This is a genomic window from Streptomyces sp. sk2.1, from assembly GCF_008120935.1.
Taxonomy (GTDB): domain Bacteria; phylum Actinomycetota; class Actinomycetes; order Streptomycetales; family Streptomycetaceae; genus Streptomyces.
Window position 1 is genome coordinate 1,103,379 of sequence record NZ_RDBO01000020.1, and the last position, 56,094, is coordinate 1,159,472.

The following is a 56,094-nucleotide window of genomic DNA, read 5'->3' on the forward strand; positions in this document are numbered from 1 at the left end:
CCACCACGCCCTCGAAGCCCGCGGACCCCACGGCGACGGACGCCCCGCCCCCCTCGCTGACCAAGGCCACACTCCGCTACGGCGACCAGGGACCCGGGGTGACCGAGCTGCAGCACCGCCTGACCGAGATCCGGCTCTACGCCGATCCGGCCGACGGCAACTACACGGACCGGGTCCAGTACGCCGTGAACGCCTACCAGTCGTACAGGCTGATCAAGGGCGACCCCCCGGGGGTGTACGGCCCCCACACGCGCCGCGCCCTGGAGGCGGAGACGACGGGCCGGGGAAACTCCTGATGCCCCGGAACCGAACCGGAGCCGGGGGCGGAGTCGGGGGGCGGGGCACTCCCGACGTCCCGACCCGGAAGGGGATTGGCTTTCCCCGGCATGTTTTTGTATCGTAATGGAACAAAGTAGCCTCCGCCCGCCACTCCCTGACCGGCGGGCGAGGCTGCTTGTTCCCTCACTCGGCCCTTCCGCGTTTTCGCACCCCGCTTCCGCGTTCTCGCGTCTCCGTATCCTGCGTTCTGGAGCCCGCCCATGCCGGCCACCGTCCTCACCGCCCGCGCTCTCCTGCTCGACATGGACGGCACCCTGGTGAACTCCGACGCCGTGGTGGAGCGCTGTTGGCGGCGCTGGGCGCTGCGCGAGGGACTGGACCCGGAGGCGGCGCTGAAGGTGGTCCACGGGCGGCAGGGCTACGCCACGATGGCGGTGCTCCTCCCGGACCGCCCGATGGAGCAGAACTACGCGGACAACCGCGCCATGCTCGCCGAGGAGACCGCCGACACCGACGGCGTCGTCCCGATCGGCGGCGCGCCCGCCTTCATGGACGCGATCGCCGCACTCCCGCACGCCCTGGTCACCTCGGCCGACGCCGCCCTGGCCCGGACCCGGATGAACGCGTCCGGCCTGCGCATCCCGGCCGTCCGGGTCACCGCCGAGAACGTCGGCGCCAGCAAGCCGGACCCCGAGGGCTTCCTCAAGGGAGCGGCCGAACTGGGCTTCGCCCCGGCGGACTGTGTCGTCTTCGAGGACTCGGAGGCGGGCATCGCGGCCGGCCGCGCGGCGGGCATGCGCGTCGTCGGCGTCGGCCCGCGCGCCGCGGCCCTCTCCCCCGACGCCCACGTCGAGGACCTGACGCAGGTACGGGTGGAGGCGGCGGCCGACGGCTCGATCCGCCTGCACATCGACGCGCGATAACCCACCCGGGCCCGCGCCCGCACACCGCCACCGCGGCCCTCGTTCGCACACCATTGCCGCCGCGGGCCTCATCCGCACACCGTCACCACCGCGAGCCTCGCTCGCACGCCATCACCACCGCGGGCCTCATTCGCACACCGTCACCACCGCGGGCCGGGCCCGCGGGCCGCACCGGCTCCCGCACCCCGGAGCCCGGGACCCGGCCCGCCGCGCACCGCCGGCCCCGGGCCCCGGGCAGCGCCGCCCCGGCGGGCTCACTCCTCCCGGTGCAGCCGCCCCCGCGCCACCAGTTCGAGCACCGTCGCGACGGCCGTCGCCTGCACGGCCATCAACGCCACCAGCACGAACAGCTGCACGGCCCCCGCCTGCACCGGTGAGGCGCCGCCGAGCAGCATGCCCACGAAGGCGCCCGGCAGGGTGACGAGCCCCACCGTCCGGGTCTGATCGAGCCCCGGCAGCAGCGCGTCCGACGCCGCGGGCCGGGCGATCTCCAGCCGCGCGTCACGATCGAGCAGCCCGAGCGCCATGCCCGCCTCCACCTCGCCGCGCCGGCTCGTCAACTCGTCCAGCGCCCGCCTCCCGCCGAGCACGGTCGCGGTCAGCGCGCCGCCGATCAGGATGCCGGTCACCGGGATCAGGGCGATGCCCCGGACCGGGAGCAGTCCGGTGAGCAGCAGCAGGGCGATCACGGGCACGACCCCCGCCGCGATCGGCAGGGCCGCCCACCACCAGGTGCGGTTGCGGGTGATCCGGCGTCCCGCGGTCCGTACCGCCACGGCGTACATCAGTGCCACGAACGCGAGCAGCGGCGGCAGCGCGTGGACCACCCAGCCGATCAACAGGGAGACCGCGGCGAGTTGGACCGCCGCCCGCAACCCTGCCAGCAGGATCTCGCGCGACCGGCCGAGCGAGGCCAGGGCCGCGACCGCGGCGGCCGCCACGAGCAGCAGGGCGAGGACCACGCCGAGCGTGGCGTTGACCGGTAGCAGCACCCCGCAACCCTACGGCCGGCCCCGCTCCGGGCCACCGTCGCGAACCGGTCCGCGCAGCCGCTCGCCTGGCGTCGCGTCAGTCTTCGGTACGGCGCGTGCGCCCGCGCAGATGTGGACGTACGCCCCCATGCTTCAGCCATGTTGGCCAGAACCCTTGATGTGACGTGGCCATGTCGCCACTCTGTTACCTGGTGCCCACCCCACGGAAACCTGGTGCCGTCACGATGGCCGGGCCCCACGGATCACCCGTCCAAGTTCCCCCCCACATCAAGGGAGTTCGCATGTCAGGTGTCTACGCGCGTCGCCTCGCCGTCGTCGCCGCATCCGCCGCCTTCGCCGCAACCTCCGCACTGCTCACCGCCCCCACCGCCCAGGCGGCCATGCCCACTCCGGTCTCCGCCTCGACCGCCCGCTCGTACCTCAGCGACCTGACCGTCTCCCCCGAGGGCTCGTCCTCCGGCTACAGCCGCGACAAGTTCCCCCACTGGATCACCCAGTCGGGCGCCTGCAACACCCGTGAGGTCGTGCTCGAACGCGACGGCACGAACGTGGAGCAGAACTCCAGCTGCGCCGCCGTCAGCGGCAGTTGGTACTCGGAGTACGACGGCGCCACCTGGACCGCCGCGTCCGACCTGGACATCGACCACATGGTCCCGCTCGCCGAGGCCTGGCGGTCGGGCGCCAGCAGCTGGACCACCGCCCAGCGGCAGGCGTTCGCCAACGACCTGACGCGCCCGCAGCTCATCGCGGTCACGGACAACGTCAACCAGTCCAAGGGCGACAAGGACCCGGCCGACTGGCTCCCCTCGCGCACCTCGTACCTGTGCACGTACGCGCGGGCCTGGGTGCACGTGAAGCACTACTACGACCTGAAGGTCGACTCGGCGGAGAAGAGCGCCCTTCAGGGCATCCTCAACAACTGCTGATCCGGGCGACGGACACGGGGGCGCACACCGCCCTCGGCGCACCGGCGGAAGGCCGCCGACCGGGCCGCCGCCCTCCCCCGCCCCACCCGTACGGAGCCGCGCACCCCGCGCGGCTCCGTACGCATGCGCGCACAGAGCCCCGTAACCGCGCAACTCCGCACAGGCATGCACACGGGGCGCTCCCGCGACGCCCGGCGGCGCCGGACACGGCCCCCGGGAGCACCGGCGTGTTTTCGGCCGAGTACGGCGACGCGTGGTGGACACGCGGGGCGTCGACGCCCCGGCACCCGGCCGCGGCCGGCGTCCGATGCCGGAACCTCGGGCCGGAACCGCGCACGGGCCCCACCGGACCCCGGACCGGCCCGGTCCGTGACGGACGGCCCCGCCGGCACCGACGGGCCGGAGCGCCCCGGCCCCCACGCACCCCGGCGGCGGTATGTGCACCGTCGGGCGATGTGCTCCCCGCGCCCGCCGCGGGGCCGACGGCCCCCTTTCGCGACGCCCGGCCGCACCCCGCGCCCCGCGTCGCGCGGCTGACCTGCCCCCGCCCGCGCGCGAACCGCCCCCGGCGCGCCCCGGAGCGGATTCCGCTTCTCCCCGCCCCGGCACACCGGCGCCCCGACGCCGAGAAGCCGGTCCGCCGCACCCCGATCGCACCCCGGCCGCGCCCGTCCCGCGTCCCGGCCACCGGACCATGACGTTCCTCACGGGTGGCCGGAAAGTTACGCCGACATTGGTTCAGGCCAAGGCGCCACATCAAGGACCGCAGATGGAGGCGATATCACCTCATGGGCTGGCTGACGAGCGCATGACGATTTTCGGACACTTGCAGGATGTTGAAGTTGCAAGCATTGGTGAGGTTTCCCTAATCTGTGCCACTCAATCGGTTCACGTCCCCACCAGACCGAAGGAGCACGCCCCCCATGAACACACGCCTGAACCAGGCTCAGCCCTATGCCCTCTGCCTGTTCCGAATAGTCATCGGCCTGCTCTTCGCCTGCCACGGCGCCTCGTCGCTCTTCGGCCTCTTCGGCGGCACCCACTCGGCGTCCGTCGGCACCTGGCCCGGCTGGTACGCGGCGGTCATCCAGCTCGTCGGCGGCATCCTGGTGATGCTCGGCCTCGGCACCCGCGTCGCGGCCCTGATCGCTTCCGGCTCCATGGCGTACGCCTACTTCAAGGTCCACCAGCCCGAGGCACTGCTCCCGATCGAGAACAACGGCGAGCCCGCCGCCATCTTCTGCTGGGCGTTCTTCCTGCTGATCTTCACCGGGCCCGGCGCCCTGGCCCTGGACCAGCTGTTCAGCCAGCGCGACGCGGAGAGCGGCGACGCCGGGGCCCGCGAGAAGACGCCGGCCGTCACGGTCTGATCCGCCCGGGGCCGCCCCTCCCGCCCGCGGAGACCGGGACCCGTCCCGGGACCGACGGACGAGCCCGTCGCCGCTCACCGTGAACCGGCTCCACCCGGGGCCGACCGGCCCGTCGCAGGCCGCTCCCCCTTTCCTGCGACCAACCCCCGTCGGACCCCACCACCGGGACCGCCGCGGAGCCCACCTCGGGACCGCCTCCGGGACCGCTTCAGGAGCCGCCGAAGGCTTCGCGGAAGGTCCTGGAGAAGGCCCTGCGGAAAGACCCATTCCTCACGTACATCCGGATATGCGCCCGGAACCGAGGCTTCCCATTTACGGGTGTACGTGAGGTTCCCAACATCATCCGTATTTTATCGATCACCGGATAAACGGCAGGCGTACGCTGTGCAGCCGACCCTGCCGCTCCTGCCGCTCCCCCGCGACGTCGCGGCGTTGTTCCGAATCGGGGAGTAGTAGGTGCTTGAGAGTGTGGGTGCACTGACCGGCAGCCCATGGATCTACGTCGTGGTGGCCCTCTCGGTGCTCCTGGACGTCTTTCTGCCCGTACTGCCCAGCGGCGTGCTGGTGATCACCGCCGCCACGGCCGCCGCCGCCGGTTCGACGACGGTCGCGGGTGCCGCCTCCGCGGCGGGCGCGGCCGAGCAGGTGCCCCAGGTGCCCTCGCTCCTCGCCCTGATCCTCTGCGCGGCCACCGCCTCGGTGCTCGGCGACCTCGTCGCGTACCGGCTGGCCTGGCGCGGCGGGGCGCGCCTGGACCGGGCCATCGCCCGCTCCCGCCGCCTCACGTCCGCGCAAGAACGCCTCGGCGCGGCCCTGTCCCGCGGCGGCGTCCTCGTCATCATCGCCCGCTTCGCCCCGGCCGGGCGCTCGGTGGTCTCCCTGGGCGCGGGCGCCGCGCACCGCGACGTCAAGGAGTTCCTGCCCTGGTCGGCCCTGGCCGGGGTGGCCTGGGCCGGTTACAGCGTGGGCCTCGGCTACTTCGGCGGCCAGTGGCTCGGCGCGACCTGGGTGGCCACGGGCATATCCGTGCTCGCCCTGTTCATGGCGGGCGCCCTGGCCGCATACCTCATGCGCAGACCGGCCGCGGAAGCCGCCGCCGCGGCCGCCCCGGCGACCACTACGACGCCCTGACGCCGCCCCGTACCTCCAAGCCGTCCAGGAGTCTGGCGGTCGCCCCGGCGATCTCGTCGACGGCCCGGTCGAACACCTCCTGGTTGTGCGCGGCCGGGGCGCGGAAGCCGGACACCTTGCGCACGAACTGCAGGGCGGCGGCGCGGATCTCCTCCTCGGTGGCTTCCTCGGGGAGGACGGGCGGGCGAAGGGTCTTGATGCTTCGGCACATGCCCCCAGTGTGAACCGGACCACTGACAACACCCCGTAGTCCCACCGATCCACCCACCGGCCCGGCCGCCCGCCGATCCGCCCCGCTCAGACAATCGCCTTCGAGCGGTCCGTGCACAGGGCCCAGATCACAAACGTGTCGATGGCGATCGAGATGATCGCCCAGATCGGCTGGTACGGCAGCCAGACGAAGTTGACGATCAGGCTGATGGCGGCGATCACCACACCCGTGGCGCGGGCCCAGAGGGCGCCCCTGAGGATGCCCCAGCCGACGACCCCGAGCACGATGCCGAGCACGAGGTGGATCCATCCCCAGGCGGTCACGCTGAATTCGAACGTGTAATTCCCGACGCGTGCGTAGACGTCGTCGGAGGCGATACCGGCGATGCCCTTGATCACCCCGAAGGCGCCGTCCACGAGGAGCAGGACGCCCGCGAACATGGTGCCTCCGGCCGCCCAGGGGTTGGTGTCCTCCGGGGCTGCGGAACCGGACCGGCCGGGCACGGGTGCCGAATGAGCCATGGGAACCTCCTTGGCCGTGACGGGACGGCGAACAGAACCGACCCTGCGCGGCGCCCTCCCCCTCGACCACTCGGACACCCCCATTCGGGTGAGGACCCGAACGCCCGGTACCGCCCTCCCGGACCCGTCCCACTGGCACCGGCCGCCGCGCGCCCACTCCGCCGACACCGGCCGCCGCGCGCCCACCCCGGAACGCAGCCCCGGAGTGGGGCCGGCCTCTTCGCCCGGCCCTCCCGGAGCACGCCCTACGACGACGGCAGCCGCGTCACCTTCAGGACCCGGCAGGTCATCTTGCCCGGCACCTTCCCCAGCCCCTGGGCCTTCTCCACCGACTTCTGCCCGGCCGCCAGATCGGTCGCGGTCGCCAGGCCCGAGGCCCGGCGGGTGCCCTCCCCGTCCACGAACTCCACGGACACGATGTAGGACGCCTGGTCCTCGGAGCGGTTCACGATCTCCACGTCCGCGTCGGGCCACTCGGTCAACGAGTCGATCGCGCACCTGGTGATCCGCACGTCGCCCGTGGCGTCCGCGCTCCCCGGCGCGGGCAGTTCCGTGGGGGCGCCGGACGCGTCGTCCGGCGCGGGCGTGCCCTCCTTCGCCGGCGTCCTGCCGCCCGACGCCTCGGCGACCGGCCGCTTCGAGCCGTCCGACGGCGAGTCGTCGCTGCCCAGGATCGCGATCAGCGCGCCGAGCGCCAGCAGGACGGCCGTACCTCCCACCACGGACAGCGTGACGATCAGCCCGGCCCGGGACTTCTTCGGCGGCTGCGGGTAGCCGTACGCCACGGTGCCGGGCTGCGGCCAGTGCTGATACGGCGTTCCTTGCGAAGCGTCCGGGGCGGACGGGAACGGCTGCGGGGGCGGCTGCTGCCCCGGCTGTGGCGGCGGGTAGCCGTACGACATGGATGATCCCCCCTGGGACAGGACCTGCTCGAACGGAGATACGTTACGGCCGGGCCCGGTCCGCCCTTCGAGCAGGGGGGAGAAACAAGAAGGCGCGGGGTAGAGACAGAAGGAGTCGACACCCGCACCCGCGTCACCGTCACCGACGTCACCACCGCCGCCGCCACCGCTGATGCGGTGGACACCGGTCGAACCTAAACTGGCGTGAACACGAAGATCCCGGACAAGGGAGACACGTCATGGCCAAGCGCGGAAACAAGCGACGCGCCCGCAAGAAGAAGAACGCCAACCACGGCAAGCGCCCCAACGCCTGAGCCGAACTCCAGGACTCCCGAACCGCTGAGCCCCCCGAACCGCTCCGCGCCCCTCCCGCCCCGTGCGGGAGGGGCGCGGCTTCCGCGCGCACCGGCACGGACGTCCCGGTCCGGCCCGATCGGACCCGCGCTTTTCCTCACGTACAACACCCCGTCGCCGTCCTGTAATCGGACCGGGGGGTCAAGGGTGCGAACCCCCGGTCCACCCGCGCGAGTGCGGTGTGGGATCACTTCCGTACATCGGTGGGCCGCGTGCTCACAGGGTTCCTACTGTCAGCGGTATTGCTCGACGACCGCAACGGGGGGTTACCCGTGACGATGACAACCAAGGCGTACGAGGTCGACCGGCAGGGCCTCGTCCACGCCCTACGGCCGGGGACCGGGACCGTCCTTCCGGTCCGTGGACCCGGACCCGTCCGCCGCACGCCCGGACCGTGCGCACCACCGCCGCTGCCGGGCCGAACAGCCGTGACCACACCCGACATCGGCCCCCGGGTGAGGGGCGGGGAGGCGTGCGGGGGTTATCCCCACCCCTCGTACGGTAGCCGTCCGCATTCTGTCCGGGGCGGGCGGCTTCGTACGGTGGAGCCACCGCGGCGGAGCGCACGCGGCGCACACCCGTCCGAACCTTGGGGGAAGATCATCGTGGCAGTCCGTACCCGTGCTCTCGTCGCGTCCGGTGGGGCCGTGCTCATGGCTCTCGTGCTCACTGGCTGCGGCGGTGCGGACGTCGGTGACGCGCCTACCGAGCACAAGTCGTTCGCGTTGAACGGGAAGACGCTGACCATCCGTGCCGGCCACTCGTCGGTGGAGCTCGTGCCGGCCGATGTGCAGAAGGTCGAGGTGACCCGGCGCGTCGACGGATGGGTGATGTTCGGGAGCGGGCCCGAACCGCGGTGGGACATGGAGGACGACACGCTCACCCTCAAGGTGAAGTGCGATGCCCTGATCAGCGACTGCGTCTCGGAGCACCGGGTGAAGGTGCCGCGCGGGGTGCGGGTGGTCGTCGAGGGGGACGACGGGAGGATCACCGCGTCCGGCTTCGACACCCCGCTCTCGCTGACCGCCGACAACGGCAGGGTGACGGTCCGGGACTCCAGTGGTCCGCTGGAGCTGAAGAGCGACAACGGGCGCATCACCGGCGAGCGGATCTCGGCCCCGTCCGTGTCGGCGCAGTCCGACAACGGCAGGGTCCAGCTGGATTTCACCTCCGTGCCGGACCGGGTGGACACCGTGAGCGACAACGGAGGGATCGTCGTCGTCCTGCCGGGCGGCGGCACGAAGTACTCCGTGGACGCCTCCGCCGACAACGGGCGCGTCTCGGTGGACGTGCCCCGCGGCGAGGGCAGCCGCCATGTGGTGAGGGCCCGGAGCGGCAACGGCGAAATCGACGTCCGCAGCGCGAACTAACCGGCCTGTGTGTTCGTCCTTACCTGGTGGGAGAATGTACCGGGCAGGGCGAGACGGCACGGGAGAGGGATGTGACGGCGACACACGCGCGGCCGCGGGCGAGAGCGGGTGGGAGTTCCGCCGTCAGGGATGTCCTCGGGCTGATGCTGTTGCCGGTGCCGCTGCTCGTGGCCGCGCTGCCCGCCGCCTTCGCCGGTGGCGGCACGAGACGGTGGTTCGGCGGGCGCGGGGAGGGCCAGCGCGCCGACGCGCAGGCGGCGAAGGACGCCGCCGCGTCGGCCTTCTACGAGCTGGACACGGCCCAGCGCGACCTGCGGATCTCCATCGAGACGATCACCGCCGTCGACAGCTCCCCCCGTGCCCGCAAGGCGGTGGACGACTTCGCCGCTCTCGGGCAGCGGATCGACGCGGTCAGTCATCTGTACATCACCGCCGTCGACGCGTACGACCTCGACCGGGACGATCTCGAACCGTCGGTCGCGGCCCGCGCCCGGACCGAGCTGACCACGGCCAGGGACGAGCTGATACGGGTCAAGGGCGAGCTGGACCGGTTCGCCCAGGGGCTCGGTCCGCTGCTGGGCAGTGCGGAGACGCAGCTCGCCCGGCTCGCACCCGCCGTGGAACGGGCCCGGCAGGCACTGCTCGGTGCGAGCAACGCGCTCGACGCGGTGCGGGCCTCCGGGCTGCGGGCGGATCACCTCGCCGCACGGCTGGCGGCCCTCGCCCCCGAGCTGACCAGGCTCAACGAGGGCGCGGGCCGGCACGGCGTCCAGGAGACCCTGCAACGTGCCGACCGCGTCCTGCGCGACGCCGAGGCCGTACGGGCCGAGGCGGACGAGCTGCCCGCGCGGGCCGCCGAGATCGACCACCGGCTGGTTTCGCTGCGCACCAGGGCCCAGGCGCTGACGAACCGGGCCGACTCGGTGGAGCCGGTGCTGAGCGAGCTGCGGCGGCGGTTCTCCGCGGCCTGCTGGCAGGACCTCCAGCCCGTTCCCGAGCAGGCGGTCGTCAACGTGCGGCGGGCCGAGGAGAAGCTGGAGGAGGCCGCTCGGGCCAGGGACGAGCAGCGATGGGCCGACGCGACCTCCCGGCTGAGCACGGTCCGCGCCCTGCTGAACGCCACGGACGAGGCGGTGTCGGCGGCCGGTGACCGGCTGCAGCGGCTGGACGGCGTGGCCAAGGACCCGCAGCAGGAGATCCAGCGGACCCGGTTCGCGGTCCGCGACGCCCAGCGCCTCGCCATGGAGGGGCGCAGCACGCCCGATCCGCGCCACGCCCGTCCGCTGGACGACGCGGTGGCCCGGCTGGACCGTGCCGTCACCGCGCTGGAGGGGCGGCACCCCGACTACTGGCACTTCCTGACCGAGACCGAGGCGGTGCGGCGGACCGCCGCGCGGGTGGTCTCCGAGATCCGTGAGGAGCGCGGGGCCGGGGCCGGTTCCGGGGGCTGATCCCGAGGTCCGGTTCCGGGGTTCGATCCCTGGACCCGATTTCGAGGTCCGGTCCCGGGGCTGATCCCGGGACCCGATTCCAAGGTCCGATTTCGGGGTCGAGTTCCCGGGGCCGGATCTCGGGCGCGGGCCCGGGCCCTGATGTGCGGTGGCCGGGGCGTGGGCGGATCCTGGTGGTAGTACGCCCGAAGGAGGCCGACATGGCCACCCACGCACTGCACCTCCCGGGGCGGCGCACGCCTCGTCGCCGCAAGGCCACCGCGCTCGACAAGCACCTGCCGGTCGACCACCGGCTCAGCCGGGTCTACCGGGTCGGGGCGGGACTGATGGGGCTGGTGCTGTTCGTCTTCGGGATCCTGGGGCTGATCAACAGGATCGGTTTCTTCAGCACCGGCGGGGCCACCGTCGCGGGCCTCAACACCAACGGCGCCCTCAGCGTCCTGTCCATCTGCGTCGGGCTGCTCCTGTTCATCGGGATGGTGATCGGCGGCAACTTCGCCTCGACGCTCAACATGGTGCTGGGTGTCGCCTTCATCCTGAGCGGCTTCGTCAATCTCGCCCTGCTGGAGACCGAATACAACTTCCTCGCCTTCCGCATCCAGAACGTGCTGTTCAGCTTCGTGGTCGGGCTGATGCTGATGGTCTTCGGGATGTACGGGCGGGTCAGCGGCGGCCTTCCGCACGACAACCCGTACTGGCGGGCCCGCCACCCCGAGGAGGCCGAGCGGGAGATGCGGCTGAGCCGGAGGGCGGCGACCTCGATGCCGGTGGTCCGTCGCCGTTAGCCTGGGGCCATGCCTCGATACGAATACCGCTGCCGCTCCTGCGGAGACACGTTCGAACTCAGCCGCCCGATGGCGCAGTCCTCGGACCCGGCCTCCTGCCCCGCCGGGCACGACGACACCGTGAAGCTGCTGTCCACCGTCGCGGTGGGCGGGTCGTCCGCCAAGTCCGCGCCCGCCGCTCCGTCGGCCGGTGGCGGGGGCGGGGGCGGTTGCTGCGGCGGGGGCTGCTGCGGCTGAGCACGGATGGCCCCGGAGTCGCTCCCCGAAGCGACGGCTCCGGGGCCGTCACCGTTCGCCGTTCGTCACCCGCCCGCTCACTTCCTGCGCGAGAGCGTCAGGCCGTCGGAGACGGTCAGCATCACGCTGTCCATCCGCGGATCCGCGGCCACGTGCTCGTTGAACTCCTTGATCGCCGCCGCTGCGCCGGTGGCCCGCGGGTCGGTCACCCCGCCGTGGAAGAGCACGTTGTCCGTGATGAGCAGGCCGCCCTGCCGCATCCGGGGCACCAGCTCCTCCCAGTACGGGATGTAGTTGCCCTTGTCCGCGTCCAGGTAGGCGAGGTCGATGTGCGGCTCGGCCGGCATCGCCCGCAGCGTGTCGAGCGCGGGGGCGATGCGCAGCTCGATCCGGTCCGCGACGCCCGCCTTCTCCCATGCCTCCCGGCCGTACGCGGTCCACTCCTCCGAGATGTCGCAGGCGATCAGCCGGCCGTCGGCGGGCAGTGCCTGCGCCATCGACAGGGCGGAGAACCCGGTGAACGTCCCGACCTCCACGATGTGCCGGGCCCCGGTCAGCCGGACGAGGAAGGCGAGCAGCGGTCCCTGCTCCTCCGCGGACTGCATGCCGGCCTGCTCGGGCAGGCGGGCGTACGTGGTCCCGATCAGTTCGCGCTGCACCGCGTCGAGCGGCGGGTTGTGCGCCAGCATGTAGGCGTACAGCTCGTCCGTGATCTTGGTGTCGTTGCCCTTGGTCATCCTGTGCTCCTCGTGCCTCGATCGGCCTGTGTGCCGGTACCCGGCGTCAGGATGATCTTCCCTCCCCGGGGCCCCGGGCGCCGCCTATGCCCGGAGCACCCCCGGTTCCCGGAACCCTTCCGGTGCCCGGAGCCCGCCCGACGCCCGGAACTCCTCCGCGGTCCGGAGGAAGCGCCGCAGGATCTCCTCGCCCGCGACCACGCCGCGCCCGGCCGTCACCTCGGCGTGCGGGGCGCTCCAGCCGGTGTCGGCCAGTTCGCCGTGGGCGGGGCGCCAGGCGCGGTCCGCCGCCAGGAGCAGGTCGGCGTCGAGGAGGCTGTCGCCCGCGGCGAGGGTGAGCGCGGCGCCGGTGCGGCGGGCCACCTCGTCCATCGCGGCGCTCTTGGTGAGCGGTCCCGGTACGGCGTAGATCTTGCGGCCCTGGAGGGAGACCGTCCAGCCGCGGGTCCGCGCCCACTCCCCCAGTTCCTCGACCCAGCCCCCGGGCAGCAGCGCGCGTTCCACGACGAGGTAGGCGAAGAGGTCCTCGGCGACCCGCTCCTTGAGCATCCAGGCGGGGTCGGCCGCGGCCAGGAGGTGTGCGCGCACCTCGGCGAGCGGGGCGCATTCGTCGGCGAGCCCGCGGGTCACCCGTCGCTGCCAGTCGGGGTCGGACTCGCCGTCGACGAGGAGGTGCCCGCCGTTGGCGCAGATCGCGAACCGCGGTGCGGGGCCGGGCAGGTGGACGCGCCCGTACTGTTCACGGGTGCGCGTGGTCGTCGGTACGAAGACCGTGGTGCGGGCCAGTTCGTCGAGCAGCGCCGCCGCCGTCTCGGTGAGGTGGGAGAGCGGCTTGTGGTCGTACACCTCCACGCAGAGCAGCCGGGGGGCCTCGGCGTCCGGCATGGTGAGCTGGAGCGCCCCCGCGGAGTAGATCAGCGTGCGGTCGAGATCGCTGGCGACGAGCACCACGGGAGCGGAGTCGGGGGCGGGGGCGGAAGCCGGGGACACGTGTCGGGTTGATCCACCCGAAGTACACCAGGGGAGCGACGGGCGCGGACGGCAGGGCGGCGGTCACTTGGACTCCACCGCCCTGCCGTCCGCGCCCGTCGCTCCCCTGGTGTACTTCGGGTGGATCAACCCGACACAGGAGTACGGGAGTTCGTCGACCTCCTCCACGGGTACACCCCGCTGCTCGGCCAGCAGCCGGATGTGGTCGAGGTCCGCGCCCGCGCCGCGCTTGGCGAGGATCTTCCACGGGACGCGGCGCAGCAGTACCCGGGTCGTCTCGCCGACGCCCGGCTTGACCAGGTTCACGTCGTGGATGCCGTACTCCTCGCTGATGCGTTCCACGGCGGCCCAGCCCTCCCAGGTGGGTGCCCGGTCGGCCGTGAGCAGTTCCTTGGCCCCGGCGTCCACGGCGTCGGCGACCTCGTCGAAGTGGGCGGCAACGGTGTCGAGGAAGTGGCCGGACACATCGGCGTCCGCCAGCTCACGGTAGAACTTCGCGCCGTGGAAGTCCTGGGGGCCGACCAGGTCGGCGCGGAGCACGGTCCGCGAGATCAGTCCGGAGACGGTGGAGTTCAGGCAGGCGGACGGGATGAGGAAGTCCTCGCGCGTGCCGTAGGTGCGGACGCAGCCGCCCGGGTCGGCGAGTACCGCGATCTCGGGGTCGAAGCCCTCGAACCCGGCGAGCGCCTCGGACAGTTCGCGGGTGATCGCGCCCTTCCCGGTCCAGCCGTCGACGAAGACGACGTCCGCCGGGTCGTGGTGGGCGACCAGCCAGCGCAGGGCGTTGGCGTCGATGCCCCGGCCCCGGACGATGGAGACGGCGTAGTGCGGCAGGTCGACGCCGTGCCGGTGGCGGGCCCAGCGTCGCATGAGTACGCCGACGGGCGTACCGGCCCTGGCCAGCGAGACCAGGACGGGGCGGGGGCCGCGCTCGGCGAGCACCGTCTCGGTGACGGTGCCGACCGCTCGGGCGACCCGGGCGGCGGACAGGTCCAGCGCCGCCCTGAACAGCTCCTGGTACCGCTCGGACGGCTGGTACTCGACCGGCAGCGACTCGGCGTAGTGCGCGCCACCGCTCTGTATCGCCTCCTCGCGCTCCTCGGTGGGCGCTTCCAGTTCGGCGTCCGAGAGGTCCTGGAGCAGCCAGCCGACCTCGTCCGGCGCGTAGGAGGAGAAGGCGGGGCCGCGAAGTGGCTCGGGCAGCACGGTGGTTTCCTGCCGTTCGGATCCGTCGGAGGAGGAAGAAGGAGAAGGGGAGGAGAGGGAAGTGGGGGTGGTGGCGCCCTTCTGTGGAACCGGGGGCACGTACGAGGGGACGACTGCCAGCAGGACATGGTCGGTGTGCGCGGCGAGCTGCGCCAACAGGCCGTCCGGCGCGTGCAGTTCGGGGGTGTCGGCGGTGGAGTCGACGGTCAGCACCACGGCGTCGAACCCGGCGCCCGCGACGTTGTACGCGTACCGGTCGCCGGGCCCGTCGGCCGGGTTGTCGTGCGCCGGGAAGACCAGCCGGCTGCGTATCGCGTAGCCGGGGTCGTCCACGGCGAGGACGGGGGAACGCGTCGTGGTGGAGTAGCGCACCTCGGCGTCGAGGCGGTCCTCCAGCGCCGTGCCCAGGCGCAGGGGGGCGTACATCAGCTCCTCGAAGCCGAGGACCAGTACGCGGCGGGCGTCGCCCAGCGCCTCGGCGACGCGGTCGGCCATGGCGGGCAGGGCAGGTTCCAGCGCCGTCCGGTGGGCAGGGGTGAAGCCGTGCCGCCCGCCGTCGGGGACGCCCGCGGGCCACCGGAGGTCCACCCGGGTGCAGGGCCGGACCGCGGACGCGGCGGAGGCCGGTCCGGTGTTCCGCGCGCGCCCGGCCCCGTCCGCCGATTCCGTTTCCGGTCCTTGTTCCGGTCCCTGCCCGGGTCCCGATTCCGGCTTCCGTTCCGAATCCGGTTCCGGTCCCCGTTCCCGCCCCGGTCCCCGTTCCCGCTCCGGTTCGTGGGCGGCGACCAGGGCCTGCCCCTTCTCCAGGACGCCCTCCGGGAGGAGGACCGTGCCCGCGCTCCGTGCCACCAGGTCGATGCGCGCGCCCGTCTCCTCGGCGAACCCGGTCAGCCCTTCCCGGTCGGCCGGTGACCTCATGTCCACGAGGGCGACGATGACGTAGCGGCTCCGCGGGTAGCGCTCGTGCAGCGCGCGGATGGTGTTGAGCACGGTGTTGCCGGTGGAGAACTCGTCGTCCACCAGCACCAGCGGCCCGTCGGGGGCCACGGCGGCCGACGGGGCCGCCAGCAGCTCCGGGTCCTCCGGGAGCAGCAGGTGCGAGGTGGCGTGCGAGTGGGACTCCTCGAAGCCGCCCGCCTGCGCCACGCCCTCGACGGGGCGGCGCGTGGAGTGGAGGTACGGCGCCAGGCCCAGGCCGTCGGCGACCGCGTGGCCGAGACCGGTGGCCGTCTCCGCGTAACCGAGCACGACCGCCCGGCCCGCCTCGGCGTCACCGAGGAGTTCGCGCACCCGTCGGCCGAGCTCGAATCCGGCGCCGTACACGACGGAGGGCTTCTGCGGCACGTGCTTGCCGAGCACGTTCGAGACGAGGAGGTGGGCCCGCTTGGGGTTGCGGCGCAGGGCGAGGCCCAGCAGTTCTCTCAGCTCGCCGTCGCCGTCGGGCCTTCCGTCGCCGATGAGCTCCACGCCCAGTCGCTCCGTCACCCAGCTGCCCGACCACACCACGTTCGCCGTCTCTTTCCTCGCCGCGCGCCCGCTCATCGGGACACGCCCGTTCGCCGCCGGACAGCCGTCCCGCGCCGCATCACCGCACCCGGCCACATGCCCGCCGCGCCTCGCCGTATGCCTGCCGTTCGCCCTGCGTCCGTCCCCCGTCGTGCCCCCGCCGCGCGTCCCGCGCTCATTCCGCGAGGCCCGCGGCCAGCAGTTCCACGAAGCCGACGTCCGCCTTCGCCACGCCGAACACCTCGGCCCGTCGCAGGGTCCGCTCGGCCCAGGCGCGGTGCGGCTTCACCTCGTTCATCTTGTTCGTGTAGGCGGAGCGCATCACTCCGCCGCCGCCCCGCTCCGGCCGCAGGATGTCCTGGGCGTCGCTGTACTCCTCGTGGCTGACCACGGACAGCGCGTGCACGGGCGCCACGTGCGACGGGTGGATGCAGGTCTTGCCGAGCAGGCCGTTCGCCCGGTCGAGCTCGATCTCGCGCAGCAGCCCGTCCAGGTCGTGCTCGATCAGCGCCGTGCGCAGCTCCTCGGCCCGGCCCTCCAGGAAGGGGCTGCGCCGCAGCTGCGGTTTGAACATGCGCTCCTGGAGCCGGAAGTACTCCCACACCGGGCCGGTGATCGTGAAGCCCGTGCCGTCCGCCCGGCCCAGCACGTTGACCACGTCGGCGATCACCGAGCCGACGATCTGCACGTCGTACGCCGTCATGTCGGGCGCCCTGCGCAGCCCGTACGCCGAGCAGAAGTCGGTGACGCCGAGACGCAGCGCGAGGACCTGCTCGCGGTACGTGTCGACGGTGCGGGCTATCCCCCGGAGCGTTTCGCTCCGGGTCTCCAGGTACAGCAGCTCGGGCGACTCCAGGACGGGCATCGCGAACAGTCGCTGATCGCATGCCTTCTCGGCCTTGGCGAGCGCCTCCAGGAAGGGCACGCCACGCTCTTCCGTGAACTTCGGAAGTACAAAACCAGACAACATTCGGACGGTACGACCGAGCCGATGCACCAGGTCCACGATCTGACCCGGCTCCCGGACCCGGATGAAGAGCAGCGGCCCCTCGACGCCGCGTGCGTCCAGCTCGGCGAACTGCCTGACCAGGTTCTCCTCGGCGTCGACGACCTCGGAGTCGTCGATGGAATCCTCCAGGCACAGCACCATGGAGACGACGCCGCGCCCGGCCTGCTTGATGATGTCGTCGGCGAGCCGCGGCCTGGTGGCGGGGCTGTACAGGGTGGCGCCCAGGGCAGCCGAAAGCATCCGGGGCGACGATTCCGCCCCGAATTCGCACGGCTCCCGGAAGAACAACGCCTCCCTCACCGCGGGCGCAATATGCCCGAAATGACGCATGTGACTCCCCCGAACTGCCTGACCGGCCGGACAACGTATGGCCGGTAATAGTACGTACGAGCGGGTGTCGGCAGTTCCCCACGTGCATGAATTCCGGGTAACTCGTCCATTTCCCGACGTGCCGAAGCCCGGCGGAAGGCACGACTCCGGAAGATCCGGCACGACCCCGCGTTGTCCGCGCGGGCAGCCAGCAGGCAGGATGACGGGCATGACGCACGCGATGGTGAAGGGCTCGAACGTCCCTCTGGACGCCATGGCCGTACGGGCCGTGCTGTGCTGGACCCCGGGCACCGGCGTCCCGGACGTGGACGCCTCGGCGCTGCTGCTGGGAAGCGGCGGCCGCGTGCGCTCGGACGAGGACTTCGTCTTCTACAACCAGCCCCGCCACCCCTCCGGCCTGGTGCGACGGCTCCCGAAGCGCAGTGTCCCGGAAGGGCTCACGGACGCCATCGAGGCCGATCTGAACGGGCTCGACCCCTCGGTCGAGCAGGTGGTGGTCGCCGCCTCCTCCGACGGGGCCGCGTTCGCCCAGGTGCACGATCTGCGCATCCTGCTGTACGACGCGGCGGCGGCCGACGGGGAGCCGCTCGCGGTCTTCGACGTGCGGCCGGAGACCGGCGAGGAGACCGCGATCATCTGCGGCGAGCTCTACCGGCGCGGCGATGGCTGGAAATTCCGGGCCGTGGGACAGGGCTATCCGACCGGGCTGATCGGCCTGGCGACCGCGTTCGGCATCTCGGTCGACGAGGGAGATGCCACGCCGGAGCCCCCGTCGGCCCCCGCGTCCGGCTTCCCGCCGCCCGCGCCCGACTTCCCGCCGGCCCCGGCGCCCGACCCCGACTCGCAGGCCACGGTGCAGCACCAGCAGCCCGCGTACGGGTATCCGCCCGCGGCGGCGCATTCGACCCACCCGGCCGCTCCTCCCGCCCACCGACCGGGGTACGGGTAGCTCAGGACCTGACGAACTGCGGACCCCAATTTCGTGCTGCCGCCGCAGGGTCCGCAGTTCGTCAGGTCCTGAGCCGCCCCCGTCCGAGCCGGAAACCCGGGCTCGCCCTCGCGGGGACCCGGAGGCCCCGGGGCTCGCCCGCGCGAGGACCCCGGGGCGGCGCGGCCGCCCGGCCTCAGGTCCGGGACTTGTAGCCGCGCCCCCACTGCATGCCGAAGCCGTACATCCGGTCCAGCTCCGACTGGAAGCCGTACACGAATTTCACCTCGCGCCGCACGATCAGCTCGCCCTTGACGTTCTCCACCGTGAACACGGCGCAGGAGCGGGCCTGCGGGGCTCGCTCGTCCAGTTCGATCTCGATCCGCGGTCCGCTGCCCGTCGGGTAGAGCGTCACCGTGGCGTGCGTACGGTCGAACGCCGGCGTCTGGTCGTAGATGTAGACGAAGAACAGCAGCCGCTTGATCTCCTCGTGGTGGTCGAGGTTGACGTAGACGGTCTCGCCCGAGGGGGCCCCGAAGCGGTCGTCGCCGCTGAGCCGGATGTACGGCGGTGCGTTCAGGTCGCCGATGAGGTTGCCCAGCGGCTGGACGACGCCCTTGGTGCCGTCCTTCAGCTCGTACATGCAGCCCAGGTCGAGGTCGACGTTGACCATGCCCTGGGTGTGCGCCTGGACCACGTCCGGCTGGAAGAGCTTCAGCGGGCGCAGCAGCCGGCCGCTCTGCCGCGACCTCCCCTCGATGTCGGACGTGCGCATCCGCCAGGAGAGGTTGACCCGCAGCGTGCCGGCCACCGTGCCCTGTTTGCTCAGCGAGACCGTGGCGTGCCGTCGGGAGAGCACGATGGAGTCGGTGATCGCACCGCCCGAATCGAACGGTGAATCCCGCCCCGGCCACAGGTTGTCCCAGAACCCCATCCCCAGCCCCCCACACGTATCGGTAGAAAAGTGCCCCGGTCCCACGGCCGTCCCGCACGTCGCACGGGACGCCCACATCACAGCGGGGCGGCCGCCGGGCCGGGTCCGGATGTCTCCGGAGAACCGTCGCCGTACGGACCGCCCCGCTGAGAGCGTTCCTCAATCCCTACCGGGTCACACCCCGGACGGGACTTCCTCCTTGGAACCTTCGCCGCCCTCGGCCTCCAGCGCCTTGTTGCGCCGGACCGAGGACCAGAAGGACAGTCCGATCAGCGCGACACCGATGAAGCCGGTGATCAGCTCGTTGATCTGGTACTGGATGGTGATGAGCAGGAGCACCGCGAGCGCGCCGATGGCGTAGTGGGCGCCGTGCTCCAGGTAGACGTAGTCGTCGAGCGTGCCCTGGCGGACCAGGTAGACCGTGAGCGAACGGACGTACATGGCGCCGATGCCGAGGCCGAGGGCCATCAGCACGATCTCGTTGGTGATGGCGAAGGCACCGATGACACCGTCGAACGAGAAGGACGCGTCGAGCACTTCCAGGTAGAGGAACATGAAGAACGCGGCCTTGCCGGCGAGGGCGACGGCCGAGACCTTCTTGCCGCTCCGCTTGGCCTCTTCCTCGGCCTCGTGCTCGCGCTCTTCCTCCTCCTCCAGCTTGTTCTCGAAGAAGCCGGAGAGGCCGCCGACGATGAGGTAGGTGATCAGACCCGCCACACCGGAGAGCAGAACGGTTTCCGCCTTGTCGGCGTGGCCGCCGCCGTGCTGGTGCGCGTTGGCGGCGAAGGTCATGGCCGCGACCAGCAGCACGATGAGCGCGATGCAGACCGACAGCATGTCGACCTTGCCGAGCTTGGCGAGCGGACGCTCGATCCAGCGCAGCCACTGGATGTCCCGCTCCTCGAAAATGAAGTCGAGGAAGATCATCAGCAGGAACATGCCACCGAACGCGGCGATCGCCGGGTGGGCGTCGGTGACGAGTTCCTGGTAGCGCTCGGGCTCGTTGAACGAGAGGTCGACCGCCTCGATCGGGCCGATCTTGGCGGTGACTGCCACGATTACGACGGGGAACACCAGTCGCATACCGAAGACCGCGATGAGCACACCGATCGTCAAGAAGATCTTCTGCCAGAAGGCATTCATCTTCTTCAGGATCCCGGCGTTGACCACCGCGTTGTCGAAGGACAGCGAGATCTCCAGGACGGAGAGGATCGCGACCACCCCGAAGGCTTCCCACCCCCCGTAGAACGCAGCTGCGGCAAGGCCTAGCGCGGTGACCGCGAACGACCAGCCGAAGGTTTTCAGAAGCACTGGCTACCCCATCGTGTAAGTAACGGGTCTCCCCCGGTGTGTACGGGGCTCCCCCGCGCCGTGCGCGGTTTTACGAAACGTTGACCCCGAAGTCTAGAGCGATGCCCCGCAGCCCGGACGCGTACCCCTGTCCCACGGCCCGGAACTTCCACTCGCCGTTGTACCGGTAGAGCTCGCCGAAGATCATCGCCGTTTCCGTCGAGGCGTCCTCGCTGAGGTCGTAACGCGCGAGTTCCTGGCCGTCCGCCTGGTTCACCACACGGATGAACGCATTGCTGACCTGGCCGAAGGTCTGCCCGCGGTTGTCCGCGTCATGGATCGAGACCGGAAAGACGATCTTGTCGCAGTGCGCCGGCACCTGCGTGAGATTCACGATGACCGACTCGTCGTCGCCGTCGCCCTCACCCGTGAGGTTGTCCCCGGTGTGCTCCACGGAGCCGTCGGGGCTCGTCAGATTGTTGTAGAACACGAACCATTCGTCGCCGAGCACCCGGCCCGACTGGCACAGCAGGGCGCTGGCGTCGAGGTCGAAATCGGCGCCCGTGGTGGATCGCGCGTCCCAGCCGAGCCCGATCAGCACCTGGGTGAGGTTGGGTGCGGCCTTGGAGAGGGAGACATTGCCTCCCTTGGCGAGCGTGACGCCCATGGTGTGTCCTCCCCGATTTGTTGAACCGTCTGTTGAGCCGTCTGTTGAGCCGCGTCCGGCGCCGCACGGAAGTGCGGCGCCGGACGGAGTGTCTGCTGGCGTGGACCGGGCCGCGCCCGGACGGCGGGCCCTGTCGCGTCTTCTCAGACGTTGACGCCGAAGTCCTGCGCGATGCCGCGCAGACCCGAGGCGTAGCCCTGGCCGATGGCGCGGAACTTCCACTCGCCCGCGTTGCGGTACAGCTCGCCGAAGACCATGGCGGTCTCCGTCGAGGCGTCCTCGCTGAGGTCGTAGCGGGCCAGCTCGGTGTTGTCGGCCTGGTTGACCACGCGGATGTACGCGTTGCGCACCTGGCCGAAGCTCTGCTGGCGGGTCTCGGCCTCGTAGATCGAGACCGGGAAGACGATCTTCTCGACATCGGCCGGGACACCGGCGAGGTTCACCTTGATGACCTCGTCGTCGCCCTCGCCCTCACCGGTGAGGTTGTCCCCGGTGTGCTCCACGGAGCCGTCGGGGCTCTTGAGGTTGTTGAAGAAGACGAAGTTGCCATCGCTGCCGACCTTGCCCTCGGCGTTCGTCAGCAGGGCGCTGGCGTCGAGGTCGAAGTCACCACCGGTGGTGGTACGGGCGTCCCAGCCCAGACCGACGATGACCGCGGTCAGGTTGGGTGCGGCCTTGGTCAGCGAGACGTTGCCGCCCTTGCTGAGGCTGACTCCCACGAGTCCTCCCATTGGTTTCCTTGGGGGCCGGCGGACGCCGGCGCCTCCACGTTGCGTTGGCATCCGATCAACGACTGGATCCTAGTGACCGGTTCCCGGCCAAAGCAGGCTTTTGGCCGGGTCGGCCGCAGATCCGCCGGTCCCGGACCGCCGGATCGCGGGGTGAGGACCGCGGACCCGGCCCCGGCCGGGGGTCCCGGTTCAAAAGTCGCCGATCGGGGGGTCGGTGGTTCCCGGCCGGGGCGCCCGTCCGGAGACCTCCGGTCAGAGCGCGTCGAGCGCCTTGACGTAGTCGTTGAGGTCGCGCGCGTCGGGCAGACCGTTGACGACGGTCCAGCGCACCACGCCCTCCTTGTCGATGATGAAGGTGCCGCGCACCGCGCAGCCCTTCTCCTCGTCGAAGACGCCGTAGGCCCGAGAGGTCTCGCCGTGCGGCCAGAAGTCCGAGACCAGCGGGTACTCGAGGCCCTCCTGCTCGGCGAAGACGCGCAGGGTGTGGATGGAGTCGTTGGAGACGGCGAGCAGCTGGGTGTCGTCGTTCTCGAACTTCGGCAGCTCGTCACGGAGCGCGCAGAGCTCACCCGTGCAGACGCCGGTGAAGGCGAACGGGTAGAACAGCAGCACGACGTTCTTCTCGCCACGGAAGTCGGAGAGCTTCACGGTCCGGCCGTGGTTGTCCTTCAGCTCGAAATCCGGGGCCTTGGTGCCGACCTCGATCGCCATGAAAAGCGTCCCTTCGCTACGTTGACCGGGCTGGGCTGTCCGGGTGGCCCCCACCCTACGCAGAGCCCGTGCCGAGCCACACGGAGCCCACGGCCGACCGGCCCGGCTCCCGGGGACCCGGGGGCCGCGCGGATGCCCTCGCGGGCCGCGCGGAAGGGCCCGCGGGACCGCACGAAGCCACCTGCGGGCCGCACGGGAGGGCCCGCAGGACCGTACGAAGACCCCCGCGGGCCGCACGGGAGGGCCCGCGAAGGGGCCCCGGTCCGTACGAAGGCCCCCGGCCGGCTCCGTGCCGTCGGGGGCCTTTCGGGGCGAAACGCCCGGCGAGCGTGGCTCAGCGCTTGGACTTGGCCGCCTTCGGCGTGACCAGACGGCTGCCCGTCCAGTCCTTGCCCGCACTGATGCTCTTGGTCTGGGAGAGACCGGCCGTCTGCGCGGCCTCGTTGATGTCGCTCGGTTCGACGTATCCGTCACGGCCGGTCTTCGGCGTCATCAGCCAGACCGTGCCACCGTCCTCGATCAGACCAATGGCATCCACCAGCGCGTCCGTAAGGTCGCCGTCCTCGTCCCGGAACCACAGCAGCACGACGTCGGCGACGTCGTCGTAGTCCTCGTCGACGAGATCCTGGCCGATTGTGGCCTCAATGCCCTCACGGAGCTCCTGCTCGACGTCGTCGTCGTAGCCGATCTCCTGGACCACCTGTCCGGGCTCGAACCCCAGGCGTGCAGCCGGGTTGGTCCGCTCCTCCGCGTGGTCCGCGGTCGCGCTCACGGGTTGCCTCCTGATCATGTTTCGGAAAATGCTTCAGCCACGCGCGTGCGCGGGGCGTTGGCCGTAGTCCACACGGGAGCGGCGGATCGCGCAAGTACCCAGCGTGCGAGACCGCCTAAACGGTGACGTTCCCTGCCACGTCGCCGCACTGTCGGCGGATCCCTCCGCGGGGCCGGCGCTGCCGTCCACCCCCATTTACGTCCTTCCACAGCTTATGCCGTTTCGGTCCCCCATTCGGAGTCGAACATCCTTTGGGAACGCTTGGACGCCTTGGGCGTATGGTTGCGGTTTGGACCAGGCCATCCCCGTACTGCGGTCGCGATGTCTCACAACACGGCGGTTACCCCTCGGTAGAGATGACGTTTGCGCCCCCGCGGTACACGATGGTGATGGCGTACATGCATACATCCCGGGGGCGTGTTCTCCCTCAATCAGGCCCCGTAGAGCACCACCGAACAGCGAAGGAACAGCGTGGCTTCCGGATCCGATCGCAACCCGATCATCATTGGCGGCCTGCCGAGCCAGGTCCCGGACTTCGATCCCGAAGAGACCCAGGAATGGCTCGACTCGCTCGACGCCGCGGTCGACGAGCGCGGTCGCGAGCGGGCCCGTTATCTGATGCTCCGGCTCATCGAGCGCGCGCGCGAGAAGCGCGTCGCCGTGCCGGAGATGCGCAGCACGGACTACGTGAACACGATCGCCACGAAGGACGAGCCGTTCTTCCCCGGCGACGAGGAGATCGAGCGCAAGGTCCTCAACGCGACCCGCTGGAACGCGGCCGTGATGGTGTCGCGCGCCCAGCGTCCGGGCATCGGCGTCGGCGGCCACATCGCCACCTTCGCCTCCTCCGCCTCGCTGTACGACGTGGGCTTCAACCACTTCTTCCGGGGCAAGGACGACGGCCGCGGCGGCGACCAGATCTTCTTCCAGGGGCACGCCTCCCCCGGCATCTACGCCCGCGCCTTCCTGCTCGACCGGCTGAGCGAGGCGCAGCTCGACGCCTTCCGCCAGGAGAAGTCGAAGGCGCCGAACGGCCTGTCCAGCTACCCGCACCCGCGGCTGATGCCGGACTTCTGGGAGTTCCCGACCGTCTCGATGGGTCTCGGCCCGCTCGGCGCGATCTACCAGGCCCGGATGAACCGCTACATGGAGGCGCGCGGCATCGCCGACACCTCCGACTCGCACGTCTGGGCGTACCTGGGCGACGGCGAGATGGACGAGCCCGAGTCGCTCGGCCAGCTCTCCATCGCCGCCCGCGAGGGCCTGGACAACCTCACCTTCGTGGTCAACTGCAACCTGCAGCGCCTCGACGGCCCGGTGCGCGGCAACGGCAAGATCATCCAGGAGCTGGAGTCGCAGTTCCGCGGTGCCGGATGGAACGTCATCAAGCTGGTCTGGGACCGCTCCTGGGACCCGCTGCTCGCGCAGGACCGCACGGGCATCCTGGTGAACAAGCTGAACACCACGCCGGACGGCCAGTTCCAGACGTACGCCACCGAGTCGGGCGCGTACATCCGCGAGCACTTCTTCGGGGACGACCCGCGGCTGCGCGACATGGTCAAGGACATGACCGACGACCAGATCCTGCACCTGGGCCGCGGCGGTCACGACCACAGGAAGGTCTACGCGGCCTACGCGGCGGCCAAGGCCCACAAGGGCCAGCCGACGGTGATCCTGGCGCAGACGGTCAAGGGCTGGACCCTGGGGCCGAACTTCGAGGGCCGCAACGCGACCCACCAGATGAAGAAGCTCACGGTCGAGGACCTCAAGCGGTTCCGCGACCGGCTGCACATCCCGATCACGGACAAGCAGCTGGAGGACGGCCTTCCGCCGTACTACCACCCGGGCCGTGACTCGGAGGAGATCCAGTACATGCACGACCGCCGCAAGGGCCTGGGCGGTTACGTCCCGACCCGTGTGGTGCGCGCGAAGCCGCTGGTCCTGCCCGAGGACAAGACGTACGCGACCGCGAAGAAGGGTTCGGGTCAGCAGTCGATCGCCACCACCATGGCGTTCGTCCGCATCCTGAAGGACCTCATGCGGGACAAGGAGATCGGCAAGCGCTTCGTGCTGATCGCGCCGGACGAGTACCGCACCTTCGGCATGGACGCCTTCTTCCCGAGCGCGAAGATCTACAACCCGCTGGGTCAGCAGTACGAGGCGGTGGACCGCGATCTGCTACTGGCGTACAAGGAGTCGCCGACCGGCCAGATGCTGCACGACGGCATCTCGGAGGCCGGCTGCACGGCATCGCTGATCGCCGCCGGTTCGGCGTACGCCACGCACGGCGAGCCGCTGATCCCGGTGTACGTCTTCTACTCGATGTTCGGTTTCCAGCGCACCGGTGACCAGTTCTGGCAGATGGCCGACCAGCTCGCGCGCGGCTTCGTACTGGGTGCGACCGCCGGTCGTACGACGCTGACCGGTGAGGGCCTCCAGCACGCGGACGGCCACTCGCAGCTGCTCGCCTCGACCAACCCGGGCTGTGTCGCCTACGACCCGGCGTTCGGCTACGAGATCGCGCACATCGTCAAGGACGGCCTGCGCCGGATGTACGGCGAGAACAGCGAGGACGTCTTCTACTACCTCACCGTCTACAACGAGCCGATCCAGCACCCGGCCGAGCCGGAGAACGTGGACGTCGAGGGCATCCTCAAGGGCGTGTACCGCTTCAAGGCCGCCGATCGGGGCGAGATCCCGGCCCAGATCATGGCGTCCGGCGTGGCGGTCCCGTGGGCGGTCGAGGCGCAGCGCATCCTCGCCGACGAGTGGAACGTCCGCGCGGACGTCTGGTCGGCGACCTCCTGGAACGAGCTGCGCCGCGAGGCCGTGGAGGTGGAGCGGTACAACCTGCTGCACCCGGAGGAGGAGCAGCGCGTGCCGTACGTCACGCGGAAGCTCTCCGGCTCCGAGGGCCCGTTCGTGGCGGTCTCGGACTGGATGCGTTCGGTGCCGGACCAGATCGCGCGCTGGGTGCCCGGTGCGTACCAGTCGCTGGGCGCGGACGGCTTCGGCTTCGCGGACACCCGTGGCGCGGCCCGCCGGTTCTTCCACATCGACGCGCAGTCGATCGTCCTGGCGGTGCTCACCGAGCTCGCGAAGGAGAACCGGATCGACCGTTCGCTGCTGAAGCAGGCCATCGACCGGTACGAGCTGCTGGACGTCACGGCGGCCGACCCGGGTGCGGCGGGCGGCGACGCGTAAGCACCTCCGACGGGTGAAGGGCGGCGGGGCCTCCTCGGTCCCGCCGCCCTTCGGTGTCCGGGGCCGGTGCTCCGGTTCGCCGACTTCCCGGTGCTCCGGCCCCGGACCCGTCCCCGGTCCCGCTTCCGGTCAGTTCTCCCAGATCTTGAAGGCCCTGACCTGGTACGGGGACCGGGGCGTCCAGGTGCCACCGCCGGGATAGGTCTCGAACTCGCCGGTCTCGGCGCACTCCGCCGACTGGTAGGTGGTGACGGGGCGCCCGGTGCGGTTGGCGAGCGACTGGACGGCGCCGCCCTTCGGCAGCGGGACGCAGCTCTCGATGTCGACGGTGGACAGTTCGTGGGTCTGCCGGGCCCCGGTGAAGTCCGGCTTCGCCCAGAGGCAGAGCTGGCCGCTCCCGCAGCTCCCGAGCCCGGCGGACGCCGCGCCGTGCGCGGCGCGGGCACTCGCGGGGCGCGGGGCGGTCTCCGGACCCGCGAGGCGACCGGCGGCCGGCGGGATCAGGGCGGTGGCGGCCAGGGCCGCGGCGAGGAAGGTCGTACGCATGATCATCAGCCCCCGTGGCTTGTGGATCGGTGGATCAGTCGTATGCACCCTGACCTGCGACGCGGCGCCCGGGAAAGGGGCCGCGGACCACACCACCCTGATAGGCGACAGCCCCGCCGGAGCGATCCGGCGGGGCTGTCGCGCACGCTGTGTTGACGTACGGGAACCCGGCGTCGGCGTGCGGATGCCGGGTCCCGGGGCGGGACGGGACCGGTCAGATGTGACCGGCGCCCGCTCCCGCGGCGGCGTTCTCGCCGCGCTTGGTGAGGGTGGCGACCACCGCGGCACCCGCCGCGACGATGCCGGCGACCATGAACGCGGTGCTCATGCCCGACACGAAGGTGTCATGGGCGACGCCCGCGATCTTCTGCGCGATCTCCGGCGGGACGTCGCCGCCCACCGGCGGGATGCCGACCTCGACGGCCGAGGACGCCTGGTCCAGCTGCTCCGGGCTCAGCGGCGGGAGCTGCGCGTCCTTCCAGTTGCCCTCCAGCTTCGAGTCGACCTGGGAGGCCATGACCGCGCCCAGCACCGCCGTGCCGAGGCTGCCGCCGACCTGCATGGCGGCCTGCTGGAGACCGCCCGCGACGCCGGAGAGCTCCATCGGGGCGTTGCCGACGATGACCTCGGTGGCGCCGACCATCACCGGGGCGAGGCCGAGGCCGAGCAGACCGAACCAGATCGACATGGTCAGGGTGCCGGTGCCGATCTCCAGCTGGGACATCCCGAACATGGCGACCGCCGTGCACACCATGCCGCCGACCAGCGGGACCCGCGGGCCGAACTTGGTGATCATGGCGCCCGCGAGCGGCGAGGCGACGATCATCATGCCGGTCAGCGGCAGCAGGTGCAGACCGCTGTCGACGGGGCTCAGGCCGTGCACGTTCTGGAGGTAGAAGGTGACGAAGAACAGCCCGCCCATGAAGGCGAAGGCCATCAGCACCATCAGGACCGTGCCCGCGGACAGCGGCACGGAACGGAACATCGCGAGCGGGATCAGCGGCTCCCTGACGTTCTTCTGGGAGAGCGCGAAGACCACGAACAGGACCAGCGCGCCACCCAGGAAGCCGATCGTCCTGTAATCGCCCCAGCCCCACTCGGAGCCCTTGATGAGCGCCCAGATCAGGCAGAACATCGCCTGCGACAGCAGCACGATGCCGCCGATGTCGAAGGAGCGCGGCGCGTTCTCGGCACGGTGGTCGCGGAGGATCACCAGGCCCAGCACGAGCGCGATCACACCGACCGGCACGTTGATGAAGAAGACGGACTGCCAGTTGACGTGCTCGACGAGCACACCGCCGAGGATCGGGCCGCCCGCGGTGGAGGCACCGATCACCATGCCCCAGATGCCGATCGCCATGTTCAGCTTCTCGGCCGGGAAGGTGGCGCGCAGCAGGCCCAGCGCGGCGGGCATCAGCAGGGCTCCGAAGAGGCCCTGGAGCACCCGGAAGACGATCACGAGGGCGACGCTGTCGGAGAGGCCGATGGCCCCCGACGCCGCGGCGAAGCCCACGACGCCTATGAGGAAGGTCTGGCGGTGACCGAACCGGTCACCGAGCTTGCCCGCGGTGATCAGGGAGACCGCGAGGGCGAGCATGTACCCGTTGGTGATCCACTGGACGTCGGCGAGCGAGGCCTTCAGGTCCTGCTGGATGGCGGGATTGGCGATCGCGACGATCGTGCCGTCGAGCGCGACCATCATCACGCCGATGGCCACGGAGAAGAGCGTCAGCCAGGGGTGGCCGCGCAGCCCCTTGGCAGGTGCGGGATCGACGGAGCCGTGCGGCTCCCGCGACGCCTTTTCGACGGTGGTCTGACTAGTCATGCCGGGGACATTAGTGTCAGCCTCTGACAGTTGACAAACCAATTCACAAGCAAGTAACTGTCACGTAGCTCACAGGTACGCTGAGTCGGACAGAGCAGGAGAAAGAGGACCGTTCAAGTGATCGCTGGGCAGCAGGCCGCACGCTCGACCGGACTGCGCGAACGGAAGAAACGACGCACCCGGGACGCCCTGCTGCACACCGCCCTCGATCTTTTCACCACCCAGGGGTACGAGGAGACCACCGTCGACGAGATCGTCGACGCGGTGGAGGTCTCCCAGCGCACCTTCTTCCGCTACTTCGCCAGCAAGGAGGAAGCCGTCTTCGCCATCCAGGAGATGGTCGAGTCGCGCTTCCTCGCCGAGCTGCGCCAACGCCCCGCCGAGGAGAACCCGTTCGAGGCGCTGCGCGGCGCGGTCCTGTGCGCCTGGAACAGCATCGGCGAGGTGATCGAGACGATCGTCACGGTCGAACTCCACATGCGCACGTACCGGATGATCGAGTCGACGCCCTCGCTGCTCGCCGCCCACCTGCGGCGGAGCTGCCACCTGGAGAACCAGGTGGCGACGCTGATCGCCCGGCGCGAGGGCCTCGACGTGGACGAGGACCCGCGCCCGCGGGTCGCCGTGGCCGCGTTCTGCGGGGTGCTGCGGGTGACCGGGCAGCTCTGGGGGCGGGGCCGGGACGCCGACGTGGACTCGCTGCGCGCACTGACCGAGACGTACCTGGACCAGCTCGGCCCCGCCCTGGCCGGGGACTGGCGGACCGGGACCCGCACCGTCCCGGGCGCCCGGGACGGCGGGCGGCCGACGGCGGTCGGGCGGCGGCACTCGACCACCGAACAGCCGACGACCTGCGACCGCTAGCGGACGACCGACCGACCGGGGGCCCGGCAGTCGGTGGCCGGCGGCCGACAGACGGCGGACCGGCGGACCGGCGGATTGGCGGACCGGCGGATTGGCGGACCGGCGGATTGGCGGTCGATGACGGTGGATCGGTGACGGAGCCCGGCGACGGGCGACGCGCGTCGGCGGCCCCGGCCCGCCGCCCCACGAACCGCCCGGTGTGCCGTACACCTCACCGCCGCGCCATGACCGACCTCACAACAGCCGCTCCCCGGCGGCCACATGCGGCATCCGGGGCGCGTTCCGCGCACCTGAGCGTGCCTGCGGCGACCACGCAGCGTGAGATCGGCGACCCCGAATTCCCCGCAGCCGAGTGATGTGTGTCACCCTCTCCACGACTGCTGACGCGCGTCTCCTAATGTGGGCCTGAGTGACTTCCTTCGACTCCTCCCCCACGCTCACCGCCTGGCGCGCGCTGCTCGCCGTCGTGGTCGTATTCGTGATGCTGGCGACCACCGGCTGGACCGCCGTACGTCATCAACGCTCCGACGAGCCGCGCGAGATCGCGCTCGCCTCCTGGGCGCGGGGCAAGGTGGCGGGTCACGCGCTGCCGGGCGTCGACGCCCCGCCGTACCGGCTGGCCCACTTCTTCGCCTCGCTCACGGCCGCGCAACGCACCGGACTGGCCGACAGGTACCCCTTGGTCGTGGGGAACCTGAACGGAGCACCGGTCACGCTGCGCTACCGGGCCAACCGGCTGGCACTGGTACAGGCGCGGAAGGTCGAACAGCGGCGCACGCACGACGCGCGGCTCTCCCCCCAGGGGCGCGCGGAGGCGGTCCGCCGGGCGCACCGCTTCACCTCGATGCTCTCCCCGGGCAGGCACTTCCTCGCCTTCGACCCGTCCGGAAGGGGCCGTGCCGCCGAGGTGTTCGGCGATCTCGACCGGGCCGAGCGGGTCTCCGTGATCGTCCCCGGAGTCGACACCGGCCTGCTCACGCTGGAGCGGTCCGCGCCGAGGACGAACGCCGCGCCGGTCGGCATGGCGAAGTCGCTGTACGCGGCCGAGCGCGCCGCGCGGCCCGGCGTCCGTACCGCCGTGATCGCCTGGGCCGACTACACCACGCCCGCCGGCATCGGCGTGGACGCGGCCCTGGGCAACCTCGCCGCACGCGGGGCGGTGCGGTTGAACGCGCTGATGGACGCCCTGCCCGGCAGCGCCCCGGTCTCGCTGTTCTGCCACAGCTACGGCTCGGTGCTGTGCGGGGTCGCCGCGCGCGAACTGCCCTCCAGGGTCGACGACATAGCGGTCGCCGGCAGCCCCGGCATGCGGGTGGAGAACGCCCGTGAGCTGCGCACCGACGCCCGGGTGTGGGCGATGCGGGATCGCGGCGACTGGATCGAGGACGTGCCGAACCTGCGGCTCGGCATCCTGGGACACGGCGCCGACCCGGTCGACCCCGGCTTCGGCGCGCGCGTCGTCTCGGCGGGCGACGCGATCGGGCACAGCGGCTATTTCGAGCCGGGGACCGAGAGTCTCGACAACTTCGCCGCGATCGGTGTGGGGGCCTACGAATCGGTGAGCTGCGCGGGGTCCGACGACAACTGCCGGGAACGAATCGCCGGATCCCAGGACATCTGACGGTCGCGGTGTACCGCAACCGTCCTGCACATCATGGTCTGCTCCGAAAGGGGACGAGTGAGCAAGTGCCGCATACGATGAGGCACATGGGTGATGTGCTGGCCGGAATTCAGGCCACCTGGGAGTTCGACGCCGACTCCGTGCTCATCCGCTTCGAACGGGGGATCCGCACACCGAAGCTCTTCCAGAGCCTGCGGGAGCGTCGTGTTCCGCACGCGGCGCTGTCATCGGTGACGCTGACCCCCGGCAAGCGGGGCACGGTGGTCCTGCACGCCGTGCCGAGACCCGGTGCCGATCCGCTGATGGAGGCCGCCGCCGGGCAGCTGAAGGACAGCTGCGATCCGTACCGGCTGGTGCTTCCCGCCGAGCGCGAGACGCCGGCGGAGTACTACGCGGAGGCGCTGCGATCCATGCTCGGCGCGGACGCGGCGGAGCCCGCCGAGCGGTTCCTGGTCGCGGCCCCCGAGGCACCGATGCAGTTCAAGGCGTACGACGGACGGGCCGGCTTCGACGGGCAGCAGGTCTCCTTCCGCTGGTTCTGGACGGGCGCCTCCACGGCGAAGTGGAAGGCCGGCGACCAGACGTTCGGGGTGACGGAGCTGAGCGGTGTCGAGTGGCGCTCGCCGGAGGGTCTGGAGGGCTATCTGCGCCTGGTCCCGAGGGGCTCGGAGAGCCTGGCGCCGGACGGCTGCGCCGGTACCGGCATGGGCATGGAACCGGGCACGGCCGACCTGGGTGCGCAGCCGGGTCCGGACGGCACGGGTCCGGGGCTGCGGAGCCCGCAGTCGATGTCGTCCCGCCCCGCGCGGGCGGACCAGGACCCGGCCGCGGTGGTCTTCGGCCTCGGCTACGGCCCGGTGCACGAGTCGCTGCCGTTCGCCGCGGCCGTGCTGGAATCCGTACGCAGAAACCATTCGGCCGCCGCCCCGGCCACCGTCCTGGCAGGCGCGGGACGGCGCGACCCCTCGGACATCGCGGACCGCATCCGGCACCTCGGGGAGCTGCACCGGGCCGGTCTGGTGACGGACGACGAGTTCAGCGCCAAGAAGGCCCAGCTGCTCGCCGAGCTGTAGGACGGCGAGGACTTCCGGCGCCGGGAGGCCGCGGGTCCCGGGCCGGGGCCTCCCGGGCCCTCCGGCCCGGCCGGTCGGCCGGTAGTACCCCCGTACGAGAAGTCCGGCAGCGAACCGGAACCCGGGTATGACGCCACCGGGCCGGTCCGCTGCCTAGGCTGCTGCGGCCATGACCACTTCCCCTTCCCGCGCCCCGGCCGAGGTGCCACCGCGCCCGCAGCCCGCCGCCGACGGCCTGGTGAGCGCCGCCCGCCGCAATCTGCGCGAGGTCGCCCACGGCCTCTGCCACCCGTCCCACCCCCCGGTCCCGCCGCTCGCGAACGCGTCCAAGCGGTGGCGGAGGCTGCTGCCGTACGTGGTCGTCATCGCCCTCACGGCACTCTTCCTCCCGGTCACGCTCAACGTGCTGACCAACGAGTACGGGGTGAACGACGCACTGGCGGGCCTGCTGGCCGTCGCCCAGGCGGCGCCGCTGCTGATGCTGGCGCACCGCCCGTTGCAGGCGTGGTGGATCGTCTTCCCCGCCGACGTCGTGGGGGCGCTGGTGCTGCTCGGGTACCCGGACCCGCCGCAGGGCATCTGGCCGTGGCCCCCGCCCACGCTGATCTCCTACATCTTCGTGATGCTGGCGGTGGCCCTGCGCGAGACCCGGCGCACCGCGATCTCCGTCTGGGCGCTGACCGCCGCGGCGAGCCTGGTGCTGCACCTGGCCGCCACGGACCGCAGCAACGGCACCTCGGCGCTGCTCCCGGCGGCCGGCGCGCTGCTCATGGTGATCGGCGCGGTGATCCGGGAGCGGGGCGACGCCCAGCGCCGGCTCGCCGAGCAGGAGACCATCAGCGAGGCCGAACGGGCGCAGCGCACGCTGCTGGAGGAGCGTGCCAGGATCGCCCGCGAGCTGCACGACGTGGTCGCGCACCACATGTCCGTGATCACGGTCCAGGCCGACTCCGCGCCCTACCGGATCAACGGGCTGCCCGAGGAGGCGCGCGAGGAGTTCGAGGCGATCGCGGCGAGCGCGCGGGAGTCGCTCGCGGAGATGCGGCGGCTGCTGACGGTGCTGCGCAACGACGGCACGGAGGGCGAGCGGGCGCCGCAGCCGGGGCTCGACCGGCTCCAGCAGCTGGTGGAGGCGACGGTACGGGCCGGGCTGCCGGCCGAACTGTCGGTGCCCGCCCGGCTGCCGGACGTACCACAGGCGGTGGACGTGTCGGCGTACCGGATCGTGCAGGAGGCGCTGGCCAACGTGGTGCGGCACGCGCCCGGTGCGCTGACCCGGGTGTCGGTCGCGTCCGACGGCGCGCATCTGACCGTCCTGGTGGTCAACGACCGTGCGGTGCGGCCCGTTTCGCCGCTGGAGACGACCGGGACGGGGCACGGTCTGGTCGGCATGCGGGAACGCGTACGGTTGACGGGCGGCACGCTGGACACCGGACCGCTGCCCGACGGCGGCTTCCGGGTGGCCGCGCGGCTGCCCCTGACCCCTGCGACGTCCAAGGCCCCGGAGGACTCTTGACCATCCGCGTGATCATCGTCGACGACCAGGCCATGGTGCGGGCGGGGTTCGCGGCACTGCTCTCGGCGCAGAGCGACATCGACGTGGTCGGTGAGGCGCCGGACGGGCGCCGGGGCGTCGAGGTCAGCCGGACCGCCCTGCCGGACGTGGTCCTGATGGACGTCCGGATGCCCGAGATGGACGGCCTGGCGGCGGCCCGCGAGCTGCTGAACCCGCCGGCGGAGGTGGCGCACCGGCCGAAGGTCCTGATGCTGACCACCTTCGACGTGGACGACTACGTGTACGAGGCGCTGCGCGCCGGGGCGTCCGGCTTCCTGCTGAAGGACGCGCCGCCCGCGGACCTGATCTCGGCGGTGCGGGTGGTCGCGGCGGGCGAGGCGCTGCTCGCCCCGTCCGTGACCCGCCGTCTGATCGCCGACTTCGCCCGGCAGGGGCCCACCGGCGTCGCCCGGAGCGGGCACGCGCTGCGGCTGAACGGGCTGACCCCGCGCGAGACGGAGGTGCTGGAGCTGATCGCGCGGGGCCTGTCCAACCAGGAGATCGCGGGGAAGCTGGTGCTGGCCGAGCAGACCGTGAAGACCCACATCGGACGGGTGCTGGCCAAGCTGGACCTGCGGGACCGGGCGCAGGCGGTGATCTTCGCGTACGAGTCGGGAGTGGTGGTACCGGGCGAGGCGTAGGGCCTTCTGCCCGGATCGCACTGTTCCGGTTCGGGCGGGGCGTAGGGCCCTCCACCCGGATCGTGCCGTTCCTGTCCGGACGGGGTGCAGGGCCCTCCACCCGGATCGCACTGCTCCGGTTCGGGCGGGGTGCAGGGCCTTCCACCCGGATCGTGCCGTTCCTGTCCGGACGGGGCGCGGGCCCTTTCGCCCGGATCGCACCGGTACGGTCCCGGCGGGGCGCGGCTCCCGGGTGTCTTCCGGTTTGTCTCGGTCCCGTGTCCTCCGGGTCGGTCTCGTAACACCCAGGTAGCACTTCGCACTTGGCTCCCCGGTGTGACGCCTCCGGCCCCGCCGACCTCCTAGTTTTCTCTCCGTCACGCCAGTCCGGTGTGCGGGAGTCCGGGTCGGCCGGAGGGGGAGAACGGGATGCGCCGCTACGCGAGGTCACTGATAACGATCGCACTGGCGATCACCACGGTGACGGGTACGGCCGGCTGGGCGTCCGGGAACACGCAGCAGGCCGTGACCGGGCCGCCGCCCGGTACCGCCGCCTGGCGCGCGGACCGGGTGCTGGACCGCCGGCTGCCCGACCCGGAGCGGTCCACCCCGGCCGAAGTGAGCGTTTTCTTCCGGGGGTTGACCGCGGATCAGCAGCAGACGCTGGCGACGCGGCATCCGCTCGTCGTGGGCAATCTGGACGGGGTTCCGGTGCGGCTGCGCTACCGGGCCAACGCCCTTTCCCTGCGCGCCGATCACGACCCCCGGTACGCGCGGCTCGCCGCGCCGGGCCGGCAGATCCTGGCCTTCGACCCGCGCGGCCGGGGCCAGGTCGCCGAGGTCTTCGGGAACCTGGACACCGCGCGCCATGTCGCGGTCGTGGTGCCGGGCTCCGACATCGACGCCGGGACCTTCGACCGTACGAACGACGTGTACGGCACCCCGGCCGGCATGGCGAAGTCGCTGCACGCCCGGACCGGTCCCGGCAGCGCCGTCGTCGCCTGGGCCGGGTACACCACCCCGGTGGGCCTCGGCATCGACGCCGCGACGGGCTCGCTCGCCGAGGCGGGGGCCGACCGGCTGACCCGGTTCGCGGACGGCCTCGCGGCCGACGGGGTGCCCGAGCCCGCCGTGTTCTGCCACAGCTACGGCTCCGTCGTGTGCGGGCTCGCCGCCTCCCGGCTGCGTGCCAGGGACCTGGTCGTGCTCGGCTCGCCCGGGATGCGCGCGGACGATGTCGCCGATCTGCACACCGACGCCCGGGTCTGGGCCGCGAAGGACGCCACGGACTGGATCGACGACGTGCCGAACGTCGAGGTGGCGGGGCTCGGCCACGGTCCCGACCCGGCCGCCCCGGAGTTCGGCGCGCGCCACGTCCCGGCCGACGACGCCCGCGGGCACACCGGCTACTTCGCCCCGGGCACCGACTCGCTCCGCGCCTTCGCCGCGATCACCGAGGAGCGGTCGCGGTGAGCCCAGGGCGGCCCACCGCCCGGGACTCACCGCCCGCCAGTCCGCACGCACGCACCGCCCCGCACGCACCGGGCGTCGCGGGCGGCGGGTGACAACGCACCCGGCCCGGGCCCCGGCTACTCGCGCACGGCGGCCGTCGATCTCATGTCCGGGTAGCGGGCACCCGCCACCTGTCCCGCGATCGGCTCCAGCAGCGCCAGTTCCTCGTCCGTCAGCGTGAGCCGGGTCGCCGCCACGTTCTCCAGCAGCCGGCTGCTCCTGCGGGTGCCCGGGATCGGCACCACGGCCAGACCGTGCACCCGGGCCCGCTGCTGCACCCAGGCGAGCGCCACCTGCGCGGCCGACGCGTCGTGCGCCGCCGCGATCTCGTGGACGGGCTCCAGCAGGGCGGCGTTCCTCTTCGCGTTGTCGCCGGTGAAGCGCGGCTGGTACCTGCGGAAGTCGCCGTCCGACAGTTCCTCGGCCGCGTCCGTGAACGCCCCGGTGAGGAAGCCCCGGCCGAGCGGCGAGTACGGCACGAAGGTCACCCCGAGCTCGGCCGCGGCGGACACGGCGCTGATCTCGACGTCCCGGCTGAACAGCGACCACTCGGACTGGATCGCGGCGATCGGGTGCACGGCGTGCGCCTCGCGCAGCTCCGCCCCGGTGACCTCGCTCAGCCCGAGCTGCCTGACCTTGCCCTGCCGCACCAGCTCGGCCATCGCCCCGACGGACTCGGCCAGCGGCACGGCCGGGTCGCGGCGGTGCATGTAGTAGAGGTCGATGACGTCGGTGTCCAGCCGGCGCAGGCTGTCCTCGACGGCCCGGCGGATGTACGCGGGGTCGTTGCGCACGCCCCGGTAGTGCGGGTCGTCGTCCTTCCGCTCGATGGCGAACTTCGTGGCGAGGGTGATCTCGTCCCGGTGCGCCCCGACGAACGGGGCGAGGAAGGTCTCGTTGGCGCCACTGCCGTAGATGTCGGCGGTGTCGAAGAGGGTGACACCCGCCGCCAGCGCCGTCTCCAGTGTCTCGCGGGCGGCCTGCTCGTCCGTGGCACCGTAGAACTCGCTCATGCCCATGCAGCCGAGCCCCTGCACGCCGACCTGCGGGCCGCCCCTGCCGAGCTCCACCGTGGTGATCTTGTCGTCAGTCATCAGACGCAGGGCCTTTCCGGCGCCCGCCGGGCGCTCGCATAGAAGTCGATCTTGTAGTCGAGCACGGCGAGGGTGTCCTGGAGCTCCGCGATCCGTGTCCTCACGTCGCGGCGGGTCGCCTCCAGCAGCTCCTGCCGCTGCTCGAAGGTGTGCTCCCCCTCGCGCAGCAGTTCCGCGTACCGGACCATGTCGGCGACCGGCATCCCGGTCAGCCGCAGCTTGCCGACGAAGGTCAGCCAGTCCAGGTCGCGGTTGGTGAAGCGACGCTGACCGGTGTGGGACCGGTCGACGTGCGGCATCAGCCCGATCCGCTCGTACCAGCGCAGGGTGTGCGCGGTGAGCCCGGTGAAGACGGCGACCTCGCTGATGGTGTAGCGGTCCTGGCCGTCGGGGCGCGGGTGCGCCCTGGGGGCCGATGCGCATGCGTCCGTCCTTGTGGAAGTGCTCTCCATCACCGTCATGCCCTCCACGCTAGAACCTTGGAGTGAACTCGAAGCAAGTGCGAAAGGCAACCGGTCGATCTCGTTCCGCAACCGGCCGGGCCACCGCGCCGGTCCGCCCGCGCCCCGGGCTCAGCCCTCCGCGGCGGCGCCGCCGAACATGGCGACGGCCTCGCGGCCCCTGGCCTGGTTCTCCGCCACATAGGGACGCAGCTCGGCCCCGTAGGCGGCGAAGGCGGCACGGTGGCCCCCGTCGCCGGCGGCGGACAGGTGCCGGGCCAGGGAACGGGCGCCGAGCAGGGCCTGGGACGTGCCCATGCCCGCGGTCGGGGCGGCGCAGTACCCCGCGTCACCGAGCAGCGCTACGCGGCCGCGGGACCAGCGGTCGAGCTGGACCTGGCCGGTGGAGGAGAAGTGGAAGTCCTCGGCCCCGGCCATGGCGTCGAGCAGTCGGGGAACCTGCCGGCCGCGACCGGCGAAGGCGGCGCGCACCGCGTCCTGCTGCTCGTCGCGCCCGCCGGTCCAGCGCGGGCGAGTCCGTGGCGAAGGACGGGCCGACGGCCATCCGGTCGGGGTCGCCCGCACCGAAGAGGTGGACGGCCGCGTTCCCGGCGAACCGCAGCATGCCCCGGCGGTCCGGGCCGAGGCGGCCGACGAACTGCGCGCCCTGGCCGAGAAGTCCTGAAGGCCCCCGGGACTCCCGAGGTCCCGGAGCCCCCCGGGGCCCGCCCGCCCGTGCCCGTTACGCTCGTACGCATGCAGAGCCTGGCGATGATCGACAACTGGCCCGTCCCCACCGCGGCGGCTGCCGTCGTACGAGCGGACGGCACCGTCGTCGGTACGCACGGCCCGACCGCACACCGCTTCCCGCTCGCCTCCGTCACCAAGCCGATCGCGGCCTACGCGGCGCTCGTGGCGTACGAGGAGGGGGCGGTGGAGCTGGACGAGCCGGCCGGGCCCGAGGGGTCCACCGTGCGGCACCTGCTCGCGCACACCAGCGGGCTCGCCTTCGACGAGCACCGGACGACGGCCGCGCCGGGCACCCGGCGGCTCTACTCCAACGCGGGCTTCGAAGTGCTCGGCGACCACATCGCCAAGGCCACCGACATCCCGTTCCCGGAGTACGTGCGCCAGGCCGTGCTGGAACCGCTCGGGATGACGGCGACCACGGTGGACGGCTCGCCCGCCAAGGACGGCGTCTCGACCGTCGACGACCTCGTGCGCTTCGCGGCGGAGGTGCAGACCCCCCAGCTGCTCGACCCGCGCACGGTGCTGGCCGCGCAGACCGTCGTGCACCCCGGCCTGAAGGGCGTACTGCCCGGCTACGGGCACCAGAACCCCAACGACTGGGGGCTCGGCTTCGAGATCCGGGACTCCAAGTCGCCGCACTGGACCGGAAGTTCGTCGTCGCCCGCGACCTTCGGGCACTTCGGGCAGTCCGGCACCTTCCTGTGGATCGACCCGGTCGCGGGCGCGGCGTGCGTCGCGCTGACCGACCGGGCCTTCGGCCCGTGGGCGGTGGAGGCGTGGCCGCCGTTCACGGACGCGGTGCTCGCGGAGCTGGGCTCCGCCCGCTGACGCCGGCGGACACCGTCAGCGGGGACGGGAAACGGCGTCGGCGCCGGCCGGCCCCCCGACGGCCATGCACTCGAACCACACCGTCTTGCCGGTGCCGTCGCGACGCGGCTCCACACCCCATTTGTCGGTGACGGCGTCGACCAGCACCAACCCGCGCCCGCCCTCGTCGAGTTCGCCCCTCACGGCCATCCTCGGCACGTCGGGGCAGTCGTCCGCGACCTCGACCCGCACTCCCCCGGCCAGGAGCAGGAAGATCAGCGTCCGGGCGCGGCGCCCCGGAACGTGTCGCACGACATTGGCGATCAGCTCGGCGAGCGCGAGTTCGGCGGCCCCGGCCACTTCGAGCAGGCCCCAGGCGGTGAGGTACAGACGCAGGATGCGGCGCAGGTGCCGGGCCGAGTGCTCCCCCAGCGCGAAGTCGGCGCGGTAGGTCGGCTCCACCGCACCTCCGGCCCGTGGATCGATTGCGTGATTCATGTCACCAGCGTGCAGCGGTCCGGTTACGCTCGGCTACGCACCGAAACGAACGCCGCAAGGTGTTGAACGCCGGAGGTACCTCGCCGTGGCCAACATCCAGGCCCTCGATCCCAACGCTTCCCCGTTGAGCTACTACGGCTGGGAGTTACGCCGCCGGCGAGAGGCCCACAACCTCAAGCAGTCGCAGCTCGGCGACATCATCTTCTGCACCGGCTCCCTGATCGGCCAGATCGAGACGTCGAAGAAGCTCCCCACCCGCGACTTCTCCGAGCGCGTGGACGTGGCGCTCAACACGGACGGAGTGTTCTCGCGGCTGATCGGCCTGGTCCTGCACAGTCAACTGCCCGCCTGGTTCCAGCCGTACGCGGAGATGGAGGTCAAGGCGACGTACATCTCCACGTACCAGGCGCAGGTGGTGTACGGGCTGTTGCAGACGGAGGAGTACGCGCGGGCCCTGCTCAGGGTCGACTACCCGGACTCGGTCGACAAGATGACGGCGGCCCGCCTGAATCGCCAGCGAATCCTGAAGGGCGAGAATCCGCCCGCGCTGTGGGTCGTCCTGAGCGAGGCGGCGCTGCTCCAGGAGGTCGGCGGACGCGACGTCATGCGCGCCCAACTGGCGCGGCTGTTGGAATTCCGCGACGACCCCTGGGTCCAGATCCAGGTGCTTCCGTTCTCCGTCGGTCAGCACACGGCGATGATGGGGTCGTTCAACCTCCTCAGGTTCGAGGACGACCCCGACATCTTCTACGTGGAAAGCTACGACCAGGGCCACATGACGGCCAATCCTCAAGTGATCAAGGAACGTTCGTTCGGCTACGCTCGACTGCAAGCCACGGCCCTCTCTCCCGAGGACTCGGCAGCACTGATCGCTCGCGTGATGGAGGAACGCTATGGGGACCAGTCATGACCTGACCGGAGCACAGTGGCGGAAGTCGTCGCACAGCGGAACCAACGGCGGAGACTGCGTCGAGGTGGTCGACGGCCTCCCCCACGCCGTGCCCGTGCGCGACAGCAAGAACCCGGACGGGCCCGTCCTGATCGTCGGGGCCGGGGCCTGGCGGTCCTTCGTGGCCGGGCTGCGCTGAGGCCGCCCGCCCCCGCACACACTCCCGCACGGCGAAGAGGTCCGGGGCGACCGCCGTCGCCCCGGACCTCTTCCGTTTCCCCCGTCCCGCACGGACCGTTCTTCACGGACCGTCCCGCGCGGGCCGTGCTGCGCGGACCGCTCTACGCCGAGTAGCCCCTCGACGCGATCCAGTCCGCGAGCCGCTTCGTCGTCATCGTGTAGCGGTGGGTCTTGGAGGAACTGATCGCGATGTCCTCGATGACCGCCTGGTCGCCGTTCTTCGCGTAGCCGACCACGGTGAGGTAGTGGCCCTGGTCGTAGGAGTGCTTCCGGCCCGCGGTGTCGGTCGCCGTGCCGTGGACGTTGGCCACGATGGCGCGGCCGTTGTTGACGTCGAACCTGATGTCCTTCTTCAGCAGCGCGACCTGGGCCTTGGTGGCCGTGTTGCCGCCGATCCACTTGTTCTCGTACCAGGAGCCGGGCAGACGCTTGTTGAGGACCTTGGTGACCAGACCGATGTTGTCGGTCTGCTTGCCGTTCTCCTCGACCTTCAGGTCCTTCGCCAGGGTCTTCTGGCCGACCGTCCTGCCCCGCTGGGTCAGTGCGAGGCGGGTGGCGGCCGGACCGCAGTAGTAGTACGTCGACTGCTGCTGGAACTTGTACGTCGACAGCTTCTTGCTGACCGGGTACTCGCCGGACGGCGGCGGGAGGGCCGCCGAGGCGGTGCCGGCCGGGACGAGGACGCCCGCCGCGGCGAGCGCGGTGATCGTGAGCGCGGCGAACCGCGCGCCGCGGTGCGCGGCGGCGGTGCGCTTCCCGCCGGTGGTGGTGATGGTGTCCATGGACAGGTCTTCCTTCCCCCGAGCCGCGCCGCCGTCGTCAACGGCGGTGCGACATGTGCGTGTTGTTCCTTTCGTGCGTCGGAAGGCTCTGCTTCGTCCCCTCGTCGCCCCCCGGCTGCCGTACCAGCATCGGGGCACCGGGCACTTGGTGACGACGGCGTTCGGGCAGAACCGAACTCCGCCGGTCAGGCGGCGTCCAGCTGTTCGGTGACGCCGTGCAGCAGGGCTTCGCCGAGCGGGGTGAGGCTGTGGATGACGCAGCCGCCCACCCGGTTGCCGTGGACGAGTCCGGCCTCCCGCAGCGCGCGGACGTGCTCGCTCGCCGAGGCCGTCGAGATGTGCAGCACCCGCGCCAGTTCGCCGGTGGTCGCCGAGCCCTGGAGGGCCGTCAGCACCCGGGCGCGGGTCCGGCCGATGAGGCCGCCGAGCGGTTTGAGCCGCCGGTCCGCGCCGAGCGGCGCCGCGTCCGGCCCCTCCGTGCGCGCGATCGGGTACACCAGCACCTGCGGCAGCTCCGGGTCGGCGAGCGCGACCGGACCGCCGTGGCAGAAGAACGACGGGATCAGGCACAGTCCCCGGCCTTCGAGGTGGATGTCCCGGTCCTCCGGGTAGCGCATGCGCAGCGTCGGCGCCCGCCAGTCCAGCGCCGGACGCAACGAGTCCAGCAGCCCGCCGACGCCCCCGTCGCGCAGGGCACGGGCCCGGACCATCCGGTCGGCCTCCACCGTCGCCGCGGCCCGCGTCCAGTCTGGCCGGATGACGGCCTCGTACACGCACCGGATCGCTTCGGCCAGCTCGTCCAGACGGTCCCGTTCGCCCGCGGCGAGGCCGGCGAACCAGCGGGGCAGCCGGCGGACGTTCGCCGTCAGTGCCAGCTCCCGGCCCAGCCGGTCCGGCGGGGTGGCCCGCAGCGCCTCCAGGCCGGCCTCAAGGCCGTGGCGGCCCTCGGGCGGGGTCAGGAAGTCCGGGAAGTAGCTCGCCGGCGGCGCCGCCGCGCCCACCAGCCGGGCCGAGCCCTCGACGCCCTTGCGGCGCAGTTCCGTACGGGCCCTGCGGCGCCATTCCCCGAAGGACCTCGGGCCGTTCCGGGACATCAGTTGTATCCCGAGGACCGTCTCCCAGAGCGGGTCGGGCCCCGGTGCGACCCAGATCTTCGCCAGGTCCGCATCCGTGAAGTGCAGCCTTAACATGTTGCCCCCCGATGTTCCATGCGATCACACGGGGAACGTCACCAAGTGGGCCTCCGCTCCCCGTGGTTGAGGATCTTCGGCCCGCTCCCCGCGGTTCCCGGGGCAGGTGTGAAAGCTCTCACCCCACGCAACGGGGGCGCCACGACCGGGCGCAGGGCCTACACTGCCCCGCCATGGCCGACATAGTCCGCGCGACCGCCGCCGACGTCCCCGCGCTCGCCGCCGTGCTCGCCAGTGCCTACGCCGAGGACCCCGTCTGGAGCTGGCTGATGCCGCACGACCGGGACCGGCGGCTGCGGCTGCTGTTCACCGCGCACCTGGCCCGGCAGGTTCCGGCGGGGCGGGTGTGGACCGATCCGGAACGCACGGTCGCGGCGGTGTGGGCGGAGCCCGGGAAGTGGAAGCTGCCGGTGACGTACCTGCTGCGCAACGCGGGCCCGCTCCTGCGGGCGGCGCGCACCCAGCTCCCGCGCACCGCGGGGAGGCTGTTCGCCATGGAGCACCGCCACCCGGCCGGGCCGGAGCACTGGTACGTCGAGTACATCGGCACCCACGCGGACGTGCGCGGCACGGGACGCGGGGCGCGGGTGCTGGGCGGGCTGCTGGAACGGGCGGACGCGGACGGGCGGCCGGTCTTCCTGGAGTCCAGCAACCGCCGCAACCTCCCCTTCTACCGGCGGCACGGTTTCGCCGTGCACGAGGAGATGACGTTCCGTGCCGGGCCGCCGATGTGGTCGATGTGGCGCCGGGACGACGGCCGGTAGTCCGGGCGGGACGGCGGCCGGCGGCTCAGGCCGACAGCTCCCAGACCAGCACCTCGGCCGCCCCGGCCGCCACCAGCCCCTGCCCCTGCTCGCCGGTGATCCGCGCCGAGTCGCCCGGCCCCAGCGCCTCGCCGTCGTCGCCGAGCCGTACCGAACCGGCCGTCACGTGCACGTACACCAGCGGCGCGTCCGGCAGCGCGACCCGCTCCCCCGCGGCCGGCCGGTGCACGCGGAGCGCCGCGCCGGCCGCCGGGAGCTCGTACGGCGCCGCGGCTCCGGCGAGGCCGGGGACGATCGTGTACGCGGGTTCGCCGCCCGCCTCCAGCGGTGCCAGCCACATCTGGACGAACGTCAGCGGGGTGTCCCCGTCGTTCCGTTCGACGTGGCGCACGCCGGACGCGGCGCTGAGGTGCTGGAGGTCGCCGGGCCGTACGACCGTGGCGTGACCGGTGGAGTCGCGGTGGGTCAGCTCGCCCTCGACGACCCAGGTGACGATCTCCGTATGGCTGTGCGGGTGTTCCTCGAAGCCCGCGCCGGGGGCGAGCCGTTCCTCGTTGACGGCCATGACCGGGCCGAAGCGGAGGTTGTCCGGGTCGTAGAAGGTGCCGAAGGAGAAGGCGTGCCGGGACAGGATGCCGGCGTCCCGGTCCCCGCCCTGGAAGCGGTCGTCGGCGCGGTGTACGGAGATCACGGGGCCACGGTAGCCGGGCGGGGGCGCGGAGGAATCCTCCCCGGCCGCTACCCGCCGGTACGACCCGCGGCGGCCCCGGCCCTCCGTGCCTGTCGCCCGATAAGGCAGTCTTGTTCTCGTGCCCCGACCCGATCCTGAGCAGCCCGCTGCGAACGACGCCCACCTGCATGCCGCGACCCTGAAACGGCTGGAGCAGTCCTCCGGCCGACTGGCCGCCAACGCGATCGCCCGCATGGACGAATCGCTGCCCTGGTACCGGGCGATGCCACCGGAGAACCGGTCCTGGATCGGCCTGGTGGCCCAGGCCGGCATCGCGGCGTTCACCGAGTGGTTCCGGCATCCGGAGACCCCGCAGGCCATCTCCACCGACGTGTTCGGCACCGCTCCGCGGGAGCTGACCCGGGCGATCACCCTGCGACAGACCGTCGAGATGGTGCGCACCACGATCGAGGTCATGGAGGCCGCGATCGAGGAGGTCGCCGCGCCCGGTGACGAATCGGTGCTGCGCGAGGCGCTGCTCGTCTACGCCCGGGAGATCGCCTTCGCCACCGCCCAGGTGTACGCGCAGGCCGCCGAGGCCCGCGGGGCCTGGGACGCCCGGCTGGAATCGCTCGTGGTCAACGCGGTGCTGTCCGGCGAGGCCGACGAGGGTGCCGTGTCACGCGCCGCGGCGCTCGGCTGGAACTCCCCCGAGCACGTCTGCGTGGTGCTCGGCACCGCCCCGGACGGCGACAGCGAACTGACCGTGGAGGCGATCCGGCGGGCCGCCCGGCACGCCAAGCTCCAGGTCCTCACCGGGGTGCTCGGCAACCGCCTCGTGGTCATCGCGGGCGGCAGCGACAGCCCGCTGCACGTCGCCAAGTCACTGATCGGCCCGTACGCGGCGGGCCCCGTCGTCGCCGGGCCCGTGGTGCCCGACCTGCTGGCGGCCACCCGGTCCGCGCAGGCCGCGGCGGCCGGGCTCAGGGCGTGCGGTGCCTGGCAGGACGCCCCGCGCCCGGTGCTGGCCGACGACCTGCTGCCGGAGCGCGCGATGGCGGGCGACCCCGCCGCGCGGGACCAGTTGGTGGAGGAGATCTACAGACCGCTGGAAGAAGCGGGGTCCGCCCTCCTCGAAACACTGAGTGTGTATCTGGAGCAGGCGAGCAGCCTGGAGGGCGCGGCCAGAATGCTCTTCGTTCACCCCAACACCGTGCGCTACCGGCTCCGACGTGTGACAGACGTCACCGGATGGTCGCCCTCCGACGTCCGCTCGGCGTTCACGTTGCGGATCGCCCTGATCCTGGGACGCTTGGCCGCCAGAGATCCACAGTCCTAGACTTTTGTCGGACATCAACAATTCCCCATACGGTTCTTGGTCCCTGTCCCCACGGGTGCTCCGGACCGTTCACAAGAGAGAGTGTGAGGGTGCTCGTACTCGTCGCTCCCGGCCAAGGCGCTCAGACGCCCGGCTTCCTGACTCCCTGGCTCGACCTCCCCGGTGCCGCAGACCGCATCGCGGCCTGGTCCGACGCCATCGGGCTCGACCTCGCCCACTACGGCACCAAGGCCGAAGCGGAGGAGATCCGTGACACCGCGGTGGCACAGCCGCTGCTGGTCGCCGCCGGTCTGCTCTCCGCTGCCGCGCTCGACGCCTCCCCGGCTGTCGTCGCAGGTCACAGCGTTGGTGAGATCACCGCAGCCGCCCTCGCCGGAGTCATCGGCGACGATGCCGCGCTGCGCCTGGTACGGACCCGCGGGCTCGCCATGGCCGAGGCCGCCGCGGTCACCGAGACCGGCATGTCGGCACTGCTCGGCGGCGACCCCGAGGTATCGGTCCCGCACCTGGAGAAGCTCGGGCTGACCCCGGCGAACGTCAACGGCTCCGGCCAGATCGTCGCCGCCGGCACCGTCGAGCAGCTCGCCGCGCTGGCCGAGGACATGCCCGAGGGCGTGCGCCGCGTGGTCGCGCTCAAGGTCGCCGGCGCGTTCCACACGCACCACATGGCGCCCGCCGTCGACCGGCTGCGCGAGGCCGCCGCGGGGCTGGAGGTCTCCGACCCGACCGTGACGTACGTCTCCAACGCCGACGGCAAGGCCGTGACCACCGGCGACGAGGTCATCTCCAGGCTGGTCGGCCAGGTGGCCAACCCGGTCCGCTGGGACCTGTGCATGGAGACCTTCAAGGAGCTGGGCGTCACGGCTCTCATCGAGGCGTGCCCCGGTGGCACGCTCACGGGGCTCGCCAAGCGCGCGCTGCCCGGCGTGAAGACGCTCGCGCTCAAGACCCCCGACGACCTCGAAGCGGCCCGCGCGCTCATCTCCGAGCACGCGAGCGCCTAAGGAGCCCCGAAAGAGCATGTCGAAGATCAAGCCCAGTCAGGGCGCCCCGTACGCACGCATCCTGGGCGTGGGCGGCTACCGCCCGACCCGGGTCGTGCCCAACGAGGTGATCCTCGAGACGATCGACTCGTCCGACGAGTGGATCCGCTCGCGCTCCGGCATCGCCACCCGCCACTGGGCCTCCGACGAGGAGACCGTGGCCGCGATGTCCGTGGAGGCGTCCGGCAAGGCCATCGCGGACGCCGGGATCAGGCCCGAGCAGATCGGTGCCGTGATCGTCTCCACCGTCTCGCACTTCAAGCAGACCCCGGCCATCGCAACGGAGATCGCCCACAAGGTCGGGGCCGGCAAGCCCGCCGCCTTCGACATCTCGGCCGGCTGCGCGGGCTTCGGCTACGGACTGACCCTGGCCAAGGGCATGATCGTCGAGGGCTCGGCGGAGTACGTCCTGGTCATCGGCGTGGAGCGGCTCAGCGACCTCACCGACAAGGAGGACCGCGCGACGGCCTTCCTCTTCGGCGACGGCGCCGGCGCGGTCGTCGTCGGCCCCTCCGACGTCCCCGCCATCGGGCCGACCGTCTGGGGCTCCGAGGGCGACAAGTCCGAGACGATCAAGCAGACCGTGCCGTGGAACGACTTCCACATCGGCGACGTCTCGAAGCTGCCGCTCGACCGGAACGGCGAGATCAAGTTCCCGGCGATCACGCAGGAGGGCCAGGCGGTCTTCCGCTGGGCCGTCTTCGAGATGGCGAAGGTCGCCCAGCAGGCGCTGGACGCGGCCGGGATCAGCCCGGAAGACCTGGACGTCTTCATTCCGCACCAGGCCAACATGCGGATCATCGACTCGATGGTGAAGACCCTGAAGCTGCCGGAGAGCGTCACCGTCGCCCGCGACGTGGAGACCACCGGCAACACCTCCGCCGCCTCGATCCCGCTCGCCATGGAGCGGCTCCTGGCGACCGGTCAGGCGAAGAGCGGGGACACCGCGCTCGTCATCGGCTTCGGGGCGGGTCTCGTCTACGCCGCGACGGTCGTTACCCTCCCCTAGGCACACCAGGCCGTTCAGGCCCGGACGTCCGAAACCCTGTAAATAAACACCGAAGGAGCCATCATGGCCGCCACCCAGGAAGAGATCGTCAGCGGTCTCGCCGAGATCGTCAACGAGATCGCCGGGATCCCGGTCGAGGACGTCCAGCTGGACAAGTCCTTCACCGACGACCTGGACGTCGACTCGCTGTCCATGGTCGAGGTCGTCGTCGCCGCCGAGGAGCGCTTCGACGTGAAGATCCCCGACGACGACGTCAAGGGCCTCAAGACGGTCGGCGACGCTGCCGACTACATCCTCAAGCACCAGGGCTGATCAGCCCCGGCTCCTGTGTCGCCACCCAGCGGTGGCGCCGCTGATTCACGACCCTCTACACGTGGAGAAGATTTTCCAGTGAACTCGACCAATCGCACCGTGGTCGTCACCGGTATCGGCGCAACCACTCCGCTGGGTGGCGACTCGGCGTCGACCTGGGAAGGTCTGATGGCCGGTCGTTCCGGCGTCAAGCCTCTCGAGGGCGAACGTTTCGCCGAACTCCCCGTCCGGATCGCCGCCCTCGCGGCCGTCGACCCGGGCGAGGTACTGCCCCGCCCGCTCGCCCGCAAGCTGGACCGCTCGGCGCAGTTCGCGCTGATCGCGGCCCGCGAGGCGTGGGCGGACGCCGGCTTCACCGGCAAGGCCGGTGAGGACGAGAAGATCCGGCCCGAGCGGCTGGGCTCGGTCATCGCCTCCGGCATCGGCGGAGTGATCACCCTGCTCGACCAGTACGACGTGCTGAAGGAGAAGGGCGTACGCCGCGTCTCCCCGCACACCGTTCCCATGCTCATGCCCAACGGCCCGGCGGCCAACGTCGGCCTGGAGGTCAACGCCCAGGCCGGTGTGCACACGCCGGTCTCCGCCTGCGCCTCGGGCGCCGAGGCGATCGGGTACGCCGTCGAGATGATCCGCACCGGCCGTGCGGACGTGGTCCTCGCCGGTGGCACGGAGGCGGCGATCCACCCGCTGCCGATCGCCGCGTTCGCCAACATGATGGCGATGTCCAAGAACAACGAGGAGCCCGAGAAGGCCTCCCGTCCGTACGACACCGGCCGTGACGGCTTCGTCCTCGGCGAGGGCGCGGGCGTCGTCGTCCTGGAGTCCGCGGAGCACGCCGCGAAGCGTGGCGCCAAGGTGTACTGCGAGGTGCTGGGCCAGGGTCTGTCCGCGGACGCGCACCACATCGCGCAGCCCGAGCCGACCGGCCGCGGCATCGCCGCCGCGATGCAGAACCTGCTGGAGCAGACGGACCTCAAGCCGTCCGAGGTCGTGCACCTCAACGCGCACGCCACCTCGACGCCGCAGGGCGACGTCGCCGAGCTGAAGGCCCTGCGCAAGGTGCTGGGCGACGACCTCGACCACGTCGCGATCTCCGCGACGAAGTCGATGACCGGGCACCTCCTCGGTGGCGCCGGCGGCATCGAGACCGTCGCGACGGTCCTGGCGCTGCACCACCGGATGGCCCCGCCGACGATCAACGTGGACAACCTCGACGAGGCCGTGGAGGCGGACATCGTGCGCGACGAGCCGCGACCGCTGCCCGAGGGTTCGATCGCCGCGATCAACAACTCGTTCGGCTTCGGCGGACACAACGTGGTCCTGGCGTTCCGCAGCGTCTGACCCGCGGCCCCGGCCCGGTCACGAAGAGGCCCGCCTCCCCCTCGTGGGGAGGCGGGCCTCTTCGGTCGTGTCCGCTTCCGTACCACCGGCCGCGCCCCGATCGCGCCTTCGGTTGCACCGGAGTGTTCGGGGGCGCCCGGCGGGGATTCTCCGGCTCCGCACGCCCCCGGGGCCCGTTCCGGGCCGTTTCCGGCCCTCACACCACCTGGTGCAGCCACCGCACGGGCGCGCCCTCGCCCGCGTGCCGGAAGGACTCCAGCTCGTCGTCCCACGGCTTGCCGAGCAGCTTGGCGATCTCGGCCGCCAGCTCCGTCTCGCCCTTCGCGGACCGCGCGAGCGCCGCACGCAGCCGGTCCTCGGGCACCAGGATGTCGCCGTGCACCCCGGTGACGGCGTGGAAGATGCCCAGGCCGGGGGTGGAGCTGTAGCGCTCGCCCTCCGCGGCGGAGCTCGGCTCGGCCGTCACCTCGAACCGCAGCAGGTCCCAGCCGCGCAGCGCGGAGGCCAGCTCGGACGCCGTGCCGAGGCGGCCCTGCCAGGAGAATTCGGACCGCCAGGTGCCGGGGGCCGCGGGTTGTCTGATCCAGTCCAGCTGGACCCGTACCCCGAGGACACCCGCCACCGCCCACTCGACGTGGGGGCAGAGCGCGCGCGGTGCGGAGTGAACGTACAGAACTCCACGTGTCGTCACCGGGACCTCCAGTGTGGGACGAAGTTCGCCTTCCCCAGCGGCCTCGCGCCCGTGCCGCCTCTTCCCGGCCGGCTCCCGAGGTCGTCATCAGTAAACAGCATCGGGGTGAAACTCCTGAAAAGGGAAAGTATGTGACGTGGTGTGATTTCCGGAATGCCACCCGAGTGGAGCCGGGCCGGGGAAGCGCCGCTGGTTCGACGAGGAAAAGCTACCGCGCGGGGGCGCCCGGGGTGTGACGTACGGTCGGTCCCGGGCACATCATTCGCGCAGCTTTCACCCGCCGGGGCGGCGGGGCCTTCCGACCGGTGCCGCACGGGGTCGCCGGGGGCATGAGCGAAAGGACCCGAGGATGCAGGATCGTTCCGTCCGCCGTCGGTCGCGTACCGCTGCGGCCGTTCTGGCGGTGGCCTCACTGCTGGGCACGGCCGCCCTGTCCGGCTGTGACTCCGGACACGACGGGACGACGAAGGGGGCGGCCGGCCGGAAGCCGTCGGCCAGACCCGCTCCGACATGGGACCGCAGCCCCGGTTCGGTGGCCGCCGTGGGCGACTCCATCACCCGGGGCTTCGACGCCTGTTCGGTGCTGACGGACTGCCCGGAGGTGTCGTGGGCGACCGGCACGGACGAAGCGGTGCGCAGCCTGGCCGTGCGGCTGCTGGGGGCGCCGGGGGCCGCGGCCCGGAGCTGGAACCACGCGGAGACGGGGGCCCGGATCGCGCAGCTGCCGGAGCAGATGGCGCTGGCCGCGGAGGAGAAACCCGATCTGGTGACGGTGATGATCGGTGCCAATGACGCCTGCCGGGACTCGGCCCGGCACATGACGCCGGTGGAGGACTTCCGCACGTCCTTCGAGATGTCGATGCGCCGGCTGCGGGCCGGGGCCCCGAAGGCCCAGGTGTACGTGTCGAGCGTGCCGGACCTGAAGCGGCTCTGGTCGACGGGGCGCGGGAACCCGCTGGGCAAGCAGATCTGGAAGCTGGGGATCTGCCGGTCGATGCTGGGCGACGCGGACGACCTGGGCGCGGCGGCGGTGGCCCGGCGGGACTCGGTGCGCGAGCGGGTCGTGGCGTACAACGAGGTGCTCCGGGAGGTCTGCGCGAAGGACCTGCGCTGCCGCCACGACGGCGGGGCGGTCTTCGACTACCCGTTCACCGGCGCGCAGCTCAGCCGGTGGGACTGGTTCCATCCGGGGCGGGACGGGCAGGCGCGGCTGGCGGAGATCGCGTACCGCAACGTCACGGCGGCCCGGCCGCCCGCGTAGGGTCGTCGACCATGATCACTGGTTCGGGCACGGTTGTGCGCACGGAAGAGTTCGGCACCCTCGCGGACGGCACCCCGGTGCACCGCTGGACGCTGGAGCGGGACGGCACCCGGGTGCGGGTGCTGACGTACGGCGGCATCGTGCAGTCGGTGGAGGTGCCGGACCGGGACGGGGCGCGGGCGGACGTCGCGCTCGGGCTGCCGGACCTCGCCGGGTACGAGACCTTCACCGGGCCGTACTTCGGCGCGCTGGTCGGGCGGTACGCGAACCGGATCGGCGGGGCCCGGTTCGAACTGGACGGCCGTGTCCACCGGCTGGCGCCCAACGAGGGCCGCAACCAGGTGCACGGCGGGGCCGGGGGCTTCGACAAGCGCGTGTGGCGGGCCCGGGAGGTGGCCGACGGCGTCGAGCTGCTGCTGGTCGCCGAGGACGGCGAGGAGGGCTTCCCGGGGCGGCTGACGATGTCGGCGGCGTACACCCTGGACGAGGGCGGGGCGCTGCGGATCACGTACCGGGCCACGACCGACGCCCCGACGGTGCTGAACCCGACCAATCACACGTACTGGAACCTGGCGGGCGCCGGCAGCGGCAGCGCGCTGGGGCAGGAGCTGCGGATCGCGGCGGGGCGGATCACCCCGGTGGACGCCGAGTCGCTGCCCACGGGCGAGTTCCTGCCGGTGGAGGGCACCCGGTTCGACTTCCGGGCGCCGCGTCCGCTCGGCCCGGCCTACGACCACAACTTCGTGCTGGACGCGGGCGGTCCGGGTCCGGTGGCCGAGCTGTACGACGCGGGCTCGGGGCGCGTGCTGACCGTGGCGACGACGGAGCCGGGCCTCCAGCTGTACACGGCGGACCACTTCGACGGGCGGCCGTTCGGCCCGTGCGCCGGGGTCGCGCTGGAGACCCAGCACTTCCCGGACTCCCCGAACCGGCCGGAGTTCCCGAGCACGGTGCTGCGGCCGGGCGAGGAGTTCGTCTCGACGACCGTGTACGGGTTCTCGGTGCGCTGACCGGGGCGGTACGGCGGAACCCCCGGACGGCGACCGGCGCCGTCCGGGGGTTTCCTCGTGCGGGGCCGCTACTCCTCGATCTCGACGACCGCGGTGCGGCGCACGTCGCCGAGCGAGTGGGCCGCCTGCACCTCGTACGCGCCGGGAACCAGGACCCAGTCGTACGCCTCCTCGTCCCAGATCTCGTACGCGCGCCGCTCCAGCGCGATCACCGCGTCGGCGCTCTCGCCGGGGGCCGCCTCGACCCGGGCGAAGCCGGCCAGCCTGCGGGCGGGGCGGCCGGCGTCGGCGTGCCGGGGCGCCAGGTAGACCTGGACGGTCTCGGCGCCCGGCCGGGTACCGGTGTTGCGGACGCGGACGGTGACGGAGTCCCGGCCGGCCACCAGGCTCTCGTACTCCCAGGTGGTGTAGCCGAGTCCGTGGCCGAAGGGGTAGGCGGGCGCGGTGCCGGCCTTCTCCCAGGCCGGGTAGCCGACGAAGACGCCCTCGTCGTAGTGGAGCCGGCCGTCGGTGGGGGTGGTGGAGGAGACCGGGACGTCGGCGAGCGCGACCGGCCAGGTGGTGGGCAGCCGGCCGCCGGGTTCCTCGGCGCCCAGCAGGACGTCGGCCAGCGCGTGGCCGGCCTCCTGGCCGGGGAACCAGCCGAGCAGCACGGCGGCCACCTCCTCGCGCCACGGGAGTTCCACCGGGGAGCCGGAGTTGACGACCACGACGGTGCGGGGGTTGACGGCGGCGACTGCGGCAACGAGTTCGTCCTGGTGGCCGGGGAGCCTCAGGTCGGTGCGGTCGAAGCCCTCGGACTCGACGCGTTCGGTGGTGCCGACGACGACGATCGCGGCGTCCGCGCCGCGGGCCGCCTCGACGGCCTCGGCGATCAGCTCGTCGGGGTCGCGGCGCGGGCCGAGGTGGCAGAGGGAGAACGAGACGCCGAGGATCGGCCCGTCCTCGGCCAGGGTCTCGGGGACCTGACGCAGCGAGACGTGGACGGGTTCGCCGGCGACGAGGGTGATCCGGCCGCGCTCCAGGGGGTTGCCGAAGAACGCCTCGCCGGGGTCGGCGGAGCCGGTGACCCGGTGGACGCCGTCGTACAGGGTCTCGTCCGCGACGGTGAGGGTGAGCGCCCCGGTGCCCCGGGTGCCGAAGACGTGCTCGCCGCTGTCGCGCGGGACGAAGGTGCCGGTGATCTCGACGGTGTGCAGCCGTTCGCGGGTGACGCCTGCGGGGAGGTCGTCGCCGAGCCACTGGAGGGTGCCGTCGTGCAGCGGGGCGGAGCCGATGACGGTGCCGTCGGCGTCGCGGCAGACGGCCCGGAGCTCGAAGCCCTTCTGGGCGGGGACGAGTTCGTCGTTCGGGTCGGCGCCGACCCGGTAGTCGAGCACCCCGTCGGGGAGGGCCGCGGCGAGGCCGTCCAGCGGGGTGACGACGTGGTGCGGGAAGACCTGGGCGGAGCCGCCGCCGAGGACCCGGGCGTCCCGGGCGAGCGCCCCGCTGAGCGCGATCCGGCGGACGGCGGTGGCGGCCAGGGGCAGGGCGGCGCGTTCGTTGCGGACCAGGACGAAGGAGCGGCGGGCGATCTCGCGGGCCAGGGCGTCGCCGTCGAGGGCGCCGGGGTGCGCGGCCGGGTCGACGACGGGCGGGGCGCCGTCCAGGAGGCCGACGCGGGCGGCCAGCCTCAGCACGTTGCGCACGGCGCCGTCGACGACGGCCTCCTCGACCCGACCGGCCCGTACCGCGTCGGCGAGCGCCTTCCCGTACACCGTCCTGGGGCCGGGCATCGCGACGTCGAGGCCGCCGCGGGCGGCGCCGACGGTGGAGCGGGCGGCCAGCCAGTCGGAGACGACGAATCCGTCGTAGCCCCACTCGCCGCGCAGCACCGTGTTCTGCAGGTAGTGGTGCTCGGTCATGGTGGAGCCGTTGACCCGGTTGTAGGCGGACATGATGCCCCAGGGGTGGGCGTTCCTGACGATCCGTTCGAAGGGGGCCAGGTAGACCTCGCGCAGCGCGCGGGGGGCGACGACGTTGTCGACGGTGAAGCGGTCGGTCTCGGCGTCGTTGGCGACGAAGTGCTTGACGGTCGTGCCGACGCCGCCGTCCTGCACCCCGCGCACGTAGCCGGTGCCTATCTCGCCAGTGAGGTACGGGTCCTCGCTGTACGTCTCGAAGTGGCGTCCGCCGAGCGGGGAGCGGTGGAGGTTGACGGTCGGGGCGAGCAGCACGTGCACCCCCTTGCGGCGGGCCTCCTGGGCGAGCAGCCGGCCGGCCCGGCGGGCCAGTGCCGGGTCCCAGGTCGCGGCGAGCGCGGTGGGCGAGGGGAGCGCGACGGACGGGTCGTCGGCGCTCCAGGAGACGCCGCGGACGCCGATCGGCCCGTCGGACATCACCAGGGAGCGCAGCCCGACGGCGGGGATCGCGGGCAGGGACCACATGTCCTGACCGGCCAGGAGCCGGGCCTTGTCGTCGAGCCCCAGCGCGGCGAGCGCCGCTTCGACCGCGGCCTCGCGGACCGCATCGGGGTTGCTGGGTGTGGACGTGTCCGCCACGGCCGTACCTCCTCGTCGGGTTTCCTGCGCTGAACGCCTCCATACTCACCCCCTCGATCGGTAGATCGGTAGGTTTCGTCACCATTCCGTTATTTTCGGGGATGGCGTACGGTGCGGTCCGGGGAACGGGACCGATGGCGTGCCGGAAGGGGCCGGGGAGATGGCGCGGGCCAGAAGCGCGGAGCGGCGGGCGGAGATCGTCCGGGCGGCTCTCGAAGTGATCGCCGAACGCGGCTACCGCGGCGCCTCCCTGAGCGCCGTCGCCGAGCGGGTCGGCCTCAGCCAGCAGGGCCTGCTGCACTACTTCCCGACCAAGGAGGCGCTGCTCGTCGCGGTACTGGAGGAGCGCGACCAGTGGGACACCGGCGGCGGCACGCGGAGCGACGGCACCTGGCGGATCGAGCTGCTGGCCTCCCTCGTCGAGTACAACGCGATGCGCCCCGGCATCGTCCAGACGTTCTCGGCGCTGCTGGGCGAGAGCGTGACGGGGGGTCATCCCGCGCGGGATTTCTTCACCCGCCGCTACACCCAGGTCCGGGCGAGCATGGCGGCGATACTGCGCGCCGAGTACGGCGAGCGGCTGCCGGGCGGGCTGACGCCGGAGCGCGCGGCGCCGCTGCTCGTGGCGGTGCTGGACGGGCTCCAGTACCAGTGGCTGCTGGACCCCGACTCGGTGGACATGCCCGCGGCGTTCGAGGACTTCCTGGCCCTGCTGCGGCCGGGCGGGCCGGACGGCGCGCCGCAGCCCCCTCCCCCGTGAAGTGCCCCCGGCAGGGCGTCAGTACGGCGAACGCGACAGAGCACCTGCGGGTGATTTCCGGTCGGTCTACGCGCGTCCGGGCCCGGGGCACTCCCCGGGGCGACCCAGGGTTGACCGCATGATCTCCGAGCCCGCCGGATCCTCGTCCGGCCTGCCCTCCCGCCGCACCCTGCTGACCGGCGCCGCCGCCGGTGCCGCCGCCCTGGCCGCGGGCGCGGCCGGTACCGCGGACGCCGCCGCGCCGGGCGCCGCCGACGCCCTGCCCGGCTCCGGCACCGCGCTCGCGCCCGCGGCCGCCGCGTCGGACTGGAACACCTGCCTGGACGTCGCCCGCGCCGTCCTCGTACGCGACGGGCAGGACCAGCCGCTGGTCCCCCGCTACCGCGACATCCTGCTGTCCAAGGGCCTGCCGCGCAGCGGCAGGCCCCCCAAGAAGGTGCTGATCGTCGGCGCGGGCCCGGCCGGGCTCACCGCCGCCCGCCTGCTGCACGAGGCCGGGCACTCCGTCACCGTCATCGAGGCCAACGGCAACCGCGTCGGCGGCCGGATCAAGACCTTCCGCAAGGGCGGCCACGAGAACG

The 56,094-nt window shown here is 72.0% G+C and carries 55 protein-coding genes and 1 pseudogene (1 of these 56 cut by a window edge); 31 read left to right on the forward strand and 25 right to left on the reverse strand.

Going from position 1 to position 56,094, the window contains the following annotated elements; genetic code table 11:
• A partial coding sequence (locus EAO76_RS08435) for a peptidoglycan-binding protein (RefSeq protein WP_187438505.1) occupies positions 1 to 296 on the forward strand: 296 nt, incomplete at its 5' end.
• Positions 297 to 539: 243 nt separating this feature from the next.
• The gene (locus EAO76_RS08440; protein ID WP_148834856.1) at positions 540 to 1,202 is read left to right on the forward strand and encodes an HAD-IA family hydrolase; all 663 of its coding nucleotides are present in this window, start codon (positions 540 to 542) and stop codon (positions 1,200 to 1,202) included.
• A 254-nt stretch (positions 1,203 to 1,456) separates the two neighbouring features.
• Here EAO76_RS08440 and EAO76_RS08445 read toward each other — a convergent pair whose 3' ends face one another.
• The gene (locus tag EAO76_RS08445; protein ID WP_148834858.1) at positions 1,457 to 2,194 is read right to left on the reverse strand and encodes an ABC transporter permease; all 738 of its coding nucleotides are present in this window, start codon (positions 2,192 to 2,194) and stop codon (positions 1,457 to 1,459) included.
• A 281-nt stretch (positions 2,195 to 2,475) separates the two neighbouring features.
• On the opposite strand from EAO76_RS08445, the gene EAO76_RS08450 reads away from it, so the two are divergent.
• The 3 genes from EAO76_RS08450 (at position 2,476) to EAO76_RS08460 (ending at position 5,621) form a co-directional block, all read left to right on the forward strand.
• A complete protein-coding gene (locus tag EAO76_RS08450) occupies positions 2,476 to 3,120 on the forward strand; it encodes an HNH endonuclease family protein (RefSeq protein ID WP_148834860.1) in 645 nt (214 codons plus the stop codon).
• 923 nt (positions 3,121 to 4,043) lie between these two features.
• Entirely contained in the window at positions 4,044 to 4,490 is a 447-nt protein-coding gene (locus tag EAO76_RS08455) for a DoxX family protein (RefSeq protein WP_148834862.1), read from the forward strand.
• Positions 4,491 to 4,946: 456 nt separating this feature from the next.
• A complete protein-coding gene (locus EAO76_RS08460) occupies positions 4,947 to 5,621 on the forward strand; it encodes a DedA family protein (RefSeq protein WP_148834864.1) in 675 nt (224 codons plus the stop codon).
• Here the strand turns inward: EAO76_RS08460 and EAO76_RS08465 are convergent.
• The 3 genes from EAO76_RS08465 to EAO76_RS08475 all read right to left on the reverse strand — a co-directional run bounded on the left by EAO76_RS08465 (position 5,608) and on the right by EAO76_RS08475 (position 7,255).
• Positions 5,608 to 5,832 (reverse strand): DUF2277 domain-containing protein, encoded by a 225-nt coding sequence (locus tag EAO76_RS08465; RefSeq protein ID WP_148834866.1) that lies wholly within the window; start codon positions 5,830 to 5,832, stop codon positions 5,608 to 5,610. The two genes, EAO76_RS08460 and EAO76_RS08465, sit on opposite strands and share 14 nt — an antisense overlap.
• Positions 5,833 to 5,918: 86 nt before the next feature.
• The gene (locus EAO76_RS08470) at positions 5,919 to 6,353 is read right to left on the reverse strand and encodes a hypothetical protein (protein WP_148834868.1); all 435 of its coding nucleotides are present in this window, start codon (positions 6,351 to 6,353) and stop codon (positions 5,919 to 5,921) included.
• 245 nt (positions 6,354 to 6,598) lie between these two features.
• Entirely contained in the window at positions 6,599 to 7,255 is a 657-nt protein-coding gene (locus EAO76_RS08475; protein WP_148834870.1) for a hypothetical protein, read from the reverse strand.
• A gap of 239 nt (positions 7,256 to 7,494) precedes the next feature.
• Between EAO76_RS08475 and EAO76_RS47520 the strand changes: the two genes are divergently transcribed.
• The 5 genes from EAO76_RS47520 to EAO76_RS08495 all read left to right on the forward strand — a co-directional run bounded on the left by EAO76_RS47520 (position 7,495) and on the right by EAO76_RS08495 (position 11,452).
• The gene (locus EAO76_RS47520; RefSeq protein WP_015034725.1) at positions 7,495 to 7,569 is read left to right on the forward strand and encodes a 50S ribosomal protein bL37; all 75 of its coding nucleotides are present in this window, start codon (positions 7,495 to 7,497) and stop codon (positions 7,567 to 7,569) included.
• A gap of 645 nt (positions 7,570 to 8,214) precedes the next feature.
• Positions 8,215 to 8,979 (forward strand): DUF4097 family beta strand repeat-containing protein, encoded by a 765-nt coding sequence (locus EAO76_RS08480; RefSeq protein ID WP_399461694.1) that lies wholly within the window; start codon positions 8,215 to 8,217, stop codon positions 8,977 to 8,979.
• 71 nt (positions 8,980 to 9,050) lie between these two features.
• Positions 9,051 to 10,430 carry a hypothetical protein gene (locus EAO76_RS08485; protein WP_148834873.1) on the forward strand — a complete coding sequence of 460 codons (1,380 nt, stop codon included), beginning with the start codon at positions 9,051 to 9,053 and terminating at the stop codon, positions 10,428 to 10,430.
• A 200-nt stretch (positions 10,431 to 10,630) separates the two neighbouring features.
• The gene (locus EAO76_RS08490; RefSeq protein ID WP_148834875.1) at positions 10,631 to 11,215 is read left to right on the forward strand and encodes a DUF4383 domain-containing protein; all 585 of its coding nucleotides are present in this window, start codon (positions 10,631 to 10,633) and stop codon (positions 11,213 to 11,215) included.
• 9 nt (positions 11,216 to 11,224) lie between these two features.
• On the forward strand, positions 11,225 to 11,452 hold the full coding sequence (locus EAO76_RS08495; protein WP_148834877.1) for a zinc ribbon domain-containing protein: 228 nt from the start codon (positions 11,225 to 11,227) through the stop codon (positions 11,450 to 11,452).
• A 77-nt stretch (positions 11,453 to 11,529) separates the two neighbouring features.
• On the opposite strand, the gene EAO76_RS08500 is transcribed toward EAO76_RS08495, so the two are convergent.
• The 4 genes from EAO76_RS08500 to EAO76_RS08515 form a co-directional block, all read right to left on the reverse strand.
• The gene (locus EAO76_RS08500) at positions 11,530 to 12,189 is read right to left on the reverse strand and encodes an O-methyltransferase (protein WP_148834878.1); all 660 of its coding nucleotides are present in this window, start codon (positions 12,187 to 12,189) and stop codon (positions 11,530 to 11,532) included.
• 84 nt (positions 12,190 to 12,273) lie between these two features.
• A complete protein-coding gene (locus EAO76_RS08505; RefSeq protein ID WP_148834880.1) occupies positions 12,274 to 13,179 on the reverse strand; it encodes an HAD family hydrolase in 906 nt (301 codons plus the stop codon).
• 63 nt (positions 13,180 to 13,242) lie between these two features.
• Positions 13,243 to 15,927 (reverse strand): phosphoribosyltransferase domain-containing protein, encoded by a 2,685-nt coding sequence (locus tag EAO76_RS08510; protein WP_148834882.1) that lies wholly within the window; start codon positions 15,925 to 15,927, stop codon positions 13,243 to 13,245.
• A gap of 139 nt (positions 15,928 to 16,066) precedes the next feature.
• Positions 16,067 to 17,230 (reverse strand): HpcH/HpaI aldolase/citrate lyase family protein, encoded by a 1,164-nt coding sequence (locus EAO76_RS08515; RefSeq protein WP_148834884.1) that lies wholly within the window; start codon positions 17,228 to 17,230, stop codon positions 16,067 to 16,069.
• Positions 17,231 to 17,438: 208 nt separating this feature from the next.
• Here EAO76_RS08515 and EAO76_RS08520 point away from each other — a divergent pair.
• A pseudogene (locus EAO76_RS08520) lies at positions 17,439 to 18,251 on the forward strand (TerD family protein).
• A gap of 103 nt (positions 18,252 to 18,354) precedes the next feature.
• Here EAO76_RS08520 and EAO76_RS08525 read toward each other — a convergent pair.
• The 6 genes from EAO76_RS08525 to EAO76_RS08550 all read right to left on the reverse strand — a co-directional run bounded on the left by EAO76_RS08525 (position 18,355) and on the right by EAO76_RS08550 (position 23,263).
• Positions 18,355 to 19,092, reverse strand: coding sequence for a Tellurium resistance (locus tag EAO76_RS08525; RefSeq protein ID WP_148834886.1), 738 nt, complete (start codon positions 19,090 to 19,092; stop codon positions 18,355 to 18,357).
• 174 nt (positions 19,093 to 19,266) lie between these two features.
• On the reverse strand, positions 19,267 to 20,403 hold the full coding sequence (locus tag EAO76_RS08530) for a DUF475 domain-containing protein (protein ID WP_148834888.1): 1,137 nt from the start codon (positions 20,401 to 20,403) through the stop codon (positions 19,267 to 19,269).
• A 70-nt stretch (positions 20,404 to 20,473) separates the two neighbouring features.
• The gene (locus EAO76_RS08535) at positions 20,474 to 21,049 is read right to left on the reverse strand and encodes a TerD family protein (RefSeq protein ID WP_148834890.1); all 576 of its coding nucleotides are present in this window, start codon (positions 21,047 to 21,049) and stop codon (positions 20,474 to 20,476) included.
• A 143-nt stretch (positions 21,050 to 21,192) separates the two neighbouring features.
• Positions 21,193 to 21,768, reverse strand: a complete 576-nt coding sequence (locus EAO76_RS08540) for a TerD family protein (RefSeq protein ID WP_148835649.1) — start codon at positions 21,766 to 21,768, stop codon at positions 21,193 to 21,195.
• Positions 21,769 to 22,032: 264 nt separating this feature from the next.
• Entirely contained in the window at positions 22,033 to 22,491 is a 459-nt protein-coding gene (locus EAO76_RS08545; protein WP_072483486.1) for a peroxiredoxin, read from the reverse strand.
• A 334-nt stretch (positions 22,492 to 22,825) separates the two neighbouring features.
• On the reverse strand, positions 22,826 to 23,263 hold the full coding sequence (locus EAO76_RS08550; protein WP_148834892.1) for a DUF3052 domain-containing protein: 438 nt from the start codon (positions 23,261 to 23,263) through the stop codon (positions 22,826 to 22,828).
• Positions 23,264 to 23,734: 471 nt separating this feature from the next.
• Between EAO76_RS08550 and aceE the strand changes: the two genes are divergently transcribed.
• Entirely contained in the window at positions 23,735 to 26,467 is a 2,733-nt protein-coding gene (gene aceE / locus EAO76_RS08555; protein ID WP_148834894.1) for a pyruvate dehydrogenase (acetyl-transferring), homodimeric type, read from the forward strand.
• A gap of 129 nt (positions 26,468 to 26,596) precedes the next feature.
• Here aceE and EAO76_RS08560 read toward each other — a convergent pair whose 3' ends face one another.
• Together EAO76_RS08560 and EAO76_RS08565 are read right to left on the reverse strand one after the other, a co-directional pair.
• Entirely contained in the window at positions 26,597 to 27,013 is a 417-nt protein-coding gene (locus EAO76_RS08560) for a peptidase inhibitor family I36 protein (RefSeq protein ID WP_148834896.1), read from the reverse strand.
• 214 nt (positions 27,014 to 27,227) lie between these two features.
• The gene (locus EAO76_RS08565) at positions 27,228 to 28,838 is read right to left on the reverse strand and encodes an MFS transporter (protein ID WP_148834897.1); all 1,611 of its coding nucleotides are present in this window, start codon (positions 28,836 to 28,838) and stop codon (positions 27,228 to 27,230) included.
• A 117-nt stretch (positions 28,839 to 28,955) separates the two neighbouring features.
• Between EAO76_RS08565 and EAO76_RS08570 the strand changes: the two genes are divergently transcribed.
• The 6 genes from EAO76_RS08570 (at position 28,956) to EAO76_RS08595 (ending at position 36,044) form a co-directional block, all read left to right on the forward strand.
• On the forward strand, positions 28,956 to 29,702 hold the full coding sequence (locus tag EAO76_RS08570) for a TetR family transcriptional regulator (RefSeq protein WP_148834899.1): 747 nt from the start codon (positions 28,956 to 28,958) through the stop codon (positions 29,700 to 29,702).
• 409 nt (positions 29,703 to 30,111) lie between these two features.
• Positions 30,112 to 31,323, forward strand: a complete 1,212-nt coding sequence (locus EAO76_RS08575) for an alpha/beta hydrolase (protein ID WP_148834901.1) — start codon at positions 30,112 to 30,114, stop codon at positions 31,321 to 31,323.
• A gap of 86 nt (positions 31,324 to 31,409) precedes the next feature.
• Positions 31,410 to 32,396: a DUF4429 domain-containing protein gene (locus tag EAO76_RS08580; protein ID WP_148834903.1), complete on the forward strand. Its 987-nt coding sequence runs from the start codon at positions 31,410 to 31,412 to the stop codon at positions 32,394 to 32,396.
• A 169-nt stretch (positions 32,397 to 32,565) separates the two neighbouring features.
• Positions 32,566 to 33,912: a sensor histidine kinase gene (locus EAO76_RS08585; RefSeq protein ID WP_148834906.1), complete on the forward strand. Its 1,347-nt coding sequence runs from the start codon at positions 32,566 to 32,568 to the stop codon at positions 33,910 to 33,912.
• Positions 33,909 to 34,592, forward strand: coding sequence for a response regulator transcription factor (locus tag EAO76_RS08590; protein WP_148834908.1), 684 nt, complete (start codon positions 33,909 to 33,911; stop codon positions 34,590 to 34,592). Before EAO76_RS08585 ends, EAO76_RS08590 begins: the two co-directional genes overlap by 4 nt.
• 408 nt (positions 34,593 to 35,000) lie before the next feature.
• Positions 35,001 to 36,044 (forward strand): alpha/beta hydrolase, encoded by a 1,044-nt coding sequence (locus tag EAO76_RS08595; RefSeq protein WP_148834910.1) that lies wholly within the window; start codon positions 35,001 to 35,003, stop codon positions 36,042 to 36,044.
• A 116-nt stretch (positions 36,045 to 36,160) separates the two neighbouring features.
• Here the strand turns inward: EAO76_RS08595 and EAO76_RS08600 are convergent, their stop codons facing one another.
• From EAO76_RS08600 to EAO76_RS08610, 3 genes are all read right to left on the reverse strand, one after another.
• Positions 36,161 to 37,177 (reverse strand): aldo/keto reductase, encoded by a 1,017-nt coding sequence (locus EAO76_RS08600; RefSeq protein WP_148834912.1) that lies wholly within the window; start codon positions 37,175 to 37,177, stop codon positions 36,161 to 36,163.
• Positions 37,177 to 37,638, reverse strand: coding sequence for a MerR family transcriptional regulator (locus EAO76_RS08605; protein ID WP_148834914.1), 462 nt, complete (start codon positions 37,636 to 37,638; stop codon positions 37,177 to 37,179). The genes EAO76_RS08600 and EAO76_RS08605 overlap by 1 nt, the downstream gene beginning before the upstream one ends.
• 111 nt (positions 37,639 to 37,749) lie before the next feature.
• On the reverse strand, positions 37,750 to 38,109 hold the full coding sequence (locus tag EAO76_RS08610) for an FAD-dependent monooxygenase (RefSeq protein WP_316248320.1): 360 nt from the start codon (positions 38,107 to 38,109) through the stop codon (positions 37,750 to 37,752).
• Positions 38,110 to 38,373: 264 nt separating this feature from the next.
• Between EAO76_RS08610 and EAO76_RS08615 the strand changes: the two genes are divergently transcribed.
• Entirely contained in the window at positions 38,374 to 39,195 is an 822-nt protein-coding gene (locus EAO76_RS08615; RefSeq protein WP_148834916.1) for a serine hydrolase, read from the forward strand.
• A 15-nt stretch (positions 39,196 to 39,210) separates the two neighbouring features.
• On the opposite strand, the gene EAO76_RS08620 is transcribed toward EAO76_RS08615, so the two are convergent.
• Positions 39,211 to 39,672, reverse strand: coding sequence for an ATP-binding protein (locus EAO76_RS08620; protein WP_148834919.1), 462 nt, complete (start codon positions 39,670 to 39,672; stop codon positions 39,211 to 39,213).
• Between the two features lie 85 nt (positions 39,673 to 39,757).
• Between EAO76_RS08620 and EAO76_RS08625 the strand changes: the two genes are divergently transcribed.
• Positions 39,758 to 40,582, forward strand: coding sequence for a helix-turn-helix transcriptional regulator (locus EAO76_RS08625; protein WP_148834921.1), 825 nt, complete (start codon positions 39,758 to 39,760; stop codon positions 40,580 to 40,582).
• Positions 40,566 to 40,760 (forward strand): DUF397 domain-containing protein, encoded by a 195-nt coding sequence (locus EAO76_RS08630; RefSeq protein ID WP_148834923.1) that lies wholly within the window; start codon positions 40,566 to 40,568, stop codon positions 40,758 to 40,760. The genes EAO76_RS08625 and EAO76_RS08630 overlap by 17 nt, the downstream gene beginning before the upstream one ends.
• Before the next feature lie 142 nt (positions 40,761 to 40,902).
• Here EAO76_RS08630 and EAO76_RS08635 read toward each other — a convergent pair whose 3' ends face one another.
• Both EAO76_RS08635 and EAO76_RS08640 read right to left on the reverse strand, forming a co-directional pair.
• A complete protein-coding gene (locus EAO76_RS08635; protein ID WP_148834925.1) occupies positions 40,903 to 41,583 on the reverse strand; it encodes a C39 family peptidase in 681 nt (226 codons plus the stop codon).
• Positions 41,584 to 41,768: 185 nt separating this feature from the next.
• Positions 41,769 to 42,773 carry a helix-turn-helix transcriptional regulator gene (locus EAO76_RS08640; RefSeq protein WP_148834927.1) on the reverse strand — a complete coding sequence of 335 codons (1,005 nt, stop codon included), beginning with the start codon at positions 42,771 to 42,773 and terminating at the stop codon, positions 41,769 to 41,771.
• A 173-nt stretch (positions 42,774 to 42,946) separates the two neighbouring features.
• Between EAO76_RS08640 and EAO76_RS08645 the strand changes: the two genes are divergently transcribed.
• Positions 42,947 to 43,537: a GNAT family N-acetyltransferase gene (locus EAO76_RS08645; RefSeq protein WP_148834929.1), complete on the forward strand. Its 591-nt coding sequence runs from the start codon at positions 42,947 to 42,949 to the stop codon at positions 43,535 to 43,537.
• Positions 43,538 to 43,562: 25 nt separating this feature from the next.
• Here EAO76_RS08645 and EAO76_RS08650 read toward each other — a convergent pair whose 3' ends face one another.
• The gene (locus EAO76_RS08650) at positions 43,563 to 44,228 is read right to left on the reverse strand and encodes a pirin family protein (protein WP_148834931.1); all 666 of its coding nucleotides are present in this window, start codon (positions 44,226 to 44,228) and stop codon (positions 43,563 to 43,565) included.
• 118 nt (positions 44,229 to 44,346) lie between these two features.
• On the opposite strand from EAO76_RS08650, the gene EAO76_RS08655 reads away from it, so the two are divergent.
• The 5 genes from EAO76_RS08655 to fabF all read left to right on the forward strand — a co-directional run bounded on the left by EAO76_RS08655 (position 44,347) and on the right by fabF (position 49,251).
• Complete coding sequence (locus EAO76_RS08655; protein ID WP_148834933.1) at positions 44,347 to 45,546, forward strand: CdaR family transcriptional regulator; 1,200 nt, start codon at positions 44,347 to 44,349, stop codon at positions 45,544 to 45,546.
• A gap of 89 nt (positions 45,547 to 45,635) precedes the next feature.
• A complete protein-coding gene (locus EAO76_RS08660) occupies positions 45,636 to 46,550 on the forward strand; it encodes an ACP S-malonyltransferase (RefSeq protein ID WP_148834935.1) in 915 nt (304 codons plus the stop codon).
• A gap of 16 nt (positions 46,551 to 46,566) precedes the next feature.
• Complete coding sequence (locus EAO76_RS08665) at positions 46,567 to 47,598, forward strand: ketoacyl-ACP synthase III (RefSeq protein ID WP_148834937.1); 1,032 nt, start codon at positions 46,567 to 46,569, stop codon at positions 47,596 to 47,598.
• A 63-nt stretch (positions 47,599 to 47,661) separates the two neighbouring features.
• Positions 47,662 to 47,910: an acyl carrier protein gene (locus EAO76_RS08670; protein ID WP_124717844.1), complete on the forward strand. Its 249-nt coding sequence runs from the start codon at positions 47,662 to 47,664 to the stop codon at positions 47,908 to 47,910.
• Positions 47,911 to 47,988: 78 nt separating this feature from the next.
• Positions 47,989 to 49,251: a beta-ketoacyl-ACP synthase II gene (gene fabF, locus EAO76_RS08675; RefSeq protein ID WP_148834939.1), complete on the forward strand. Its 1,263-nt coding sequence runs from the start codon at positions 47,989 to 47,991 to the stop codon at positions 49,249 to 49,251.
• A gap of 196 nt (positions 49,252 to 49,447) precedes the next feature.
• Here fabF and EAO76_RS08680 read toward each other — a convergent pair whose 3' ends face one another.
• Positions 49,448 to 49,942, reverse strand: coding sequence for a DUF3145 domain-containing protein (locus tag EAO76_RS08680; protein ID WP_148834941.1), 495 nt, complete (start codon positions 49,940 to 49,942; stop codon positions 49,448 to 49,450).
• Positions 49,943 to 50,291: 349 nt separating this feature from the next.
• Between EAO76_RS08680 and EAO76_RS08685 the strand changes: the two genes are divergently transcribed.
• Positions 50,292 to 51,203: an SGNH/GDSL hydrolase family protein gene (locus EAO76_RS08685; RefSeq protein WP_148834943.1), complete on the forward strand. Its 912-nt coding sequence runs from the start codon at positions 50,292 to 50,294 to the stop codon at positions 51,201 to 51,203.
• 11 nt (positions 51,204 to 51,214) lie between these two features.
• Entirely contained in the window at positions 51,215 to 52,213 is a 999-nt protein-coding gene (locus EAO76_RS08690; RefSeq protein ID WP_148834945.1) for an aldose epimerase family protein, read from the forward strand.
• A 68-nt stretch (positions 52,214 to 52,281) separates the two neighbouring features.
• Here EAO76_RS08690 and EAO76_RS08695 read toward each other — a convergent pair whose 3' ends face one another.
• On the reverse strand, positions 52,282 to 54,753 hold the full coding sequence (locus tag EAO76_RS08695) for a glycoside hydrolase family 3 C-terminal domain-containing protein (protein ID WP_262375313.1): 2,472 nt from the start codon (positions 54,751 to 54,753) through the stop codon (positions 52,282 to 52,284).
• A 160-nt stretch (positions 54,754 to 54,913) separates the two neighbouring features.
• Here EAO76_RS08695 and EAO76_RS08700 point away from each other — a divergent pair, with 160 nt between their 5' ends.
• The gene (locus tag EAO76_RS08700; protein ID WP_148834947.1) at positions 54,914 to 55,513 is read left to right on the forward strand and encodes a TetR/AcrR family transcriptional regulator; all 600 of its coding nucleotides are present in this window, start codon (positions 54,914 to 54,916) and stop codon (positions 55,511 to 55,513) included.
• A 118-nt stretch (positions 55,514 to 55,631) separates the two neighbouring features.
• Positions 55,632 to 56,094 carry the 5' end (the start) of an FAD-dependent oxidoreductase gene (locus tag EAO76_RS08705; protein ID WP_148834949.1) on the forward strand. It continues 1,493 nt past the right edge of the window, so only the first 463 of its 1,956 coding nucleotides appear in the window; its start codon is at positions 55,632 to 55,634; the stop codon falls past the right edge of the window.

Bases quoted from the DNA above. Each gene is read 5' to 3' on its own strand.
- EAO76_RS08440 (WP_148834856.1), top strand. From the start codon at position 540: ATGCCGGCCACCGTCCTCACCGCCCGCGCTCTCCTGCTCGACATGGAC.
- EAO76_RS08450 (WP_148834860.1), top strand. From the start codon at position 2,476: ATGTCAGGTGTCTACGCGCGTCGCCTCGCCGTCGTCGCCGCATCCGCC.
- EAO76_RS08455 (WP_148834862.1), top strand. From the start codon at position 4,044: ATGAACACACGCCTGAACCAGGCTCAGCCCTATGCCCTCTGCCTGTTC.
- EAO76_RS08465 (WP_148834866.1), bottom strand. From the start codon at position 5,832: ATGTGCCGAAGCATCAAGACCCTTCGCCCGCCCGTCCTCCCCGAGGAA.
- EAO76_RS08470 (WP_148834868.1), bottom strand. From the start codon at position 6,353: ATGGCTCATTCGGCACCCGTGCCCGGCCGGTCCGGTTCCGCAGCCCCG.
- EAO76_RS08475 (WP_148834870.1), bottom strand. From the start codon at position 7,255: ATGTCGTACGGCTACCCGCCGCCACAGCCGGGGCAGCAGCCGCCCCCG.
- EAO76_RS08490 (WP_148834875.1), top strand. From the start codon at position 10,631: ATGGCCACCCACGCACTGCACCTCCCGGGGCGGCGCACGCCTCGTCGC.
- EAO76_RS08495 (WP_148834877.1), top strand. From the start codon at position 11,225: ATGCCTCGATACGAATACCGCTGCCGCTCCTGCGGAGACACGTTCGAA.
- EAO76_RS08500 (WP_148834878.1), bottom strand. From the start codon at position 12,189: ATGACCAAGGGCAACGACACCAAGATCACGGACGAGCTGTACGCCTAC.
- EAO76_RS08510 (WP_148834882.1), bottom strand. From the start codon at position 15,927: ATGAGCGGGCGCGCGGCGAGGAAAGAGACGGCGAACGTGGTGTGGTCG.
- EAO76_RS08515 (WP_148834884.1), bottom strand. From the start codon at position 17,230: ATGCGTCATTTCGGGCATATTGCGCCCGCGGTGAGGGAGGCGTTGTTC.
- EAO76_RS08525 (WP_148834886.1), bottom strand. From the start codon at position 19,092: ATGGGGTTCTGGGACAACCTGTGGCCGGGGCGGGATTCACCGTTCGAT.
- EAO76_RS08535 (WP_148834890.1), bottom strand. From the start codon at position 21,049: ATGGGCGTCACGCTCGCCAAGGGAGGCAATGTCTCCCTCTCCAAGGCC.
- EAO76_RS08545 (WP_072483486.1), bottom strand. From the start codon at position 22,491: ATGGCGATCGAGGTCGGCACCAAGGCCCCGGATTTCGAGCTGAAGGAC.
- EAO76_RS08560 (WP_148834896.1), bottom strand. From the start codon at position 27,013: ATGCGTACGACCTTCCTCGCCGCGGCCCTGGCCGCCACCGCCCTGATC.
- EAO76_RS08565 (WP_148834897.1), bottom strand. From the start codon at position 28,838: ATGACTAGTCAGACCACCGTCGAAAAGGCGTCGCGGGAGCCGCACGGC.
- EAO76_RS08580 (WP_148834903.1), top strand. From the start codon at position 31,410: ATGGGTGATGTGCTGGCCGGAATTCAGGCCACCTGGGAGTTCGACGCC.
- EAO76_RS08585 (WP_148834906.1), top strand. From the start codon at position 32,566: ATGACCACTTCCCCTTCCCGCGCCCCGGCCGAGGTGCCACCGCGCCCG.
- EAO76_RS08595 (WP_148834910.1), top strand. From the start codon at position 35,001: ATGCGCCGCTACGCGAGGTCACTGATAACGATCGCACTGGCGATCACC.
- EAO76_RS08600 (WP_148834912.1), bottom strand. From the start codon at position 37,177: ATGACTGACGACAAGATCACCACGGTGGAGCTCGGCAGGGGCGGCCCG.
- EAO76_RS08605 (WP_148834914.1), bottom strand. From the start codon at position 37,638: ATGACGGTGATGGAGAGCACTTCCACAAGGACGGACGCATGCGCATCG.
- EAO76_RS08615 (WP_148834916.1), top strand. From the start codon at position 38,374: ATGCAGAGCCTGGCGATGATCGACAACTGGCCCGTCCCCACCGCGGCG.
- EAO76_RS08620 (WP_148834919.1), bottom strand. From the start codon at position 39,672: ATGAATCACGCAATCGATCCACGGGCCGGAGGTGCGGTGGAGCCGACC.
- EAO76_RS08630 (WP_148834923.1), top strand. From the start codon at position 40,566: ATGGGGACCAGTCATGACCTGACCGGAGCACAGTGGCGGAAGTCGTCG.
- EAO76_RS08635 (WP_148834925.1), bottom strand. From the start codon at position 41,583: ATGGACACCATCACCACCACCGGCGGGAAGCGCACCGCCGCCGCGCAC.
- EAO76_RS08640 (WP_148834927.1), bottom strand. From the start codon at position 42,773: ATGTTAAGGCTGCACTTCACGGATGCGGACCTGGCGAAGATCTGGGTC.
- EAO76_RS08645 (WP_148834929.1), top strand. From the start codon at position 42,947: ATGGCCGACATAGTCCGCGCGACCGCCGCCGACGTCCCCGCGCTCGCC.
- EAO76_RS08665 (WP_148834937.1), top strand. From the start codon at position 46,567: ATGTCGAAGATCAAGCCCAGTCAGGGCGCCCCGTACGCACGCATCCTG.
- EAO76_RS08670 (WP_124717844.1), top strand. From the start codon at position 47,662: ATGGCCGCCACCCAGGAAGAGATCGTCAGCGGTCTCGCCGAGATCGTC.
- EAO76_RS08685 (WP_148834943.1), top strand. From the start codon at position 50,292: ATGCAGGATCGTTCCGTCCGCCGTCGGTCGCGTACCGCTGCGGCCGTT.
- EAO76_RS08690 (WP_148834945.1), top strand. From the start codon at position 51,215: ATGATCACTGGTTCGGGCACGGTTGTGCGCACGGAAGAGTTCGGCACC.
- EAO76_RS08700 (WP_148834947.1), top strand. From the start codon at position 54,914: ATGGCGCGGGCCAGAAGCGCGGAGCGGCGGGCGGAGATCGTCCGGGCG.